A 55,995-nucleotide genomic window follows, 5' to 3' on the forward strand; every position below is an offset into this window, starting at 1 on the left:
TATCGCGGTTTTTTACGGACACGTAGGAGACCCTCATGCCCGTCGTACGCGGCAAAATCATCGAGCCGCTTTATACCGCCGAACAGATCGCTGAGCGTAACCATGCGATCGCGGCACAGATCGCCACAGGGCCGACCAAGGACCTGCTCGTCATCGCCATCCTCAAGGGCTCGTTCATCTTCGCTGCCGACCTGTTGCGGGCACTGCATGACGTGGGTCTTGCACCGGAAGTCGAGTTCGTGACGCTGTCGAGCTATGGTGCCGGCACCGTTTCGCAAGGCGTGCGGATCGTCAAGGACATCGACAGCGACGTGAAGGACCGCGACGTGCTGCTGATCGACGACATTCTCGAATCCGGCCGGACGCTGAAATTCGCCAAGGAAATGCTCTATGAGCGCGGCGCCCGCAACGTCTCCATCGCTGTGCTGCTCGACAAGCGCGTCAAGCGCCAGGAAAATCTCGAGGCGGACTATGTCGGTTTCGAATGTCCGGATTATTTCGTCGTCGGTTACGGCATGGACGTGGCCTATGCTTTCCGCGAGCTGCCTTTCGTCGGTGTCGTGACCGGAGACGCCTGACGCATTTGCCTGCACCGGGCGAGACGAGGTGTTAACCATGTCGGCCCGCAACGGGCCGGCGTTTACTCCTCGACAAGAAAACTCTGTTGATTTGCTTCCCACATAAACAAAACACGGGAGCGATCACCGCAATGGCAAAAATCCTGATTACCGAAGACGAGGATTCGCTCCGCATGTTCGTTGCGCGGGCGCTTCGTCTCGATGGTCATGAGACCCATGAAGCGGGCGACGGCGCGGAAGGTCTCGAAAAGCTGAGCGAAGGGCCCTTCGACCTGCTGCTTTCCGACATCCGCATGCCGGTCATGGACGGCATAGAACTGGTGCACCAGGCGTCGGCTCGGTTCCCGGATCTCAAGATCTTGCTGATGACCGGTTATGCGGAGCAGCGGGAGCGAGCCGACGATCTCGCGGCCAAGGTGATCGACGTGGTGCAGAAGCCGTTCGCGCTGCCCGATATCCGCCGCGCCGTCGCCTCAGCGCTGGCGACTGGAAACTCCCGAGCCGCCTGATCGCTCAACGAATATCCAGAAGCCGTTCCAGATATTGCCGCTCGGCCTCGCCGGACAAGGCATTGCCGAGCTTTTCGCGGATCGCTTCGAGGATTTCGCGGGCGCGCTGGACGTCGATTTCGTCAGGCACCTTCACCTGATCGCCGAAATCCGGGCCTGACGTGGCACGCGGGCGTCCAAGCGGGTCGCGTCCGTTCTGGCCACCCTGCGAGGTCATGTTCTCGCCCGGGCCGCCGCGATCCTGGCCTTGGCCCTGACCCTGGCCTTGCTGCTGCATGGCCTGCATCATCTGCTGCATCATGTTCTGGGCGCCCTGGCGCAGCGCGCTCAGCGCATTGCCCTGTCCCTGCACGGCCTGCTCGCCCTGGCCTTCGCCGAGCGCCTTGCCGGCATTGCCCATCTCGCTCTGCGCCTTGCCGAAACCTTCGCCGGGCTGCATGCCGAGGCCCTTCAGCGCCTGCTGCAACTCTTCCAGCTTCTTGCCGAGGCCCTCCTGTTGGGCGCGGAGGTTCTTCAAGGCTTCGCGAAGCTGCTCGGCGGTCATCTGGTCGGTGTTCTGCTGCCCTTGCTGGCCCTGTTGGCCCTGCTGACCTTGCTGTTGCTGGCCCTGCTGCTGTTGCCCTTGCTGGCTTTGATCGCCGGGCCGCCCACTGGGATCGCCGCGCTGCATGCGGTCGCGCAGTGCCTGGTCCAGCTTGAAGGTCTGATCCATCAGACGCTGCTGCTCCTGCATGATCTCGCCGAGCTTGTCGATCTGCTGGCGCATCTGGCTGTTCTGCTGCTGCTGGCCCTGTTGCCCACGCTGCGGCCTGCCGGCCTGCAGGTTGTTCATCATCCGCTGCAGTTCGTTGAGCATCTGCTGGGCTGCATCGCGATTGCCGGACCGGGCGAGGTTCTCGATCTGGTCCATCATGTTCTGCAGGTCACGCTGGCGGATGACGTTCTGGGACTGCATGTTGTTGGGCGCCTGCGGGGCGTTCTGCATCCGCTGGGCAAGCTCGTTCATGAACTGCTGCATGGCTTCGCGCAGTTCCTGCATCAGCTTTGCGATCTCCTGGTCGGACGCCTTGTTCTGCAGCGCTTCGGCGAGATTGCGCTGGGCGTCGCGCAGGCGGCGCTCGGCCTGCGACAGGTCGCCGTCCTCGATGCCGAGCGCGATTTCCCAGAGATATTCGGCCGTATCCTTCAGCTGTTCCTCGTTGCGGGCGAGCTTCATGCGCTCGAGCGCCGAGCGGATCAGCAGAAAGTGGCTGAGGTTGGGGATGGTTTCGTCGGGCCGGATCGCCAGCGCCTCGTTGAGTTCGATGGCGCGGGGCATCTGGCGGGTGTCGAGCGCGAAGACCTGGCGCTCTTCGGCGACGGCGGCCGCCAGCGGCTCGGAGAAGCCGCGCGACGGCAGCACCATTTCATGGGGAGGGCTGCGGCCGGTCTGGCCGGCGCCGTCCTTGGCGATCAGGGTGATCCTGACCCGCTTGCCGGCGAGCGGATGCTCGATCAGGCTGCGGCTTGTCAGGCTCTTGACCTCGCGGCTGTTCTGCCGCGGCAGGTCGAGCCGGTAATCCGGCGGCGGATAGAGCGGGGTCGCGCCCGCAGCCGGCTGATCAACCGGTTCGATCAGCGCATGGGCTTCGCGGATGCCGTAATCGTCCTTGCCGGTAAAGCCGATTTCGAGCGCGCCGTTGACGGAACGCTTCGGCTGGCCGTCGAAGGCGATTTCCGGCGGCCGGTCGGGGATGACCTCAAAGGCCCAGCTCTGGCCGTTGACGGTCAGGCTGCCGCTCTCGGCGACGTTAAGCGCATAGGTGCGCGGCTGCCGCGGCTGATTGGGCTGCTGCGGCGCAGCCTGCTGAGCCGGTGGCTGTTGGGCGGCCTGCTGCCCCTGCTGGCCGGTGGCGCCCTGCTGCGGTTGCTGAGCAGCCGTCTCCGCCGCCTTCTTGGCTTCCTCGGTGATCAACGTCGACGGTTGCCCGCCGGCCTTCGGTGCGAAGACCACTGCCTCGCCGCCTTCACCACCGGTGACGCGCACGGTCAGCGCCGAATTCTGGGGAATCGAGACGGCGGCGACGGTGGTGGTGACCTCGCGGCCGGTGAGGAAGACCGGGGCGCGGCCGGTATAGGAGGGCGGGGTCAGCCAAGCGTCGATGCGCAGGTCCGGGTTGATGCTCGGCGCCGGCGGCGCGGGCCGGAGGGCATCGGCAGGAGAACCGCCGCCGTTCGAGAAAGAGTAACCGAGCGCGACGACGAAGACGAGAGCCGGAATGGCACGCAGGGCGAACCGGTCGTGCCGGGCGATATCCGGCTGCGGCAGGCCGGCATCGAGCGCTGCAATGCGCTCGGCCATGCGGATCTGGTGTTCCTTCCAGAGCGCGCGTGAGAAGGGCGTCTCGAAAGCCGGATGGTCGTCCTGGACCCCGACCGGCTGGTGCGGCAGGTTGTTGCGGACTTCGAGAAGCCGATCGGCATCAGCCACCGCCGGCCAGCGCATGCGGCTTAACGGCAGCAGCGCATAGACGAATGCAAAGGCAAAGCCGCCGACCAGGACCCAGCGCAGCCAATCCGGAGCGATCCGGAAAATCCCGAACCAGGCAGCCGACAGGAAGAGCGCCGCTATAGCGATGGGCGCGAGCAGCAGCGGCAAAATCCGTTCGAAAAACAACACGATCCGGGCGAAGGACCGTTTCAGTGCAACGCGACGCGCCAGCACGGGATGCGATTCGAAGGCACCTTTGCGGATGAAGCTCATGCGGTCCGTCTCCAGTCGTGGCGGCGCAAATCAAGCTTCCAAGATAACAGTGTTTGTGGCGAAGACGAGGGCAGGGGGCGATCCGCCCCCATATTTTCCGGGCTTTCCCGTAAAAGTGAACGCGCGTTAAATGGTCATTCAAGCCATGCCGGCACGGAATCGAGGCCGATCAGCTCTTCGTAGCTGCCGCGAGCGCGCACCACATGGAACTCCGATCCCTTCACCAGAACCTCCGGCACCAGCAGTCGGCTGTTATAGGTGCTTGCCTGCACGGCGCCGTAAGCGCCGGCGGACGAGATTGCGATCAGATCGCCCGGCTGGGGTTCGGCCATCTCGCGGTCGAGCGCCAGATAATCGCCGGTTTCGCAGACCGGCCCGACCACGTCGCCCTTGATACGCGGCGCATCGGCGGCCGGCACCACGACCGGACGGATCTCGTGATAGGCGTCGTAGAGCGTCGGACGGATCAGGTCGTTCATCGCGCCGTCGACGATCACGAAGGACTTTTCGCCGCCGTCCTTCACGTAGATGACCTCGGTCACCAGAATGCCGGCATTGCCGACGATCAACCGGCCGGGCTCGGTGACGATCTTGCAGTTCAGCGACCGCAGCTGGCGCTTCACCGTCTCCGCATAGGCATCGGGCAGTGGCGGGGGATTGTTGTCCTGGCGGTAGGGAATGCCGAGACCGCCGCCGATGTCGACGTGATCGATGCGGTGGCCGTCTGTGCGCAACGTATCCACCAGTTCGCGCAGCAGCCGGAAGGCATGCTCGAATGGCTGCAGTTCGGTGATCTGGCTACCGATATGCATGTCGATGCCCTTGACGTCGATGGCATCGAGCGTCGCGGCATGAGCGTAAACGGCGCGGGCGCGCTCATAGGCGATGCCGAACTTGTTTTCCTTCTTGCCGGTCGAGATCTTGGCATGCGTGCCCGCATCGACATCCGGGTTGATGCGGAAGGAGACATGCGCTTTTTTGCCGGCTTTTCGGGCGCGCAGGTTGAGGACTTCCAGCTCCGGCTCGGACTCGACGTTGAAACAGTAGATGCCGGCCGATAGTGCCAGATCCATTTCCTGCACCGTCTTGCCGACGCCCGAAAACATGATGCGGCTTGCCGGAATGCCGGCCGCCAGCGCCCGACGCAGCTCTCCGCCGGAGACGACATCGACGCCGGCTCCGAGCCGCCCGAGCGTCTTCAGCACCGCCTGGTTGGAATTCGCCTTCATCGCGTAGCAGACCATCGCGTCCACATCGGAGAACGCCTTGGCGAAAACCTTGTAGTGGCGTTCCAGGGTGGCTGTCGAATAGACGTAGAAAGGGGTCCCGACCGCCTTGGCGATTTCGGGGATCGGCACGTTCTCGGCGTGCAGCACGCCGTCGATGTAATGAAAATGATTCACGGTAAAACTCGAAAATTACAGGAGCGGGTCGAGCAGGAAAGGCCGGTTGGCGACCGGCTCGGTCTTCTGTTCGCCCGGTTTGCCGCTCTTGCGGATGTTCTGCTGCTCCACCGGCGTGCTCGGGCGGTCGAGGGCGCCCTTGCGGCCGCAGCCGACGACAACGATGCCGGCGAGGCTCAGCACAAATGTGATGCGGGCGATTTTTACCAGGGACTTCGACATTCTATTCCTTCTCCGGCACGGCTGCGGAACTTTCATAGCGAAGTTCCGCGCGCTTGTGCAGTCACTATCCGGCATCACTTCTCGGCGTTCGTTGCGGCCGACATCAATTCCTGGCGCGCCACCAGGCGATCTGCTTCCTCACTTCCGCCGGCGCGGTGCCGCCGAAGCTGGTGCGGCTGGCGACGGAGGCATCGACGGACAGGACGTTGAAGACCTTGTCGGTGATGGCCGGATTGATCGACTGCAGTTCTTCCAGTGACAGTTCGGAAAGGTCGCAGCCCTTGCTTTCGGCAAGCGCCACCGCGCGGCCGGTCACATGATGGGCGTCGCGGAAGGGTAGGCCGACTTCGCGCACTAGCCAGTCGGCAAGGTCGGTCGCCGTCGAATAACCGGCACCGGCGGCTGCCCGCATCTTGTCGGCCCGGATCGTCATGTCGCGCATCATGCCGGTCATGGCGGCGATTGCCAGTTCCAGGTTCTCGGCGCAATCGAAGACCTGTTCCTTGTCTTCCTGCATGTCCTTGGAATAGGCGAGCGGAAGGCCCTTCATGACGGTCAGGAGCGCCACCAGAGAACCGTTGATGCGGCCCGTCTTGGCACGCACCAGCTCGGCGGCATCCGGGTTCTTCTTCTGCGGCATGATCGACGAGCCGGTCGAGAACGCGTCGGACAGGCGCACGAAGCCGAATTGCGGCGTCGACCAGATGACGATCTCTTCGGCGAGGCGCGACAGATGCACGGCGCAGATCGCCGCGACCGACAGGAATTCCAGCGCGAAATCGCGGTCGGAAACGGTGTCGATCGAGTTGCGGGTCGGTTCCCGGAAACCCAGGGCCTTGGCCGTCATGTGGCGGTCGATCGGGTAGGGCGTGCCGGCAAGGGCTGCGGCGCCGATCGGGCTTTCGTCGAGATGGTCGATCGCGTGGCGGACACGGGCGCGGTCACGGCCGAACATTTCCACATAGGCCATGCAGTGATGGCCGAAGGTGACCGGCTGGGCGGTCTGGAGGTGGGTGAAGCCGGGCATGACCGTATCGGCATGTTCTTCAGCGCGGTCGAGGAAAGCGGCGATCAGGTCGGTCAGCATCGCTTCCGTCTTGACCAGTTCTTCCTTCACCCAGAGGCGGAAATCGAGCGCCACTTGGTCGTTGCGCGAGCGAGCGGTGTGCAGGCGTCCGGCGGCGGGGCCGATCAGGACCGCCAGCCGCGCCTCGATGTTCATGTGGATGTCTTCGAGCTTGCGTGAAAATTCGAACTTGCCGGTTTCGATCTCTGACATGATCGTGTTCAGGCCGGATACGATCTTGTCTTTATCTTCGCCCGAAATGATGCCCTTTTCCGCGAGCATCGTCGCATGCGCTATTGAGCCGCGGATATCCTGGGCGAACAGCTTCTTGTCGAAACCGATCGAGGCATTTATCTCCTCCATGATCGCATCTGGCCCTGAAGCGAAGCGCCCGCCCCACATCTGGTTGGAGGATACTGCGTCCTTCGTGCCGTCAGCCATGATGCCTAGTCCTGGAGTAATTGATGACGACCAAAAGACCTTTCGGCCTTCCGTCCGCCAGATTGATCGTGATTGCCGCCGTTGCGGGAATACTTGCCGGTGCCGTGGCGGTATACGTGAGTAGCATGGGGTCTGGCAATGGCGAGAGCGGGCTTCTCGCCCAATCCTCCGGCGCCTGCGAAGGTGCTGTCGAGACGGTGAAGTCGGTCTCGCAATTCTCCAGGGGCCAGGTCGCCGCCATGGTCGCCGCCCAGCCGCCGCGGCCGCTCGATCTCGCCTTCAAGGGACCGGACGGCCGGGACCTCAAGACCGCCGATTTCGCCGGCAAAACGGTGCTCCTCAATCTCTGGGCCACATGGTGTGGCCCGTGCCGGGAAGAGATGCCGGCGTTGAACGCGCTGCAGAAGGGCATGGGCGGTCCGGACTTCGAGGTCGTCGCGGTCAATATCGATACCGGCAGCGACGAAAAGCCCAAGGCCTTCCTCGCCGAATACGGCGTCGATGCGCTCGGTTACTACCGCGACAGCTCGATGGGCGTCTTCAATTCGCTGAAGAAGGAAGGCCTCGCCTTCGGCCTGCCGGTGACCTTGGTTATGGACAGACAAGGCTGCCTGATTTCCGCGATGAACGGCCCGGCAGCCTGGGACAGCCCGGATGCCAGGGCGCTGATCACGGCCGCGAAGGCGCCTTAGGCCGCAATTTTCCAATTGAAGTGATGTAAATCTCTACTCTATGCTGCTTTTGGTTGTATGGCCAAAGCAGACGCGCGCTGCCAAGCGTATCGGAGAGGATTGGCCCCTCCGACCAGGGCGAAGGCCTCGCCATCCAAACGGAGGGTGAGCTATGTGGTTCAAACCATTTAGCATCACGTTTATGATACGGAAAACCCGCACGAGCTGGCCGGCAAGCGTGCGGGTAACCTTCTATTCGTAAATGGAGGGGCGGGCGGAAGCTCGCCTCTCACTCCATCAATATAGCTCGAAATGCCTTTTCTGACAAGGCAAGGTCAAAGCGGCGTCCGCTTACCGCGTCGGAACCGGCACTTCGCCACGATAATCGTAGAACCCGCGGCCGGCTTTGCGGCCGAGCCAACCGGCTTCGACATATTTCACCAGAAGCGGACAGGGGCGGTATTTGCTGTCGGCCAGGCCGTCGTGCAGGACCTGCATGATCGACAGGCAGGTGTCGAGGCCGATGAAATCGGCGAGCTGCAGCGGGCCCATCGGATGGTTGGCGCCAAGCTTCATGGCAGTGTCGATCGCCTCGACCGAGCCGACACCTTCATAAAGCGTATAGATCGCCTCGTTGATCATCGGCAGCAGGATGCGGTTGACGATGAAGGCGGGGAAGTCCTCGGCGACCGTCGCGGTCTTTTCGAGCGCGGTGACATAGTCCTTGGCGGCCCGGAAGGTCGGTTCGTCGGTGGCGATGCCGCGGACCAGTTCCACCAGTTTCATGACCGGAACCGGGTTCATGAAATGTATACCCATGAAGCGCTCCGGACGGTCGGTGGCCGACGCGAGACGGGTAATCGAGAGCGACGAGGTATTGGTGGCGAGCAAGGCATCGGGCTTCAGGACGGGACAGACCTGCGCGTAAATCTTGCGCTTGACGCTCTCGTCTTCCGTCGCAGCCTCGATCACCAAATCCATCGGCGCGAGGTCGTTGAGGTCCGAAGAACCGGCAATCAGCGAAAGGGCTGCCTTGCGCTCGTCGTCGCCGAGCTTGCCGTTGGAGACCTGACGGGCGAGATTGCCGTTGATGGTGGCGAGCGCTGCTTCGATCCGGTCCTTGGACACGTCGTACATCTGCACCTTGTAGCCGGCGAGAGCCGAAACATGTGCAATGCCGCAGCCCATCTGGCCTGCTCCGATGACGCCGATGTTCTTTATGACCAAACCCATGGTTTCGCTCCCTGGGCGTTTACGCTATCTCTAGCGTACGCCGATTTTATGAAAATGCCGGACTGCATGTATGCAGCCCGGCAGATTGTTATTCCGCTACTTGTCGTTTTGCCAGCATTTTTCGCGGCTGCGAAATGAACGGGGCTCAAAGCGCCTTTTCAAGCTTCGGCAGGATTTCGAAGAGATCGCCGACGATGCCGTAATCGGCTACCTGGAAGATCGGGGCTTCCTCGTCCTTGTTGATGGCGACGATGACCTTCGAGTCCTTCATGCCGGCGAGATGCTGGATGGCGCCCGAAATGCCGACGGCGATATAGAGCGCCGGCGCGACCACCTTGCCGGTCTGGCCGACCTGCCAGTCGTTCGGGGCGTAACCGGCGTCGACCGCGGCACGGCTTGCACCGACGGCAGCGCCGAGCTTGTCGGCAACCGGCAGGATCACTTCCTGGAATTTCTCCGCCGAACCCAGCGCCCGGCCGCCGGAGATGATGATCTTGGCCGAGGTCAGTTCCGGACGTTCGGACGACGAGAGCGCATCCGAAACGAAGCTCGACAGGCCCGGGTTTGCTGCAGCCGAGACGGTTTCCACCGAAGCGGAGCCACCTTCACCGGCAGCCTGGAAGGAGGCCGTGCGCACGGTGAGCACCTTCTTGGCGTCGGTCGACTGGACCGTCTGGATGGCGTTGCCGGCGTAGATCGGACGCTTGAACGTGTCGGCCGAGACGACCTCGATGATTTCCGAGACCTGCATGACGTCGAGCAGCGCTGCGACGCGCGGCATGACGTTCTTGGCCGATGCCGTCGCGGCGGCGATGATCGTGTCGTAGGAACCGGCCAGCGAAACGATCAGGGCCGCCAGCGGCTCGGCGAGGTTATTGGCGAGCCCCGCGTCGTCGGCAAGAAGCACCTTCGAGACGCCGGCAAGCTTGGCGGCGTCATCGGCCGCAGCCTTGGCGCCGGAGCCCGCGACCAGCACATGCACGTCGCCGCCGATCTTCGACGCGGCAGAAAGCGCCTTGGCGGTCTGGTCGTTGAGGCTCGAATTGTCGTGTTCTGCCAGAAGAAGAATGGCCATGATGATGTTCTCCCTTTCCTTACAGAACGCCTGCGGTCTTCAAGGCGCCGACCAGTTCCTCGACCGTCTTCACCTTGATGCCGGCCTTGCGCCCGCCCGGTTCTTCCGTCTTCAGGACCTTCAGACGCGGCGCGGTGTCGACGCCGAAATCGCCAGGCGTCTTCTTGTCGAGCGGCTTCTTCTTGGCCTTCATGATGTTCGGCAGCGAGGCGTAGCGCGGCTCGTTCAGGCGAAGGTCGGTGGTGACGACGGCCGGAAGCTTGACTTCGATCGTCTGCAAACCGCCGTCCACTTCGCGGGTGACTTTTGCGGAACCATCGGAAAGCTCGATCTTCGAGGCGAAGGTCGCCTGGGGCTGGCCGAGCAGGGCTGCCAGCATCTGGCCGGTCTGGTTCGAGTCGTCATCGATCGCCTGCTTGCCGACGATGATCAGCCCCGGTTGTTCGGCATCGACGATGCCCTTCAGGATCTTAGCCACGGCAAGCGGCTCGACCACGTCGTCGGTCTCGACCAGGATCGCCCGGTCGGCGCCCATGGCGAGCGCGGTCCGCAGTGTTTCTTCGGCCTTTGCCGGGCCGATCGACACGACCACCACTTCTTCCGCCTTGCCGGCTTCCTTCAGCCGCAAAGCCTCCTCGACGGAGATTTCGTCGAAGGGATTCATCGACATTTTCACATTGGCAAGTTCGACACCCGTGCCGTCCGGCTTCACCCGGATCTTCACATTGTAATCGACCACTCGCTTGACTGGCACCAGGATCTTCATGGGGTCCTTCCTTGACTATCTCCAGCCGCAAATTGCGACATTTGCTGCTTCCTCATTTGTCAGTTGGCGACATGGATACGCATTTTTCGCGCGATTACAACGCGGATTTGCCTCCAGGCATTGCCGTTTTCTCATAGTTCTATTCGGTTGCCGCAGCGGCTTGGCGAACGTTCGGCTTAAGCTCGACAGCCTTCGGGGTCACGATGTTGCGGTCGAACAGCGGTACGCCCTTGCGTCGCATGAACAGCACGAGGATGGCACCCGCGATGATGCCGCCCACATGGGCGCCCCAGGAGACCATGCCGTCGAGATCGAGCGCCAGCATGGCGAACTGCTGGACGATCCAGAGCGCCAGCGGAATGAAGGCGGGCAGCGGCAGCGGGATACGGAAGAGCACCAGCACCCAGACGCGCACGCGCGGGTGCAGCAGGAAATAGGCGGCAACGACACCGGAGATCGCTCCGGATGCGCCGATCAGCGGGCCTTCCGAACTCGACGCAACGAAACCGTGGAGAGCGGCGCCCGCGGCTGCGCAGAGGAGATAGAAGGCGAGGAACTTCATATGCCCCAGCGCGTCCTCGACATTGTCGCCGAACACCCAGAGGAACAGCATATTCGAAGCGAGATGCCAGAAGTCGATATGCAGGAAGGCATAGGTGACGAAGGTCAGGTCGTCGGGCACGATCACCAGCGACGGATCGAGCGTCGCGTAGTTGAAGATCACCGCTGGGATGAAGCCGAGCCCGAGCGAAGCATGTTCGGCCACTTCTGGTGCGGAAAAATTGGTGAACAGCCATATCAGCACGTTGATCGCAATGATGCTGATCGTGACATATTGCACGCGGATGTATTTGAGTTCGACGGCGTCGTGCAGCGGGATGAACATGCTGTGGCTCCTCCGCCGTTGCGGTTACCGGTTCTTGCCCGGGATCCAGAGTATATCGGCTTTGCCGCCGTCATTGGCAAAACGCGCCGCCACGAACAGAAAGTCGGAAAGCCGGTTGATGTATTTCAGCGCGGCGGTGCCGATTGCCTCACTCCGCGACAGTTCGACCATCAGCCGTTCGGCGCGGCGGGATACGGTGCGGGCGAGATGCAGGTATGCGGCGGCGGCAGAGCCGCCCGGAAGCACGAAGGAGGTCAGCGGATCGAGATGGGCGTTGAGCGCGTCGATTTCGGCCTCCAGCCTCGTCGCCTGGGCTTCGACGATGCGGAGCGGCTCGTAGTCAAGCTTCTCGCCGGTATCGGGCGTCGCAAGGTCGGCGCCGAGGTCGAAGAGGTCGTTCTGGATGCGGAAGAGCATGGCATCGAGCTCGGCCATGCCGGCAGTGTGCAGGCGCGCCAGCCCGATCGTCGAATTGGTCTCGTCGACCGTGCCGTAGGCTTCGACGCGAAGGTCGTGCTTGTCGCGGCGCGGACCCGAGACCAGCGCCGTGGTGCCATTATCGCCGGTGCGGGTGTAGATCTTGTTGAGCTTTACCATTCGCCGTCATCAAAATCAGGTCGGGCGACCGCCGCCCGTAATCCAGAGAGTGAGCATGATGAGGACGATTGCAACCGCCTGCAAGAGAATACGCAATTGCATCAGCTTGTTGGATTTGTTGGCATCGGTGCCCTTCAGCATGTTGAACAGCCCGCGGATGAGGACAAGAGCGACGAGGCCCATGACGATCAGGGCAAGCACGGTTGTGAAAGTAGACATTGTCGGATTGCTGCCTTTCAATCCAGCCGGCGCATCAGGTTATAAAAGAGCGCGGCCGGGAGTATTCTTTTCAGGAAAGCGCCCTGCTTGGCGGGCTTCGTTACCAGATAATGTGGCTTCGGACGAGGTGCGGTCAAGGCATGCGTCAAGACGTCATAGACCGCTTCGGGCCCAAGTTTATGGCGGTTGGCCTGACCCCCTCCTTCGAGGCGCCTCAGCTGGCGCCGATACTGCTCCGCATGGACCGAACCTTCGAGGTCGACATGCTCGCGGATCTTGGCAAGAGCATTGGCCGTGAAGCGCGAGGCGATCGGGCCGGGCTCGATGAGGCTCACCCCGATGCCGCTGCCTTCGAGTTCCATGCGCATGGTGATCGTCAGGCCTTCGAGCGCATATTTCGAGGCCGTGTACGCGCCTCGGTAACGATAGGGCAACAGCCCCAATATCGACGAGCAGTTGACGATGCGGCCCTGGCCCTTTGCGCGCATGACCGGGATCACCCGCCGCGTCAGGTCATGCCAACCGAAGAAATTGGTCTCGAACTGCTCGCGCAGCACGTCGGTGCCCAAGTCCTCCACGGCACCCGCCTGGCCGTAGGCGCCGTTGTTGAACAGTGCATCGAGGCGTCCGCCGGTGCGCTCGAGTACCGTTTCGACCAGGGCTGCGATCGTGTCAGGCCTGGTATAGTCCATCAAAAGGGCTTCGATACCGTCTGCCTCGAGGGCTGCGAGATCGGCCTGCCTGCGTACCGTCGCGAACACCCACCAGCCGTCCGCCTTCAGAGCCCGTGCGCAATGGGCGCCGATGCCGGAGGAACAGCCGGTAACGATGATCGTTCTATTTTCGGCCATTGAGTAAGGCTCCCTGTACAATCGAAAGAGTTCCTCCCATATTTCCCGCCACGTCACAACGGAGTTGCCCTTGCCCGAAGAAAACCGCCCCGTCCGGTGGTATCGCCTCGCCTTCAAAGTGCTTTGGGACGCCTATTGGCACTTCTCGGATGACGATGGCTGGGCAATGGCGAGCCATGTCGCGCTTTCCGGCCTGTTGGCGCTTTTTCCGTTCCTGATCTTCGGCACGGCGCTCGCCGGCTTTCTGGGCGCCGGCGGTTTTGCGGAAACGGCGGTGCATCTGCTCTTCGACACATGGCCGGCCAATATCGCCGCACCGATCGCATCGGAAATCCGCCAGGTGCTGGAAATCCCGCGCGGCGGGCTGCTGACGATCTCGGTCCTGGCGGCTGCCTATTTCGCCTCCAACGGGGTCGAGGCGCTCAGGATTTCCCTCAACCGCGCCTATCGCGTCACGGAAACCCGGCCCTGGTACGTGACCCGTCTCGCCAGCCTCGGTTACGTGATCGTCGCCGTCGTCATCTTCGCGGTGATCAGCATCCTGCTCGTCGCAGTGCCTGTCGCGCTCCGTTTTGCCGAAACGCGCTTTCCCTGGCTGATCGGCGACCTGACGCGAGCCGCCAACTGGGGTCTCTATGGCACGGCCCTGCTTTTGATGCTGGGGCTGCTGCTCTCGCACAAATGGCTGCCGGCCGGACGGAGGCGGATCATCGACGTGCTGCCGGGCGTGTCGCTGACGATCGTCATCTGGACCGCGTTCGGTCTCGGTTTCGCCTCCTACCTGTCGAGCTTCGCCAATTATGCGGCCACCTATGCGGGGCTGGCATCGATCATGATCGTGCTGGTTTTCCTCTACATGATCAGCGTGATCTTCATTCTCGGCGCCGAGTTCAACGCCGCCCTGATGAAATACCGGATCTACTCGGTCTTCAACCGGTTCCGGCGGGAGCGGCGCCAACGCGGGGAAGCGTTGTCAAAGGCCAAGGATGCAACGGATATCGCCGACGCCGAGACCCTGGTCGCGAAGCGCCGCGAGCCCGGTTGAACCCTCGCTTTTCGACAGTTTCCTGCCATCCGCACCAACCACCAGCCGGTGGTGGTGATAGACCGGCTGTGGCAGTCCCAGCAGTTCCTGCAGCAGCCGATGCACGGCCGTTGCCTCGAAAAGGTCGAGCCCGCGCACCACATGGGTGATCCCCTGGGCCGCATCGTCCACAGTCACCGACAGATGGTAGCTCGACGGCGCATCGGAGCGGGAGAGGACCACATCGCCCCAGACCGACGGATCGGCGGGGATCTCGCCGCGGCTCCTGTCGCCGGTCTCGGTCCAGTTCAACGGTGCCGCGACCAGGGCAAGCGCCTTTTTCATGTCGAGACGGAAGGCATGCCGGACACCGTCGGCGATCAGTCTCCGCCGCTCGGCCCCGCTGCGATGCCGGTCGTCATCGGGATAAAGCGGCGAACCGTCCGGGTCGCGCGGCCAGTTCTTCCCGTCTGCCTCGTAAGCCGTGACTTTGGCCTTCACCTCGCCGCGGGTCAGAAAGGCCGGATAGACGAGGTCCATGTCGGTCAATCGGTCGAGCGCCGCATGGTAGGCGTTGAAATGTTCGGACTGGCGCCGCACCGGCGCTTCCCAGCGGAGTCCCAGCCAGCCGAGATCGCGATAGATCGCCGCCTCGAATTCCGGGTTGCAGCGCGCAAGGTCGATATCCTCGATGCGCAACAGGAAACGGCCGCCGTTTGCAGCTGCCATATCGTGGTTGAGGAATGCCGACAGGGCGTGGCCGAGATGCAGAAACCCGTTCGGGCTTGGCGCGAAACGATAGACCGGTTTATCAGAAGGCGGAGCGGGCATGATGTCTTCTGCCATGCTTTTTGAAAAACGGCCATGGGGAGGCGAGGGTGTCCATCATCCGCGATCATTCGGACATCCAGGCGGGGCTCGAGGCGCTGATTGCGCTCGACCCGCGGCTTGGGCCGATCGTCGAGGCCTCCGGCCCGGTGCCGCTCAGGCTGAACGAGCCGGGCTTTTCAGGCCTTGCCTCGATCGTCGTCTCGCAGATGGTATCGAGGGCGAGCGCCGAGGCGATCTGGCGGAGGATAACGGCCGCCGGCCCGGTCACCGCCGATGGATACCGGGCGCTCGACCCCGCCGTCATCGCCACGTTCGGCCTCTCACGGGCCAAGGCGGCGACGCTTCTCCATTTGTCCACAGCAATTTCGGACGGGCATTTCGATCTCGCATCCGTCTCCGCGCTTGAAACGGCGGAGGCCATCCGGCAGATGACCGCTCTGCCCGGCATCGGCCCCTGGACGGCGGAAGTCTATCTGATGTTCTGCGGCGGACATGCCGATATCTTCCCGGCCGGCGACGTGGCCCTGCAGGCGGCGGTCGCCCATGCATTCGGGCTTGAAGCACGTCCTTCGTCCAGAAGTCTGGCGGCTGCAGCGGGCATCTGGAGCCCGTGGCGTTCCGTCGCGGCAAGGCTTTTCTGGGCTTATTACGCGGCAAAAATGCGTCGCGATGTCACACCTTTGACCTGAAGCCGGTCCAGAGTATCCCACTGCATTTATTGGGCTTCACAATCCTGTAACAACGGACCTAATATAGAAAGTACAGATGCCGAATCGGGTAGGAGCGTCACTTGACGATTGCAGTCTCCCCGCAGGCCCTGCCGGCGCTCGTCCTGAACGCTGACTACCGGCCGCTGAGTTATTATCCCTTGTCGCTTTGGTCCTGGCAGGACGCGATCAAGGCGGTTTTCCTCGACCGTGTGAACATCATCGCGGAATACGATCACTCGGTCTGCTCGCCGAGCTTCTCGATGAAGCTGCCGAGCGTCGTCAGCCTCAAGACCTATGTCCAGCCGACCCGCAACCCGGCCTTCACCCGGTTCAACGTCTTCCTGCGCGACCGGTTCGAATGCCAGTATTGCGGCGAACACGATGATCTCACCTTCGACCACGTCATCCCGCGCGCCCATGGCGGCGAGACGACGTGGGAAAATGTCGTGGCCGCCTGCTCGCCCTGCAACTTGCGGAAAGGCAGCAAGCTGCCGAAGCAGGCCGGCATGTTCCCGCACCAGAAGCCCTACCAGCCGACGGTGCAGGACCTGCACAATAACGGCCGGCTGTTTCCGCCGAACTATCTGCACGAAAGCTGGATGGACTATCTCTACTGGGATACGGAACTGCAGCCGTAAGACGGAGCGGGTTGCACCGGTATTCGATAGGACAAAGGCCGCCTCAGGCGGCCTTTTTTGCGCCCACGAACGCGATGGCGGCAAGGATCACGCTTGCAATCACGTTCCAGCCGGCAAACGAGAGGCCAGCCACGCGAAGGGCAGCTTCCGTGCAGGACGGGCCATGCACCGTGTTCAGGTCCGACAGCAGGCTGCCGGCATTGGTGGTGACGCCCGCGCCGCCGCCGCAGCTTGCCGGACCTTCCCAGAAGGCCCATTCGACGCCCGAGTGATAGACGCCCATGCCGGCGCCGACCAGCATCATCACTCCGATGACGACAAGCAGTGCACGGGTGACCCAGGCGGGCAGGCCGATCGCCGCGACGACGATCGCCAGGATGCCGACCGGGATGCCGTAATAATAAGGATTGCGCTGCAGGAGGCAGAGCGCGCAGGGGATGTAACCGCCGATATACTGGAAGGCGAGCGCCCCCCCGACGGTCGCCGCCATGCCGAGGGTAACGACGACGGCATAGCCGATGCCGGCGCGGGAACGGGGTGTGGAAGCTGTCAGCGCCATGCGCCTCTCCTGATATGCATTTTTGACCGGCCGGGACGCCATGGCCTCACTTAGAGCAGATGGCCCCGCGCCGTAAGACAAATTATTTTGAATGGTCGCCCCGACAGCCGCGGGCCGGAAGCCATAAGACTCCCTTGCCTCGAGGAAAACAGAGTATCGCCATCGGATCATTTGTGCCCATCGCAAATTGGCGATTGATGCGGGCTACATCCTGAGTTAAGAACCACCATCGGACGGAGGCGAGTCATCGCCTTTCAGGTTAGCACCCGTAGCTCAGCTGGATAGAGTGTTGGATTCCGATTCCAAAGGTCACAGGTTCGAATCCTGTCGGGTGCGCCATTTTTCTCAATGATTGATGCCAGCTTGTTCGCCATCCGAGTCGGGTTTCCCGGAAATTGTGGCTTTGAACGGCTTAATTTAAACGAGCCCGCGCACGCACTCGTTGCGCCGAAAAGACCGCAACCATATCAAAGCTTCCAGGAAATGTGGTGCCCCGTGCCGGAATCGAACCAGCACTCCTCTCGGAACCTGATTTTGAGTCAGGCGCGTCTACCAATTCCGCCAACGGGGCACTCGGGTAGCGGTATGCGCTCTATCACGGCGTCGCACCGGCATGCAAGGGTGAAGTGACGCTGCAATCCCGCCTGTTCCGTGCCTGCGCGGTTGTTCCGGATCAAGGCAGCGGGAGGTGGATTTTTCCCTTTCCTTAACGGCGTATCGCCGTAGTTTAGCATCTCCTGAAACATGTGTGTCGTCTGGATATTCGGTTCTCGGAGGTCCGGCAATGGTGCCGGGTTTCGGAAGGAGAAGATTATCATGCGGAAATCATTGCGTGTGCTGTTGCTGTCCGGATGCATCGCCCTGCCTTTTGCCGGGCAGACCTTTGCGCAGGGCCTGTCGGTCGGCGGCGAGAATGGCGTCAGTGCCGATGTGAATACGAGCGACGGGATCGGTGCCGATGTCTCTGTCGGCGGAACCGGCGGCGTCAGCGCCGATGTCGGTATCGGCGGCAGCAGGGGCGTGGCGGATGCGGATGTGACGGCGGGCGGGCGTGATGGTTTGAATGCCGATGCGAATGTCGGCGGAGGGGGTGGGCTCGATGGGGATGCGGCCGTTTCTCTCGGGGGCAGAAATGGCGTCAATGCCGGCCTCGCGCTCGGCACCGGCGATGGCGTGGATGCCCGGACGACCGCATCGATCGGTGGCGGCGGCAGTGCTCCTGGTGCGGCTTCCGGCCCCGGTCTGCTTGGCCTCGGGGGCACGGGGATCGGCGCTGCCGGATTGGGCGGTACCGGCGCCGCGGGCGCTCCGGGGGCGGCCGGGCTCACCGGCCCGCAACTCCAGGCCTTCCAGGCGATGTCCGAAACCGAGCAGCGCCGCCTGCTCACCCGCTGCGCAGACATCACCTCTGGCGGCGGCGATGCGGCATTGGAATCGCTCTGCCGCATGCTGCGGATGAGCGCCTCGCGTTGATCTGCCTGGTATTCGAAACCCATCCCCATTCGCAGGGGATGGGTTTCTCCATATCAGGTCCCCTCCGATGTCCCCCTTGTATTTTCGGCATCCCGGATGTTAGCTGGTGCAGCAAAAATAGAAGCGCTGCCCATGAAACTGCCTGCCCGTACCTCCTATGAAGACCTTTTCGGCGATTTCGCCTGGGAGATCCCAGAGCGATTCAACATGGGAGAGGTGGTCAGCGATGCCTGGGCGAAAGAATTTCCGGAGCGCATCTGTCTCCAGCATTTCAGCCCGGATGGCGACCATCGGGCGCTGACCTATGGCGCGCTGTCTACGCGGTCCGCCTCGCTGGCCAATGCCTTCGCCGCCCTCGGGCTGAAGCCCGGCGATCGGGTGGCTTTGCTGCTGCCGCAGAGTTTCGAGACGGTGATCGCGCATGTGGCGATCTACAAGATGGGCGGCATCGCCCTGCCGCTGGCGCTTCTCTTCGGGGCCGAGGCGCTCGAATACCGGCTGAAGGCATCCGGTGCGACGGCGATCGTCACCAATCCCTTCGGTCTGTCGCGGCTTGCGGATCTGCGCGAAAAGCTGCCGGAGTTGCGGCATGTCATCGTCACGGGCGAGGCGCCGGCCGGCGAGGGCCTTTTGGGGCTCGATGCGCTGATTGCAGCCCATCCGCCGCTGTTCGAGGTCGTCGATAGCCGTCCGGACGATCCGGCGCTGATGATCTTTACCTCCGGGACGACCGGCCCGCCGAAGGCGGCGTTGCACGGCCATCGGGTGCTGGCGGGGCATATTCCGGGTTTTCAGCTGGCGCATGAATTCGCGCCGCAGGAAGGCGACCGGATCTGGACGCCGTCCGACTGGGCGTGGGCGGGCGGCCTGCTCAACGTGCTGCTGCCGGCGCTGATGCTGGGCATTCCGGTCGTCTCCTCGCCGGCCCAGAAATTCGATGCGGACATAGCCTTCCGCATCATGAGCGAGATGGACGTGCGCAATGCCTTCATTCCGCCGACGGCGCTCCGGCTGCTGAAATCGGTCGAAAAGCCGCTCGAAAAATACGATCTCAGGCTGCGGACGATCGCCTCGGCCGGCGAGGCGCTCGGCCGCGAGACCTATGACTGGGCAAAGGCGGCGCTGGGGTTGACGGTCAACGAATTCTACGGCCAGACCGAATGCAATTTCGTGCTGTCCTCGGCCGCCAATCTCGGCGTGTCGCGCGGCGGGGCGATCGGGCGGGCGGTGCCTGGTCATCATGTGGCGGTGGTCGACGGCAAGGGTATCGAGCTTCCGGCCGGCAAGATGGGGCAGATCGCCATCCGCCGTCCGGATCCGGTGATGTTCCTCGGTTACTGGAACGATGTGGCCGCGACGGAAGCCAAATTCGTCGGTGACTGGCTGATCACGGGCGATCTCGGCCGCAAGGACCGCGACGGTTATGTGGAGTTCATCGGACGGGATGACGACGTTATCACCTCGTCCGGCTACCGTATCGGGCCGAGCGAGATCGAGGACTGCCTGACCGGCCATCCGGCGGTGCGGCTGGCGGCCGTGGTCGGCAAGCCGGACCCGATCCGCACCGAGATCGTCAAGGCCTATATCGCGCTGGCACCGGGCTATCTTCCCAGCGATGCGTTGGCTGCGGAAGTCAGCGACTGGGTGAAGACGCGGCTGTCGATGCACGAATATCCGCGCGAGGTGGCCTTCGTCGACGACATCCCGCTGACGACCAGCGGCAAGGTCATCCGCCGGCTGCTGCGGGACAAGGCGGCCGCCGAGTGATCATTCAGGAGTGATTATTCCGAACGGCCGGCGAGCGACATGATCTTTTCCCGGAGCATGCGGGCCATGTTGCGGGTGTTGCGGTAAAGGTGAAGCTGGGCTGCCACCTGGCGCACGTCGCGGTCGCCGTTCTGGCGCAGGCCGATCACCAGCGTGCCCATTTCCTCGCGCTCCTCCCAGAAACGGCTCATGATCGGGTGATCGGGAACCGCGCAGCTGTCGGTGCGCATGATGTTGGCGTCTTCGAGATGCCACTCGGTCAGTTTCACCATCAAGAGCTTGCCGGGCGAGAACTGGGAAAAACTCTCGTCGTAGGCGGTCTTCCACGTATAGGCCTCGCCGGCCATGATGAAGACGATGAGCGAGGCGATCGCACGGCCGTCGAAATCGATGGTGTGAATGCGGACCGCGTCGACTTCCGCCAGGTTGGTGATCGCCTCGCGGGCGAAGGCGGCGCGGTAGCGGTCGTTGATCAGGGCCGAGCGTTTGCGGCCCTTCCAGCCCTGGGCTTCGAGTGCGAGGAATTCCTCCATCCGCAGGCGGATTTCTTCCGGCTGGCGGGCAACCGAATAGCTAAGCGCGCCCTTGTTGCCGAGCTTGCGCCAGATGCGGCGCATTTCGCGGTAGTGGTGCGACGAGATCGCGTGCTTGAGATAGGTCTCGCCGTCGAGCAGGCTTTCGAGCATCGGCCGCAGATAGGGATCGGTGACGGTGACCGGCAGGTTGCGTCCGATCGCCACCGCCTTGGCGAGCTGCGCGAACGGGCCGGAGAGCCTGACGTCCGGCATGACCAGCACTGAGGGGAGGCGGGCTTCGCGCATGCTGAGCGCATCGAAAAGGTTGTCGATCGTCTCGGCCGAATCTTCCGCGTCGACGAGCGGCGTGCCGATCGGCCCAAATGGATTGGCCCAGGCGCGGATGATCGAGGCGCCGACGGAAAAGCCCGGCTTTTCGACCGTGAACGGCATCAGCAGCCGCATGCGGCTGCGCGTGCCGGTTTCGTCGCGGATCAGCGCCAGGCGGACCTGCTTGTCCTCGACCCGCGGCATGGCGGGGGCGAGCAGCCGGGCCGAAAAGAAGATGTTCGGCTCCAGCGCACGGTTGGAGAGGAATTCGAGTTCTTCCTGCAGGTCGTAACCGAAGGCTGCGGGATAAAGGCAGAGCTCGCGGCCCGGCCGGCCGACCTGGAGATGGGTGTCGGCGTCCGGCCGCTCGGCGCGGAGCGTCTGGAGCATGCTCATCCGGCCGCCGCCATTGCCCTCGAATTCGCTGCTGAATGGAGGTAACGCCATGGTCAGGAAGCCTTTGAAGGAGCAGAGGGCGTCGGATCGGCAAAGGCGAAGAGCACGATGCCGAGCGTGCGGCGGACTGCGATATGCAGCAGGATCGCCTCGATCATCATCGCCGCCGCCGTCGCCATCGCGGCCCCGGTCAGGCCGAAGCGGGGGATCAGCGCGATGTTAAGAGCGATGCTCGCCAACAGCGTGACAGCGTAGAGCAGGACGCAGAGCTTCTGGCGACCGGCCATGCTGAGCAGCACCTCGCCGGGGCCGACCATGGATTTGGCGAGGATGCCGCAGAACAGGATCGCCATCAGCCAGTAACCGGCCGTAAACGCGCTGCCGAACAGCGACAAGAGCAGTTCGCCGGCTGCAAGCGCCATGAGCCCGACGGCAAGCGACGGCCAAAAACTCCAGCGCGCGGTCTGTCCGGCAAAGGCGGCCAGCGCCGGCATGTCGTCCTCCGCCATGATGGCGGAGAAGCGGGGGCCGGCGGCTGCCTTGATCGAGAAGTAGACGAACTGCACCAGCACGATCGTCTTTGCGGCGGCATAATAGATGCCAACCTGGTCCGGCGGCAGGTAGAGGCCGACGACGACGACGTCGGCGTTGGTCAGCAGGAAGCCGATGCCGTCGACGAGGAAGAGCGGCAGGGAATAACGGAACCAGGCGCCGATCTCGAACTGCATCGGGCCCGGACCGTAGAGCCGGCGCAGGCGCAGCGTCAGGCGCAGCAGCTGCAGGAGCGTCGTGACATAGGTCGCGGCAAGGGCTGCCTGCATGGCGGTAACAGCCGTGTGAGCAGCGCCGAACCAGAGTGCCATCAGCATGAACGCGAGGATCAGGGTCGGGCGGATCAGGTAGGTCGGGCTGAGCGCCGTCACCGTCCAGCCGTTCGAACGCGCGGTGCCGTCGAGCACGTCACCGAGCGCGATCATCGGTATGGTGAAGAAGGCCAGTGACACTGGCACGAGGTAATAGGCCTCGACCGTGTGGCCGTAGACATGCAGGAACAGGAAGCCGAGCCCGGCCACCGTGCTTGCCGAGATGAGCGCCACCAGGCGGACGGCGAGATTGAGCCCGCGCACCGTCGCCATCTCGTCGCGCGCCTTGTGCTGGTGCAGGAAGCGGATGACGGAAGTGTGGAAACCGAGGCAGGAGAGATTGCCGGCCAGCACGACCAGAACCCAGACGAATGCGAATATGCCGTATTCGAATTCGCCCATCAGGCGGGCGAGCACGATCTGCGACACGAAGGCGATGGCCGCACTTGCAACACGGATCACGAAGGCGGTCAGCGCGCGACGCTGGGCGCGGGCTGTCTCGTCGTCGTCGGTAAGGATCGATTGGAGCTTGCGGGTCAGCGGTGCCAGCCGGGTCCTAAGACCAGGCGGAAGCAATCTTTCCGCTGTTTCGATAACCGCCATGATGGGCACGCAATACTCTAACGGAGACGGGAACAATGGGCAAAAGTGTTGCCACAGCAGGGTTAAGAAAGGGTTCGCCCGGGCGTCGATGGCATGACGAAACGTGACCTTCAAGGCTCCCTGGACGAACCGGCCAAACGCTTGCGGACTGCCGGAACAACCTGGTGAAGGGCGGCAATCGCGAGTGCGACGGCAATCATCCCCCCGGCAATCGCAAAGGTGAACGACATGCCGGCGGCCACGGCTTCGGGAGGTGCCGTCGCGACATCGCTCGTTCCCGAGGCCCCTGCGAACACCGCGCCCATCAGCGAGGCGCCGGTGATGAGGCCGAGATTGCGCGACAGATTGAGCAGGCCGGAAACGACGCCGCGCTGCTGCGCACCGGCGTCCGCCATGATCGCGGTGTTGTTGGCCGCCTGGAACAGTTGATAGCCGGGCGTCAGCACCGCGATGGCGGCGACGTAACCGCCAATGCCGAACGTTCCGGGCAGCAGGGCGAGGGCAAGCGAGCCGGCCACCATTCCGACGAGACCGATGACGACCGCCGTCGCCGGGCCCAGGCGGTCGACGAGCCGGCCGGCCGGCACGCCGCTGAATGTGGAAACAATCGGACCGATCGACATGACGAGCCCGACGAAAGCCGCGTCGAGACCGAGCGAACGCGAAAGGTAGAACGGCCCGACCACCAGCGTCGACATCATCACCGCCGAGACAAGCGCGCTGGTTATCAATCCCGTGCTCAAGGCCGGATTGCGCAACATCGACAGTCGGATCAGGGGCGACGTCGCTCTCGCTTCGACAAGAACGAACAGGCCGGCTCCGACGGCAGCCAGCAGCAGCAGCAGGGCGCCGTTGACCGGACCAGGGCTGCCGCGGCCGATCGTCATGGCGAGCGCGTAGGCTGCAAGCACCAGGGCAAGCAGCAGCGTGCCCGAGACGTCGAAGCCCGGTCTTTGGTCCGGTCCTTCGCGGCGAAGATCGGCAGGCAGGCAGCGAAAGGCAAGGAGGAGCGCCAGCAGGCCCAGCGGCACGTTGATCAGGAAGATCGTCCGCCAGCCGGCGCCGGCGATCAGGAGGCCGCCCAGGGAAGGGCCGAGCGCGGTGCCGATTGCCGACATGGTTCCGAGCAATCCCATGGCCGCGCCGGTGCGTGTCTTTGGAAATATGTCAGCGACAAAAGCCATGGTGAGCGCCATCATGGCGGCGGCTCCGAGACCTTGTGCAGCCCTGGCGGCGATCAGGATACCCAGCGTCGGAGCAATCCCACAGGCGATCGAGGCCACCGTGAAAAGGGCAATCCCGGCGATCAGGAGCCGCCGACGTCCCGCAATGTCGCCAAGCCGCCCGACGCTGACGATCAGGGTGGTGATTGCGAGAAGATAGGCAAGGACCACCCATTGGACCTGCTGGAAGGAGGCGTCGAATGCCTGTGCCAATGTCGGCAGGCCGACATTGGCGACGCTGGTGCCGAGCGAAGAGAGCAACATCGAGAGCGAAAGAGCGGCGAGCGCCCCACGAAAGGCACTCGATCGTTCTGCTGGTTGCGGAAGCGGATCATGGGCGGGAGAGGTCATCGTTTTAGCCCTCCGCCGGTTTCGCGAGGCGGCCTACGATCCGGCGCGCCAGCGGCGAGACAACCAGTACGACCGGAAAAGCGATGATCCAGGAGGGGAGCCATGCTCCCATCCAGATCCCGAAGAAGCCGTCGATCAGCCCCGCGCCGCGGAGCGTGGAAACGCCGGAGATAAGCAGGGACATCAGGCAGGAAAGAACAAGGCCGAAAATGACGGGTATCAGTCGTATGGGTATCATAGGGAAACCTCCAGAAACTGTTGCCCGATGGCTATCTCAGGGGCAGTCATGGCGGAAGGCGCATCGTTTGCATCAATTCAATGCATGAGGCGCCATGTCATATCGAAGCGCCTGTGTTATGCTGCGCTTATGTCCAGACCCGATCTCAACCTGCTTTTCACCCTCGACGTCCTTTTGGCCGAAGGCAGCGTGGCGCGGGCGGCCAAACGCCTGCGGCTCAGCCAGTCGGCCATGAGCCGGGCCTTGGCGCGACTGCGCGAGACGACGGGGGATCCGCTGCTGGTGAGGGCCGGCCGTGGGCTCGTGCCAACGCCACGGGCGATCGAACTGCGCGAACGGGTCGGCGGCCTCGTGCAGGACGCGGAAGCGGTCCTGCGGCCTGTCGAGGTGCTCGATCTCGGTAAGCTCGTCCGCACATTCACACTGCGTACCAGCGAGGGGTTTGTCGAGAATTTCGGGCCTGGCCTCATCGCTCGTGTCAGCGCTCAGGCGCCCGGCGTCCGGCTGCGTTTCATCCGCAAGCCGGACAAGGACAGCGCCTCGCTTCGCGACGGAAGCGTCGATCTGGAAACCGGGGTCGTCGGCCCGACGATCGGTCCGGAAGTGCGGGCCCAGGCACTGTTCCGGGACCGTTTCATCGGCGTCGTGCGCAGCGGGCATCCGCTGGCGGGGGGCGAGATATCGGCTCGGCGATACGCGGCGGGCGACCATATCCTGGTTTCACGACGGGGGCTTGAAAAGGGGGCGATCGACGAGGCCCTGGCGGCGTCGGGGCTGGAACGGCGGATTGTGACGATCGTCGACGGTTTCGCCGCGGCGCTGGTTCTCTCCAGGTCTTCGGATCTGATCGCCAGCATACCCGAGCGGCACAGCGGCAACCTGCGTGCCGGAATGTTCAGTTTCGCCCTGCCGGTCCAGGTGCCCGAGATTACCGTATCATTGCTCTGGCATCCGCGGCTGGATGCCGATCCGGCTCACCGGTGGCTGCGGACATGTGTTCGGGAAATCTGCGCCGGGTCTCCAGCCGAAGGCTGATGCGATCCTTCCGGAAGGCGGACACGAAAACGCCGCCCGGGGGCGGCGTTCGCATCATCAGGTTTCGCGGAAGCCTCAGGCCTGTTCGAAGGCGCCGTGGCAGTGCTTGTATTTCTTGCCGGATCCGCAGGGGCAGGCCTCGTTGCGGCCGATCTTGCCCCAGGTGGAGGGATCTTCCGGGCGACGGTCTTCCGGCGCGGCGATGAAGTTCTCGCTGTCGAAACCGGTGACCTGATTGATGCCGGTCGTCGGATCGACATGCTGTTCGTCGTAGATCGCCGGCGGCTGCGGCGGTTCCGGATTCTGCACCAGCTCGACGCGCATGAGCTGGGCGGTAACCGCCTCGCGCAGGTTGGCGAGCAGGGCCTGGAACAGCTCGAAGGCTTCCGCCTTGTATTCCTGCAGCGGATCGCGCTGGGCATAACCGCGGAAACCGATGACCGAGCGCAGGTGGTCGAGGTTGACGATATGCTCGCGCCACAGGTGGTCGAGCGTCTGGAGCAGCACGGAGCGCTCCACATAGGTCATGATCTCGGCGCCGAAGCGCTCCTTGCGGTCGGCGGCAGCCTTGTCGGCAACCTCGGTGATACGTTCGCGGATATCGGTCTCGCCGATACCTTCTTCCTTGACCCACTCCTCGATCGGCAGGTCGAGATTGAGAAGGCGTTCGACGTCTTCACGCAGGCCCGCCGCATTCCACTGTTCGGCATAGGCGCGTTCGGGAATGTGCTTGGTGACGAGAATCTCGATCACCTCGGCGCGCATTTCCTCGACGACTTCGGAAACGTCCGGCGAATCCATCATCTCGATGCGCTGTTCGAAGATCACCTTGCGCTGGTCGTTGGTGACGTCGTCATATTTCAGAAGGTTCTTGCGGATGTCGAAGTTGCGGGCCTCGACCTTCTTCTGGGCGCGTTCCAGCGCCTTGTTGATCCAGGGATGGACGATCGCTTCGCCTTCCTTGAGGCCGAGCTTCTGCAGCATGCTGTCCATGCGGTCGGAGCCGAAGATGCGCATCAGGTCGTCCTGGAGCGACAGGTAGAACTTCGAACGGCCGGGGTCGCCCTGACGGCCGGAACGGCCGCGAAGCTGGTTGTCGATGCGGCGGCTTTCGTGGCGTTCGGTGGCGATGACGTAGAGGCCGCCGGCGGCAAGCGCCTTTTCCTTGAGTTGCTTGACCTCTTCGCGGCTTGCCGCTTCCAGTGCATCGCGCTCCGGACCCGGCTCCATGCCTTCGAGCTCGCGTTCAAGGCGCATGTCGATATTGCCGCCGAGCTGAATGTCGGTACCGCGGCCGGCCATGTTGGTGGCGATGGTGACGGCGCCCGGCACGCCGGCTTGCGACACGATATAGGCTTCCTGCTCGTGGTAGCGGGCGTTCAGGACCTGGAAGTTGGTGAACCCGGATTGGCGAAGCATGGTCGCCAAAAGTTCCGACTTCTCGATCGACGTGGTGCCGACCAGGACCGGCTGGCCGCGTTCATGGGCTTGTTTGATCTCTTCGATGATCGCCTTGAACTTTTCGTCGAAGGTCCGGTAGACCTCGTCGTCCTCGTCGATACGCTGGATCGGCAGGTTGGTCGGCACTTCGACCACTTCGAGCTTGTAGATGTTGCCGAACTCTTCCGCTTCGGTCTGGGCCGTACCGGTCATGCCGGCGAGCTTTCCGTACATGCGGAAATAGTTCTGGAAGGTGATCGAGGAGAGCGTCTGGTTCTCCGGCTGGATCTGCACCTTTTCCTTGGCTTCGAGCGCCTGATGCTGGCCTTCCGAATACCGGCGGCCGGGCATCATGCGGCCGGTGAATTCGTCGATGATGACGATCTCGTCGTTGCGGACGATATAGTCCTTGTCGCGGGTGAAGAGCTTGTGGGCCTTCAGCGCGTTGTTGATGTGGTGGACGATCGCCACGTTCTCGACGTCGTAGAGGGATTCGCCTTTCAGGAGACCCGCCTGGCGCAGCAGGTTTTCGAGCTTCTCGGTGCCGGCTTCGGAGAAGTTGGCGGAGCGCTGCTTTTCGTCGATCTCGTAATCTTCCGGCGTCAGCACCGGGATGAAGGCGTCGATCGTGTTGTAAAGCTCGGAGCGGTCGTCGAGCGGGCCGGAGATGATCAGCGGCGTGCGCGCCTCGTCGACCAGGATCGAGTCCACTTCGTCGACGATCGCGTAATTGTGGCCGCGCTGGACCATCTGGCTGCGCTCGTACTTCATGTTATCGCGCAGATAATCGAAGCCGAGTTCGTTGTTGGTGGCATAGGTGATGTCGCAGGCGTAGTTGGCGCGGCGCTGGTCGTCGTCGAGGCCATGGACGATGACGCCGGTGGTCAGGCCCAGGAAGCCGTAGAGCTTGCCCATCGTGTGGGCGTCGCGCTGGGCGAGGTAGTCGTTGACGGTGACCACATGCACGCCCTTGCCGGCGAGAGCGTTCAAATAGACCGGCAGCGTCGCCACCAGCGTCTTGCCTTCGCCGGTCTTCATCTCGGCGATCGCGCCATCGTGAAGGATCATGCCGCCGGTCAGCTGCACGTCGAACGGGCGCATGCCGAGTACGCGGCGGGACGCCTCGCGCACGACCGCAAAGGCCGGGATCAGGATGTCGTCGAGCGTCTTGCCCTCGGCGAGCAGTTTCCTGAACTCCACCGTCTGGGCTGCAAGCTGTTCGTCGGAGAGAGCCTTGGTCTTCTCCTCGATTGCATTAATGGCGTCGATAGTCGGCTGGTAGCTGCGCACGCGGCGATCGTTTGCCGAACCGAACAATTTGCGGGCGATGCCGCCAAGGCTGACCATACGAATGGTCCTTTCTGAAATCTGTCCCATGGGGGCGTGGGACCGGTCGAACCATCGGTTTCTGATGCCGATAAAATGACCCGTCACGCCCGGAAACTCTGCTGGACGCCAAGTTGCGTGACAGATAAGAGGGGGGTCGAATGATGTCAACGGTGGCGGCCGATACAGAATGGCCACAATCCGGTGTTTGTGAAGGTTTTCTGGCCGGAATCAGGGCTTCTGAAACCGGTACCCTATCGAAAGGTCTTTATCGATGTTGCGCCACAAACTTCTCATGACGGCCGCGCTGGCCGCTGCGATCCTCTGCCAGGCTCCCGCCTTTGCGGCGGAGGATCCGGTCGTTGCCAAGGTTGGCGACTTGGAAATTCACCAGTCGGAACTGGATATTGCGGTTCAGAACCTCGACCCGCAGCTCGCCCAGCTTCCGGACGACCAGAAGAAGGTCGCAGCCCTTTCCGGCGCCATCGACGTCAAGCTGCTCGCCAAGGGCGCTCTCGCCGAAGGCATCAAGGATACGCCGGACTTCAAGAAGCGGATGGACTATATCGCCGACCGCGAGCTGCATAACGCCTATTTCCGCAAGCATGTGATCGACGCCACCACCCCGGCAGAGGTCAAGGCCCGTTACGACAAGGAAATCGCCGCCCTGCCGAAGCAGGAAGAGGTGCATGCCCGCCATATCCTCGTGAAGACCGAGGAAGAGGCCAAGGCGATCATCGCCGATCTCGACAAGGGCAAGGATTTCGCCGCGATCGCCAAGGAAAAGTCCCAGGATTCCAACAAGGATGAAGGCGGCGATCTTGGCTGGTTCGGCCGCGGCCGCATGGTTCCGGAATTCGAAGAAGTCGCTTTCACGCTGAAGAAGGGCGAATATTCCAAGACGCCGGTCAAGTCGCAGTTCGGCTACCACGTCATCAAGCTGGAAGACACGCGCGATGCTCCGGCGCCGGCTTTCGACCAGGTCGAGGACCAGGTCAAGCAGCTGGTGATGCGCGACAAGTACGTCGCTCTCATCACCAAGGCCAAGAGCGAGCAAAAGATCGACATCAAGGATGCGGCCCTCAAGAAGGGTTATGAAGACGTCAGCAAGATGCAGGACGCGGGCGACGCGCCGGTCCAGCAGTAATTCTCGACAACGGGCCCGGAAAATCCGGGCCCTCTCCATATTTGAGCCAGGTAATTTCCGATGTCCGATTCCGTTTCGCCGCTCGCTCCGAAATCCTATCCCGACATGCCGGCGATCCGCGGCGTGCGCATGGCGACTGCCGCCGCGGGGATAAAGTATAAGAACCGCACCGACGTGCTGCTGATGGTGTTCGACGAGCCGGCGACCGTCGCCGGCGTCTTCACCCGCTCCAAGTGCCCTTCGGCACCGGTCGATTTCTGCCGCGCCAATCTGTCGCACGGGGTCGCCCGTGCCGTGGTCGTCAATTCCGGCAATGCCAATGCCTTTACCGGCGTCAAGGGCAAGGCTGCGACGGCGCTCACCGCAAAATCGGCCTCCGAGGCGGTCGGCTGCGGCGAAAACGAGGTCTATCTGGCTTCGACCGGCGTGATCGGCGAACCGCTGGACGCGACCAAATTTGCGGGCGTGCTCGGCGACATGAACACCGGCGCCGTCGGCGATTTCTGGCTCGAAGCCGCCAAGGCTATCATGACCACCGACACCTACCCGAAGGTCGCGACCCGCACCGCCGAGATCGGCGGCGTCAAGGTGACGATCAACGGCATCTCCAAGGGCGCCGGCATGATCGCGCCCGACATGGCGACGATGCTGTCCTTCGTGGCAACCGATGCCGACATCGCCTCGCCGGCGCTGCAGAGCCTGCTTTCGGCCGGCGTCGGCCCGAGCTTCAATTCGGTGACCGTCGACAGCGACACGTCTACCTCCGACACGCTGATGCTGTTTGCGACCGGCGCTGCCGCCGCGGACGGCCAGGCCCGCGTCGAAACCGCCGACGACCCGCGTCTGACGAGCTTCCGCGCGGCGCTCAACGATCTGCTCAAGGATCTGGCGCTGCAGGTCGTGCGCGACGGCGAAGGCGCCCGCAAGATGGTCGAGATCACCGTCACCGGCGCCGAAAGCGATGCAGCAGCGAAGACGATCGCTCTTTCGATCGCCAACTCGCCGCTGGTCAAGACCGCGATCGCCGGCGAAGACGCCAATTGGGGCCGCATCGTCATGGCCGTCGGCAAGTCGGGCGAAATGGCCGACCGCGACCGGCTGGCGATCTGGTTCGGCGACGTGCGCGTTGCCGTCGACGGGGAGCGTGATCCGGCCTATTCGGAGGCTGCGACCACCGCCGTCATGAAGGAACAGGACATTCCGGTGAAGGTCGATATCGGTCTTGGCAACGGCCGGACGACCGTCTGGACCTGCGACCTCACCAAGGAATATGTTGCCATCAACGGCGACTACCGGAGCTGACAGGAATTGAACGAAGCATCTTCTCCTCAGAACGATCTGCCATTGGTCAGGCGGCTCGAAGCCGTGGGCTTTCGGGCCTGGCCGGCGGCGTCCGTCGTTTATGACGGAAGCTGGCAGGTACGGCTGACCGGTGGCCATCCTTCCAAGCGCCTGAACTGCATCGTGCCGCTCGACCCGTCCGACCATCGCGACATGGCGATGCGGCTCGAGAAGGCGCGCAAGCGGTTCGAGAATTACGGCCGTCAGCTGGTGGTCCGGGAGACGCCGCTCGCTCCTCCCAAGCTCATCGACCATCTCGATGCCGCCGGCTGGCGGGTGTTCGAAACCGTCGACGTCCTGAGCGTCAACCTCACCGAACTGGAACTGCCGGACACGCTCGATCACCTGCCGAGCCACGATATCGGCCGGTTCTGCGATGCGAGCCTTGCGGTTGATAGCGAGGATCCGGCGCTGAAGCCGGCGCTTGCCGAGATTCTGAGTTCGATCAAGCCGACCTCCGGCTTCTTCATCAAGGAGAATCCGCAGGAAGGGGCCGCCGCCGTGGCGCTCTGCGTCCAGGATAACGATCTTGCCGGCATCATCTCCTTTGCCGTGGCCAAGGCGCATCGGCGCGAGGGCATCGGCACCGAAATCCTGTCTTCGGCGCTGCGCTGGGCTCGTATCAGCGGTGCGCGTTCGGCGTGGCTGCAGGTGGTCTCGACCAATGAACCGGCGATGGCGCTTTATCGAAAATTCGGCTTCCGCAAGGCCTACGAATACCGTTACTGGCGGCAGGAAAGCCGGGCATGAGCGACGCCCCCCGCAAGATCCTGCTCGTCGCCGCCTGCGCGCTGATCGATACCGACGGCCGCATCCTTCTGGCGCAGCGTCCGGAAGGCAAGTCGCTGGCCGGTCTCTGGGAGTTTCCCGGCGGCAAGGTCGAGCCCGGTGAGACGCCCGAGGAGACGCTGGTGCGCGAGCTCGAGGAAGAACTCGGCATCGTGACCAGGATCCCCTGCCTCGCGCCGCTTACATTTGCCAGTCACACCTACGAGACCTTCCACCTGCTGATGCCGCTCTATGTCTGCCGCCGCTTCGAAGGCATTCCGACGGGACGGGAAGGGCAGGCGATCAAATGGGTGCGGCCGAACGCGCTCAGGGACTACCCGATGCCGCCGGCCGACGAGCCGCTGATCCCGATCCTGCAGGATCTGCTCTGATCGATAAAATTAGAGCGGCCGAATTCATACGGCGTTAAGGGATCGTTTAGCCGATTGTGGCACCTTCAAGGCTTATCCGGTAACGCGTTGATGAGGCTTTATAAGGCATGGACGAGGAATTCTGGAAAACTGTGCGGGTCCGTCAACGGGCGACGCATGGATCCGGCAAAACCGGCGCGCTCAATATCGCTCTTCTGTTCGGGACGGCGGCGATCGCTCTTTCGCTGATCGTGACGCCGATGCTCGCTGGCCGCAATGACGAGCGCCGACTGGCGCATGTCCAGGAGGATTTCGACCTGATCAGCACGGGCTCCATCAAGCCCGGCGAAAAGGGCGCAAGGCATTATACTATCCGGCGCAGCGTGCTGCAGGAAACACCCGGCTCGGTCTGCATCGTGCAGGGCTATGGCGTCGGCAGCGACTGCTGATGCCATGGGCTTTCGGGCCTGGTCATATTGATTGAAGGATATTCCATGCGCCTTTTCAGGTTTCTTCTGAAGAACAACAGCGGCGCAACGGCCGTGGAATATGGCCTCATCGCTTCAATTCTGGCGGTAACGCTGTTTATCGCGCTCGGCAGTTATTACGACCTCATGAACAACATGTTCGGCGGTATCGCGAATACCTACGAGGACGCTACCCGCTAACACTCCTATTCCGTTTCCCTGCGCAACGCGTCGGCCAACCGCATCTTGGCCGAGCCCGGCTTCAGCGGCTTCTGCTGGCTCTCGTGCGGTGCCCAGCCGGATGCGTAGATGATCGAGAAGGTCGCGCGGATGCGGCCGTCCGGATCGGAATAGCGCTCGGCATAAAGCTCCGCTGCCCTCACGAAGAAACGCCTCGTCACAGGCACCCGGCTGCGGCCCGCGAGGGGATTGGTCATGCCCATGGCGCGTAAATCGCGCATCAGCGGGAAGAGCGAGTCGTAACGCACCGTGTAGGTCTCGGCATCGACGACCGGCAGCGAGAAACCGGCCCGCTGCAGCAGGGCGCCGACATCGCGCACATCGGCAAACGGTATGACGCGCGGGCTTGCGCCGCCCGTCAGTTCCGCCTCGGCAGAGAGAAGGACGTCACGCATTTCCTGCAACGTGCCGGAGCCGGGGATCGCCGCCAGGAAAAGCCCGTCCGGCTTCAGCGCCCGGCGGATGCGGATCAGCGTGCCGGGCATGTCGTTGACGAGGTGCAGCGAGAGCGGCGACAGGATCAGATTGACGGATTCGGGTTCCAGTGGGACGTCTTCCAATGGAGCCGTGGCGAACGCGTCTCCGGCCCTTGCGAAAGTGGCATCCGTCTCGATACGGCTCAAAGTGCCGATCTTGCCGGTGGCCAGCGCCTCGCGAGCGGTGATGCCGGTTCCGCCATGAAGTTCGACCGCGGTCTCGAATTGCCGTTCAACGACCGCCAACCGGTCTGCAAGCTCGCGGCCGGCAATGTCCAGAAGGAAGGCGGCGTTGCTGTCCTTGGCGGCTATCGCGCGTCTGCGCCGTGCACTCACCAACTGTTCGTCGAAAAGAATTTCCATGGCCGTCCACTCGTATTCTGGCGTCGCAAAAGCGCGCTCCGTCCGCTATTGTCAAGTCATGTCCGCCGAGCCCAACATCAACCCCTTGCGACTTTTAACATCGTTCGCCGCGGGGTGGACGAGATGGGTCGGCGATTTCGTCTATCCGCCGACCTGTCCCGGCTGTGGGGTCAGAACCGGAGCACATCGGGGCTTCTGCCCCTCCTGCTGGCGGGAGATCCGTTTCATCGAGCGGCCCTATTGCGAGACGCTCGGGCTGCCGTTCTCCTACGATCCGGGCCCGGGCATGGTGTCCGCACAGGCGATCGCCGAGCCGCCCGTCTTCGAGCGCCTGCGCTCGGCGGCGATCTTCGAGGGTGCGGCGCGTGACCTCGTCCATTCGCTGAAATATCGCGACCGCACCGACCTTGCGGGGATGATGGCCGGCTGGATGCTGCGCGCCTCCGACGGGCACGTGGCAAACTGCGAGGGGATCGTTCCCGTGCCGCTGCACCGCTCGCGCTTCACCTTGCGAAAATTCAACCAGGCGGCGGAGCTTGCCCGGCATCTGTCGCAGCAATCCGGCCGGCCGTTCCTGCCAGCGACCCTCATCCGCGTCAAGCGCACGAACCGGCAGGTGGGGCTTTCGGCGCGGGCCCGGGAGGACAATGTGCGGGCGGCCTTCGCCATCGCGCCGGGCCAGGAGGACCGCGTGTTCGGCAAGCGGCTGGTGCTGGTAGACGACGTCTATACGACCGGCGCGACCGTTTCTTCCGCCACGCGGGCGCTGAGGAAAGCCGGGGCTGCGGAGGTCACGGTTTTGACCTTTGCAATGGCTGTTGCCGGGCCTATATGAACAGAAGAAGACACTATTGTGCGCGGCCTTTTCCCACCCGGTCGCGCCCGGAGACGATCATGGCAGAGGTTACTATCTATACCCGCGAATATTGCGGTTACTGCGCACGCGCGAAAGCTTTGCTAGACACCAAGGGTGTGGCCTATACCGAGCATGACGCCACCTATTCGCAGGAACTGCGCCAGGAGATGATCGGAAAGGCCAACGGCCGCGCGACCTTCCCGCAGATCTTCATCGACGGGACGCATGTCGGCGGCTGCGACGATCTCCACGCACTCGACCGGGCCGGCAAGCTGGATCCGATGCTGGCGAACTGAGAGGTTTTTCCCATGGCTTTCAAGGTTGCAGCGATCCAGATGTGCTCCGGCGTCGATCCGGAAAAGAACGCCGCCGACATGGCACGGCTGGTGCGGGAGGCTGCGGCTCACGGTGCGATCTATATCCAGACCCCGGAGATGACCGGCTTCCTGCAGCGTGACCGCAAGGCCATGCGCGCCGTGCTGCGCGACGAGGCGGGCGACATCATCGTCTCGACCGCCCGCGGTCTTGCCAGCGAACTCGGCATCCACCTGCATGTCGGCTCGACGGCGATTGCGGTCGATGGCGGCAAGATCGCCAACCGCGCCTTCCTGTTCGCGCCCGGCGGCCGGCAGGTCTGCACCTATGACAAGATCCATATGTTCGATGTCGATCTGGACAATGGCGAGAGCTGGCGCGAAAGCTCGGCCTACGAGCCCGGCAGCGAAGCGCGCGTCGCCGACCTGCCGTTCGGCAGGCTCGGGTTTGCGATCTGCTACGACGTCCGTTTTCCGCAGCTTTTCCGGACCGAAGCCTTGGCCGGCGCCGAAATCCTGACCGTGCCGGCCGCCTTCACCCGCCAGACCGGCGAGGCGCATTGGGAAATCCTGCTGCGTGCCCGTGCGATCGAGAATGGCGCCTTCGTGATCGCCGCAGCTCAGGCCGGCGTGCATGAGGACGGCCGCGAGACTTTCGGCCATTCGATGATCGTCGATCCCTGGGGCAAGGTCTTGGCATCCGCCGGCGGCACCGGCGAGGGCGTCGTGCTGGCCGATATCGACATCGCCGCAGTCGCTGCGGCACGGGGAAAGATCCCGAACCTTAAGAACGCCCGCGAGTTCTCGCTCGATGCGGTTCCCGACGCGGCGGGAGAGGTGGCCGCTTGATCAAGTATTCGCTCATCTGCGACAATGCCCACACGTTCGAAGGCTGGTTTTCGGAAAGCGCCGATTTCGACCGGCAGGTAGCGAACGGGTTCCTCACCTGTCCGGTCTGCAATTCCGCGTCCATCTCCAAGACGCTGATGGCCCCCTCCGTTTCGACTGCCCGAAAGAAGGAAGAGAAGCAGGCGATGGTGATGGACCTAGCGCGCCAGGAGATGCTTGCCAAGCTCAAGGAAGCGGTCGCGGCGATCAAGGCCAATGCCGAGGATGTCGGCGAGAAGTTTCCCGAGGAGGCCCGCAAGATCCACTATGGCGAGGCGGATGCGCGCGGCATCATCGGCCAGGCGAGCCTCGGCGAGGTGCGCGACCTCCTCGACGAGGGGATCGAGATCGCGCCCTTGCCGATCATTCCCGAAGACGCGAACTGAACGAGCGGCAATGGCCGACGTTGGTGCTCTGATGGAGCGACCGCACGCTCACCCTCCTATAGCGGCTACAATACCACCACGGATCAGCTTTCTGAAAATCACGCCGGCCGCTTGGCCAGCATCATGTAGTTGACGTCCATATCCGGCGACAGGTTCCAACGATCCTGGAGGGGATTGAAGAAGACGCCGGTGCGATGGATGATCTCCATGCCGGCGGCGGAGATCGGTCTTTCGAGCTCTTCCGGGCGGACCAGCTTTTCGTATTGATGGGTGCCGCGGGGCAGCCAGCGCAGGATGTTTTCGGCGGCAAAAATCGCCAAGGCTCCGGCCTTGAAGGTGCGGTTGATGGTGGCGACGAACATCAGGCCGCCGGGGCGGACCATGTTCGCGCAGGTCGTCATGAAGAAATTGACGTCCGCGACGTGCTCAACCACTTCCATGTTCAGCACGACGTCGAACGTCTCGCCGGCTTCGGCGAGCTGTTCGGCGGTGACGGCGCGGTAGTCCACCGAGGTTCCGGTTTCCGCCGCATGGGTAGAGGCGATGCCGATGTTCTTTTCCGATGGGTCGGCGCCGACGACGGTCGCGCCCATGCGGGCGATCGGCTCGGAGAGCAGCCCGCCGCCGCAGCCGATATCGAGGATGCGCAGGCCGGAAAGCGGCAGGTGGCTCTTCGGGTCTCGGCCGAAATTTTCACAGATACGGTCGCGGAGATAGGCGAGCCGCACGGGGTTGAACTTGTGCAGCGGCTTGAACTTGCCGGTCGGGTCCCACCACTCCGCGGCCATTGCGGAAAACCGGTCGACTTCGCTCTGGTCGATCGTGCTGCGGGCGGCTTCGGTCATGGTCCTGCTCCTTGTTCTATCATTGAAGTCGGATGCAGCGGACGAGAAGTCAAGAGATGTTTCTCGCGGGGCGCCGCCTTGCCGCAGCCCAGATGCAGACGCGCAGCAGATCGACATTCGGTTCTTCCGCCGCGGCCTGTTGAAGCTCCTGCATGGTCTGTCTGAAAAGTTCATAATATTCCGGTTCGCGATTGGCGATGCAAAGCGGAAGATCGGCGCAGGCCTTGCCGCTCAGGCCGATTTCCTGCTGGGCGCGGACTTTCCCGATCTGATGTGCCGAGGGAAGCATCGGGCCGCTGCAGACACGCCGGCGGCGGCAGGCCCGCAAACGGCAGAAGCCGTTGCCCAGAAAGCCGATCGACGCCGTGGCGCGGCATAACTCCTCATGCTGTTCGGCGCGAAGCTTTTCGTAGTCGCTCAAGCCCGATTTATCCATGTTCTTCCGTGAACCTCTCGCAAGACGGAGTCCGTCCTTGGTGATGCCAGCCTTTTCAGTTTCGGGTCAAACCCGAGGATCGGCCGGGACACGTCGTGTGCCTCGAATTTAGATTTTAATAGTGACACGCGACGTGTCCCGTTCGGTGTGTTTTTCCGCGCAACTCCGGTCCCTCTGCGGCGATATGGAATTTAACTCCGTGGAAATGAGCACGGATGCCATACCGGGTTGTGTGCGACACACGCACGCCCCGCCTTGAGGCGAGAGGGGGACCATTTTCTGCGCAGCCCCTGACGACCCGCTTGCATAACGGCGGTTCGCCAGATCACCGGTCCCATCTCGCCGGTTATGCGGACCGGTGTAGCCGAAACGGGACGGGTCGATTGTAGGCATGGATCGTAAGGCGGGGATGCGAGGGGAGGAGTTTTCGTCTATGTCTTTGAAAGGCGCAGGGCACAAGAGGCAATCGTCCTCGCTTGGAGGGCAAGGATGATCGGCCGGGAGGAGGGACGATGGCGATCACCGTTGAGCGATTGAAGAAGTTGCTTGCGTTCGAGGAGGTCTTACTGACGCTTACGGACAGTTCCACGGAAATCCGGGACGGCTATATTCTCGAGAGGCTGCGGTTTCGCTTGGGCGACGGGACGGAGGTCCGGGGCTTCCTCACCCGGCCGAGCGAAGGTTTCCTCACTCCTGGACCGGCGATCGTCTATGCGCATGCGCATGGCGCCCGCTGGGATATCGGCGCATCCGAACTGATCGACGGCCGGCCAGCTCTGCTCGATGCCCCCGGGCCGGTTCTGGCGCGCGAAGGATATGTGGCGCTTTGCATCGACATGCCGACGTTTGGCGAACGGGCCGGGGTGACGGAGGATGCGGCGACCAAGGCGGCGCTCTGGCACGGCAAAACCCTGTTCGGGCAGATGCTTTCCGAACAGGCTGCAGCGCTGACCTGGCTTGCAGGGCGACCGGAGGTCGATCCGCAGCGGATCGGGGTCGCGGGCCTGTCGATGGGCGCGACGCTTGCCTATTTCCTGGCGGCGCTCGATCCGCGGGTGAAGGCGAATGCGCATTTATGCTGTTACGCGGATTTCGCGACCCTGGTCGAAACCGGTGCCCACGACCTGCACGGCCATTACCTGACCGTGCCGGGGCTGCTCAGGGAAACCTCGATCGGCGAGATCGCCGGATTGGTGGCGCCGCGGCCGCAGTTGATCTGCATCGGCTGTGACGACCCGCTGACGCCGCCCGACGCGGTGGACTGCGCATTTGCCGAGACGGAGGCCGCCTATCTCAAGGCGCAAGCGCTCGGTGCGCTGGTGTTCCTGCCGGAGGCAGGCGTTGGGCACCGCGAGACAGAAGCGATGCGACGGGCGATGCTGGCCTTTTTCAAAAGCTATCTCTGAAGATATCTCTCGGATGAACAGCGCCTTTCGGACGGCAACCATCTCTCCAGCGATTCGCGGCGCTACCGCGTGCCGTTCAGATGCACGCACCTCTTGCCAATCTGTTCCTTGCGCTGCGACTTGGTATATCGCGCGATCATGCCGGCGGGGCAGCTCTTGTCATCGAACAGGACGGACTCGCCGGCCGCCATCGTCGCCGGCGTCGGCTTGGTCTTGACCATCCTGGTCTGGGCATTGGCCGGCGATACAGTGGCCGGTCCGGCGAAGACCACGGCCAAAAACAGGACCACAAGAATACGGAACATTGACCTCTCCTCCCGCTGCGGTTGGTGAGGATTGTACCGTTCGCGCCATCGGCGGGCCATTCCATCGTCCGGTTGAGGCGGGCTCGATGGAATGGGGGGGTAGGGCTAGCTCCCCTTCACCCTTAACCCGTTCCGGTCGAACAGGTGCAGCGGAGCACCGGCGACGGAGAGGTGAGCTTCGTCGCCCGGAGAAATGAGCTTCTGGCCGGGAACGACGGCGAGGAGTTTTTCGCCGTTCAGATCCGCGTGGATGACCGTTTCCGATCCGAGCGCTTCGACGAGGCGCACCTTGACCTTGAGGCTTCCCGGATCATTGGCGAGCGTGATGTGCTGCGGGCGGATGCCGATCGTCAGCTTGTCGCCGACGGACAGGGAATGGCCCGAGAACGGCACGAGCAGGCGGTGGCCGCCCGCAGTCGCAAGCGTCGCCGTGCCGGTTTCCAACTCGGCGACTTCGCCGGCCAGGAAGTTCATGTGCGGCGCGCCGATGAAGCCGGCGACGAAGCGGTTGGCGGGCGTATTGTAGAGATCGAGCGGAGTGCCGACCTGTTCGATCTTGCCGGCGCGCATGACGACGATGCGGTGGGCCAATGTCATCGCCTCCACCTGGTCGTGGGTGACGTAGATCATCGTCGAGCCGAGGCGGGCGTGGAGAGCGGCGAGTTCCGCACGGGTCGAGACGCGCAGTTCGGCGTCGAGGTTCGACAGCGGCTCGTCGAGCAGGAAGGCGGTCGGGCGGCGCACGATGGCGCGGCCGATCGCGACGCGCTGGCGCTGGCCGCCGGAAAGCTGGCCGGGCCGGCGTTCGAGATACGCCTCGATCTCCAGCATGCGGGCGGCTTCGAGGATACGGTCGGCGACTTCCGCCTTCGGCATGTTCGAATTTTCCAGCCCAAAGGCGAGATTCTGGCGCACGCTCATATGGGGATAGAGCGCATAGGACTGGAAGACCATGGCAAGGCCGCGATCGGCGGCTGACACTTCGTTGACGCGCTTGCCGTCGATCTCGATCTCGCCACCGGTGACCTTTTCAAGACCGGCGATGGTGCGCAGCAAGGTCGATTTTCCGCAGCCGGACGGGCCGACGAAAACGATGAACTCGCCGTCCTTGATATCGAGGTCGATGTCCTTCAGGACGTCGACCGCGCCGAAGGACTTCTTGATTTTGGTGAGGGTGATCTCGCCCATCGGTGATCCTTACTTCAGGCCAGTGCCGGCAATGCCGGTGGTGATGAAACGCTGCAGGAAGATGAAGACAAGCACGACCGGGATCATGGTCACGACCGTCATCGCCAGGATGAAGTGCCACTGGACGTTCAGTTCGCCGGAATAGATGCTCAGCCCCACTTGAAGGGTATAGAGTTCGCGCCGCGACAGGACGATCAGCGGCCACAGGAAGTCGTTCCAGCGCCAGACGACCGAGAAGATCGCCAGAACCGCGAGCGCCGGTGCCGTCAGCGGCAGGACGATACGCCAGTAGATCTGCCATTCGGACGCCTTGTCCATGCGCGCGGCGTCGATCAGCTCGTCCGGGATGGTCAGCATGTACTGACGCAGGATGAACACGCCGGTCGGGGTTGCGACCGTCGGCAGGATGACGCCCCAGAGATTGTTGAACAGCCCGAGCGACGAGATGATCGAATAGAGCGGCACCATGATCACCGAGAGCGGCACCATCAGCGTCGCGAGGATGATCAGCATGGCGAGCGAGCGGCCGCGGAACTCGTATTTCGACAGAGCGAAGGCGGCCATGGAATTGACGATCAGGGTGATCAGCGTCGCCGTCACCGTCACGAAGACCGAGTTCCACAGGTAGCGCAGGAAATCGAACTGCGTGAAGGGTGTCGTGTAGTTTTCGGTGGCGAACGAAACCGAGCGCACCGGGGTGCGGTCGCCGATATTGACGCGGACGATTTCGCCCGGCGCCTTCGGATCGACCATCTGGGCGACGAGGCCGATGCGGCGCACCTCGGCCAGCACCTTGGTCGAACCGTCCGGCATCTTGGCTTCGAAGAGCTGCAGCGGCTTGTCGTAACCCTGGACGGTCGCCTGGCTGGTGACGTAGGGCAGGATCGACGGCGGGAATTCGGCAAGGGCTGCCGGCGTCTTGAAGGACGAGAAGGCGAGCCAGACGGCCGGACCGAACATGATGATCAGGCCGCCGAGGAGCCAGACCCAGGTGACGACATCCGTCCAGTGCCAGCTTTTGCCGCCGCGACGGCGCAGAATGAAGCGAGAAGCCACACCCATCAGCGTTTCCCCTTCTTTTCGCCACGCTGGCCGATGCCGAGCTGGATCAGTGTCAGCACCACGAGCACGAGGCCCATCAGGATCGAGGCGGCAGCGGCAAGGCCCGGATTGCGGAGCGCCGAGGCAAAGCCGGTCTCGTAGATGTACTGGGTCAGATAGAGCGTGCTGGTGCCGGGGCCGCCGCCGGTCAGGACATAGACCTCGTCGAAGATCTGCACGGCCTTGATCAGGGCAAGGACCACGACGACCAGAAGGTTCGGCGCGAGAAGCGGCAGCGTGATGCGCCGGAAGACGCGCGCCGGCTTGGTGCCGTCCATTTCGGCAGCTTCATAGAGATCCTTCGGGATCGCCTGCAGGCCGGCGAGCAGGATCAGCGTGTAGAGGCCCATATGCGCCCAGATCGATACGCCGATCGTGGCGATGAAGGTCCAGTTGCGGTCGGTGAGCCAGGTATAGGGCTCGATGCCGAACTGGTAGAGGCCGAAATTCAGGAGGCCCTGGCGCTGCAGGATCCACTTCCAGATCAGGCCGACGACGACGGGCGACAGGAGGACCGGAAAGAAGAACACGGCGCGCCAGAAGGAGCGGGCGGCGAGATCGCGGTTGAGGATCAGTGCCGTGATCAACGACACGCCGATCATCAGCGTGACCTGCAGGACCACGAACCAGAAGGTGTTGCCGACGGCGGTCCAGAAGGCATCCTCCTGGCAGGACATCGGGTCGAGGTAATTCGTGCAGGTGAAGAGGCGCTGATACTGTTCGGCGCCGACGAAATTGCGCTCGGAAAGGAAGAAGGCAGTGCCGCCGGTCATCGAGTATACGAAGTTGATGACGAGGGGCAGGAGCACGAAAATGCCGAAGATCAGCATGTTCGGGGCAAGAAACACGGCCGCCATGCCGCCGATGCCGGTCGCTTTCTGGACGGCGCGCAGCGGTATGTCGATGATGCGCATCAGGAGATGCACGGGCGCCATGAGAAGGCTGCCGAGACGGTCGGTGAGAGACGTCGTGCTCATGTTTGTATTTCATCCCTCCTTGTCTTGTCCGGATGGCGGGGCTCGCCCCTCATCCGCCTGCCGGCACCTTCTCCCCGCAGGCGGGGAGAAGGGATATGCCGCGCCCTCGACGTCCACCCTCGCCCGGCTTGCGGGAAAGGGTGCGCCGAGCGGAGCAGAGGCGGGGTGAGAGGCTTCTCACCCCCGCTGTTATCAGAGGCCGCTGTCCTTGACCTTCTGGGCGATGTCGGCGTCGATACGCGTAAAGGCGTCATCGAGCTTCAGTTCGCCGGCAAGGGTCTGACCGACACGGGTGACGATCGCGGCATAGACCGTGTCGGACCAGCGCCAGCCGGGCAGCTTCAGGGCGGTGTCGGAGGTGGTCTTCGATGCCTCGACATATTTGGTCAGGGCAGCCTTGGCGAAGGCGTTGTCGGTCTTGAAGTCGAGGCCGCCCTTGTCGACGACACCCTTGTGGCCGGGCAGGAAGAGGGTGCGCTCGGAGAATTCCTTGACGACCTTCTCCTGAGCGAACCAGTCCATGACGGTCGCGACGTCCTTCGGGTTCTTGGCATATTTCACGGCGACGAGTGCCGCACCGCCGGGCATGCCGGTGCAGGCTGCCGGGCCGCAGGGGCTGCCGGTCGCCACCCAGTCAAAGCTGTTGCCGATCTTGGTGGTGAGGTTCGCCACCTGCCACGAACCGGAATAATAGAAGGCGAGCTGTCCGTTGATGAAGTCTTCAGCCGCGGCGCGGTAGGTCGAACCCGCTGCCGAGACCCAGACGTCCTTGGCGAAGGAACCTTCACCGACCCAACCGACGAACTTGGTCAGGAAGTCCTTGGCGCCCTTGTCGAGCGGTGCCGGCTTGCCGTCCTTGCCGACATAGTTGGCGCCGTAGGACAGGAGCGGAGCAGTCAGGCGGTGGCCGGAGCGGTCGATCGCCATGGCGAACGGAAGCTTCTGGCTATCCTTGACCTTTTTGGAAGCCGCCGCCCATTCTTCCCAGGTGGCCTTCGGGCCCGGAAGCGGAACGCCGGCCTGGTCGAACAGGGTCTTGTTGGCATAACCGCCGGTCAGGGTGATCTGCGTCATGAAGCCGGAGATCTGCTTGGAGCCATCCGGACGCATCCAGTCGGCCTGGGCGCCGAAATTGTCGTCCCAGTACTTGGCGTCCTTGACCAGCGGGCGCAGGTCGAGCCAGTGCCTGGAGAGGTCCTTGATCGCCGTGACGCGGGCGATGTCCGGGCCGTTGCCGGCTTCGAGCTGCACGGGCAGCTGGTCCTTGATGACGCTGTAGGCAACGTTGTCCAGGATGACGTTGATGCCCGGGTTTTCCTTCATGAAACGGCCAACGAGGTCCTTCATGACGTCGCCTTCGACGCCGTCCGAATACCACATGATCCGCACGTCGCCGGCATGTGCTGCCGTCGACACGAGAAGGGCGAGCGCAGCGCCCGCCAGAAGCGATTTGGTTTTCATGCTCATTTCCTCCTCTGAATGGACGGGCCTCCACCCGTCCGGTTTTTAGATTACGAAGCGCTCAGCATCGTTGCTTCGCCTTTTACTGTGTAATCCGCCCGCGCTATCACGCGGCCTTCGGCCTCCACGGAGCCGTCCTTCCTGAAGCGGACGGTACCATATTCCGGGTCCTCGACAACGACGGTGCCGTCGGATTCCTGTCTCGGGGCGAGCCCGCTGAAGCGGTACTCGACAGCCGTGAGATTGTCCGCTTCGCAGACGCGGACAATCCAGCGGGTCTTCTGGCCGTACTGGCGCAGTTCAGCCCCTGCCGACGGGCCTTCGGTGACGGCCTCCAGCTTCGAGGCGGTGCGCAGCATGACGGCGCCCTTGCCGGAGCGGGCAAGCGCCACGCCACCGGAAACGAGTGTTTCGTCGAACTCGGCCTTGGGGAACCAGGCGTGGGTGAAATCCGGCTGTTCCTCATAGGTGGTGAATTCGAGGATCGCCAGACCGCGGTATTGCTGCGCTCGGGGAATGGTGCCGCAGCCGCCCCAGTAGGACGGGCGGCCGTAGCCGAACTGGATGGTCTCGCCCGGATGGTTGATCCAGATCGCGGCTTCCGGCTTGTCGCCGAGACGCAGGTGCAGGATGGTTTCCTGGTAACCCCATTCGTCCCAGCGGTAATGGACAGTCGAGCCCATGGCGAAGTGCTCGCCCTTGTAATGATAGAGCGCGGCGAAGGAGTTTTCGCCCTGGGCGAAACGCCATTCCTGGTGCTGGCTGCCGCGGTGATCGGCAATCGCGGCGAACTCTGCAGGGATTTCGAGGCCGTGGTCGCGCAGGCAGACGGCCATCTGCGGCAGGCAGTGGACGCGGCGGCCATACCAGCCCTTGCCCCAGAGCAGACGGGCAACGCCGGACAGTTCCAGCGAGCGGCCGGCGCAGAGCGTGTGTTCGTAGGAGCGGCCCTGCGCTGCGGTAACCATGCCATGATGGGCGGAGCGGGCGATGATTTCGCAGAGGCGGACGATGCCGGCCTTGGCGCGGTCGGCGATATCCTTGTCCGGGGAGAGGGCGGCAAGCGCCGTCAGGCCCTTGAGGTCGATCGGGAAATAGGGCGCCGAGTTGAACTCGGCCATTTCCCAGTGCTCGAAATGGTCGAGCCAGGCGCGCACGCGGGCGGCACCGACCTTCGCCTGCTCCGAACCTTTGCGGCCGGAACGGACGAAGGTGGCGTCTGGGAGGAGGCTGCCCGCAAGATAGGCGGAAGTATGGAACAGCAGGGCGTGGTTTTCGGAGAAATACCACTGCACGTCGTTGCCCGGCTCATCCATCCAGTAACGATAGTTGAGAATGGCGCCGTCGATGCGGGCACGGGTCTTCTCGTTGATGTCCTTGCCCCAGACGATGCGTGACCAGATGAGTGGCACCAGCGAGAAGTCGGCGCAGTCGTGGCAGTCTTCGATCGAGGGCAGGATTTCCTCGATCATCGCATCCGTATCGGGGCCGGAACGGCCGCTAGCGAGACGGGCGAAGGCACGGACGGTATCGCGTTCGGAATTTTCCGAGATTTGCGCCAGGGTCTCGGTGATACGATCGCTCAGCGATGCAGGAGCCTGGCCCTGGCTTTCGGCATGGCAGATCTCGACGCCGAGCGAACGGGACACGACGAAGCCGCCGGCATTGAGGGTGATGCGGAAGTGGCGGAAGTCGGCGGGCGCCTTTTCCGACGGGCCGATATTTAGGCTGGTGGCGCCGGCGGGCAGGGTGAAGTCGAAATCGAAGCGCTCGCGCGACATGAAGTCGCCTTCGACCGCGACATTGACCTTCACCTCGACCGGCAGCGGCGCGGAGAGAAGCAGAGTGATATCGCCGCCGAAATAGTGCTGGCGGTCGAAATACATGGTGTCGAGCGCCTTTTCGAGGCTTGCGGCGACGGGGCTCGTGACCGGAACCGGCAGGGCAACACTGGCAGCCGGGCCGGAGACGTAGTCGAACTGATAGAAATAGCGGGCGTCACGCTCGGCGAGGTCGTCGAAGAACAGCGTGATCTCGTTGAGGCCGGCGACCAGCGGCAGTTCGAATTCCTGCTTGGCTTCGAGGTTGCGGCTATAGGGCGCCATCCAGCCGGCTTCCTCGCCGTTGACCCAGATGACCGCGCCGCCGCAGGTGCCGAGCCGGATCTTTGCCGAGCCGGCAGTTTCCGCCTCTATATAGGTGCGGGTCCAGGTGGCGAGCCGGGTCGGGCGGAACCAGAAGCCGGAAAGATCGAGCCGCGGCGAACCGAAGGGCAGCCACCAGCGGGTGGCATCGAAGGAGCCACGGACATCCGGGCGCTTGCCGCGATAGGTGTCCGCAAAGATGGTGCGGCACGGATATTCGTGCGGAATGAAGTTCTTGACCTTGGTCAGGAAGAAGAACGGGTCCATCTCGCCCTTCATCGGGGCATCGGGCACGTCGAAACGCTCTTCGGCGATGCGGCCCAGCTGCCAGTACCGGACGGCTTCGCCGGGCTTCAACGTCTTTCGCATCCAGTTTGCTTCGGGATTCATGGCAGTCTTATCTCAGCTCGCTCAGGGCCACGGGGGCCACGTCGTTATATTCCTGGTTCTCGCCGGTCATGCCCCAGACGAAGGCGTATTGCGCGGTGCCGGCACCCATATGGATCGACCAGGCGGGCGAGAGAACCGCGTCGAGGTTCTTGACCACGAGATGGCGCGTCTCTTCCGGGCGGCCCATCAGTTGGATGACCCGTTCCTCTTCGGGCAGGTCGAAATAGCAATAGGCTTCCATGCGACGCTCATGCAGATGCGGCGGCATGGTGTTCCAGATGCTGCCGTCGGCAAGGTCGGTGATGCCGAGCAGAAGCAGGCAGGACGGCGTGACTTCCGGATGGATGTACATCCTGAGGTTCCGCAGGTTGGCGCGCTTGGCATCGCCGAATGTCAGCATCTTCGATTCCGACCGCTTGATGAGGCGGTGCGGAATGTCGGCGCCGGCGGGAACGGAGTTCATGTAGAACCGGGCCGGCTTTTCGGCCGAGGCGCTGGCGACGGAGATGTCCTGGGCGCCGCGGCCGACATAGAGCACGTCGCGGTTTTCCAGGGTGAAACTTTTGCCGTCGACCGAGACGACGCCGGTGCCACCCAGATTGGCGATGCCCATTTCGCGGGCCGACAACAGGAAGGGCGTACCGATGTCTTCGCCCGAACCGAAGCTCAGCGTCGACGATACCGGGACTGCGCCGCCGACGATCAAGCGGTCGACATGGGTATAGGTGAAGCTGACCTTGTCGGCCTGAAACAGGTCTTCCATCAGGAATTCGGCCCGCAGGCGGGCGGTGTCATAGGTCTTGATGTCGTTGGGGCCAGCCCCGTAGAGAACCTTCATCGACATGCTGTCTCGCCTCCCGGTTCCACATGCCGGATGGCTTCGGAGAGGCACAGGATCGAAAGAGCCTGCCCGTAGCCGGTCGGCTGGATGGGAATATCCCGATAGAATTGCAGATCATGGCCCATGCGCGTTCCATAGGAGACGTTGAGCACGGTGCCGGTTTCGTCGATATTGGCAAGCACCGCTTCAACGGCCTTGAGGCCGGCCACCCGCCATTCATGGGTGCCGAGGCCGAGGCGGTACCCCTTGAGCAGGCCGTAACCAAAGCCCGCCGTCGCCGAGATCTCCTCGTAGGAGGACGGGTCGTCGAGCAGGGTGCGCCAGGCGCCGGAAGCGGCCTGCAGCGGCAGCAGTGCGTTGACCTGCGCCGTCAGCACGCCGAGCAGGAAATCCTTTACCGGCTTCGAAACCTCGGCGAGATCGAATAGATCGAGCATGCCGGCGGTGATCCAGGCATTGCCGCGCGCCCAGCGGGCCTCCGCAAAATTATGGCGGCCCTGGAACGTCCAGCCATGAAACCAGAGGCCGGTCTTCTTGTCGGCGAGGTAACGGGAATGGACGAGGAACTGTTTTGACGCCTCATCGACAAGCTCGCGGCGACCGCTTGCCTCGCCGTAGGAGGCGAGGAAGAGGGCGACCATATAAAGCGTATCGTCCCAGAGTTCGTCGTCATTGACCTTGTCGGAGACATGGTGCTCGAAAGCGCCTTCCTCGGTGCGGCCCATCTCGCTCATGACGCGGTCTGCCCAGGCGTCGAGAACCGGATTCCAGCGCGGGTCGCGGGTTTCGCGCCAGAGGACGGAAAGGCCGAGCATCGGTGCCGTGGTGTTGACGTTGAGCATCGGGAGCCCGGCTTCGATGCGGGCCGAATACCAGTTCTCGATCAGCGCCTTCAGGTCGTCGCGGCCGGTGAACAGCCAGAGACGGATCAGGCCGTAGAGGCCGACGCCCTGTGGCCACTCCCAGCTTTCGAAAGAGATATAGTCGCCGGCGGTCCCGTCGAGATTGGGTTCGTGGAAACGGCCATCGTCGCGAAGCCCGGTCATGCCGGTCACGAGGCGGTCAAGCTTTTCACGGATGTCCCGGGCTGAAAGGCCCATGTCTCAATTCCTCCCTTTGCTGCAGCATTTGCTGCGCAGCATTGCCGATCCGCTTCTCCCAAGCGTGGCCTTATGAAAACATCTGAAAATTGATTGCGCAATCTGAAAATTTTTTGCAGTGTGCGCATCGACGATGGGAGGATGTCATGGCGGCGACGATCGTGCCGGGCAAGCGCGGCAAGAAAAGCCGGCGGGTGCGGCTGGAGGATATTGCGGGAAAGGTGGGCGTGTCGCTGAGCACCGTGTCTCGGGCGCTGGCCGGCGAGAAGGGCGTGCGCGCAGACATCCGCCAGCGGATCATGGAGGCTGCGAAAGACGCCAATTACGCAATGCCGACACCGGTCGCCGGCAAGAAAGTGATCCTGGCAGCCTCGAGCGCGGCGATGATCGACTACGTGCGCAACCAGTTCACGCTCTATGTGCTGGAAGGGTTGCGGGACCGCGCCCAGGCTCTGGGGCTCGATATCGTCACCCGCGCGGTCGCCGACCAGTCGGAGGAAAAGGTGGTGCTTGAAGAGGCACTGGTCGACCCGGACGTCGCGGGACTGCTGTTTCTGACCGTCGACGACGAAGGAATGCTCGAGGCCACACGCGGCTTCGGCAAGCCGGTCGTGCTGATCAACGGTGACGATCCGATGATGCGGCTTTCGAGCGTGACCCCCTGCAATCGGTCGGCCGCGCATCTGGCCACCGACTATCTCATCCGGCTGGGCCACAAACGCATCCTCTTCCTGATGCGTCCGGGCCGGCGGACGATCGACCGGCGCCGCGAAGGCTGGCAGGATGCCTTCCAGCATCACGGTTTGCCTTGCCCCTCGGATCTCGTCGTGCCGGTCGAGGACTGGCTGCCGGAGCTCGCGGCCCAGGCGGTAAGCGAGCGGTTGCGCAGGAACGGGCTCGATTTCACCGCCGTGCTGACGGCGGGCGACAGTCTCGCGGTCGGCGCGATGATGGGGGTGCAGCAGATGGGTTATACCGTGCCGGGCGACGTTTCGGTGATGGGCATGGACGACCTGCCGCAGGCCGCCTTCCTCAACCCGCCGCTGACCACCGTGCATATTCCGATGCGTGAACTCGGAGCCGTGGCGCTCGATCTTTTGCGGGACGGGATGACCGGATTTGCGAATCCGGCGCGGCGGGTGGAGCTTGCTTGTCACATTGCCGAGCGGCAGTCGACCGGGCCGGCCAGGGGCTAACCCCGGCCAGAACGTTTATTCATGCGCCATTCAGAGCGGTGCTGGAACAATGGGAATGTATCGAACATTGATATCCGGCGAAATCCGGTCGGCAGATGGTCAGTCCGGTTCGCGCGTTATTTGGTTTCTCAGGAGGAAGCCCGTGAAGAAAATTGTGATGTCCGTTGCGGCACTTTGCGCCCTGTTCGTGGCGCCGTCGATTGCGGATGCGGCCGTACGCGGGGTTGCCACGGCCAATGTCAACATGCGGTCCGGGCCGAGCACCGGCTATCCGGCCGTCGACGTCATACCGGTCGGTGCGGCGGTAACGATCTACGGCTGCATGAGCAGCGTCAACTGGTGCGACGTCGCCTTCGTCGGCGGACGCGGCTGGGTGTCGGGCAATTACGTGCAGGCGACCTATCGTTCCAACCGCGTCTATGTCGCCCCCGATTATTACGAGGGCCTCGGCATTCCGATGGTCACGTTCGACGTCGGCAACTATTGGGGCCGCTACTATCGCAACCGCGACTTCTACCGCGACCGCGATCGCTGGGACCGCTACGATTGGAGACGCGAATCGCGCCTTCCGCCACCCCCGCCGGCGCCGCCGCGCTGGGATCGTGACGGCGCCCCACGCTGGGACCGGGATCGCAGCTGGAGCCCGGGCGACTCCCAGCCGCCCCGTCCGCCGGTCTGGCGCGGCGACCGTGACCGTTTCTACCGGGACCCGGGTTGATCGTAGCCCGCCGCAGTGGTTCGGGTGCTGGCCCCATTCAGGAATTCAAAAAGGCCGCCTTCGGGTGGCCTTTTTTGCATCCGCATTGCGACACGCTGCTGCCGAGCGTACCGTTCGGCCATGTTCTGACCATTGCGCCTTTTCAGCCTTTTCGATAAGAGACGCCGCAACTCGATGATCCTGTCACAAACGACGGGATCTCGGAACGGTTTGAAAGCAGGCGCCCAAGGCTCCCGAGCCTCTTGGCGAAACAGTGGTTTTTGTCGGTATGGCTCGCATCGTCATGAAGTTCGGCGGCACTTCGGTCGCCAATCTCGAACGCATTCACAACGTCGCGCGCCATGTGAAACGTGAGGTCGAGGCCGGACACGAGGTCGCGGTCGTCGTCTCCGCCATGTCCGGCAAGACCAACGAGCTGGTAGGCTGGGTTCAGGACATGCCGAAGGTTTCCGGCGCCAACTCGCCTTTTTACGATGCGCGCGAATATGACGCCGTCGTCGCATCCGGCGAGCAGGTGACGTCCGGCATTCTCGCCATCGCGTTGCAGTCCATGGGCATCAATGCCCGGTCCTGGCAGGGCTGGCAGATCCCGATCCGCACCGACAGCGCCCATGGCGCGGCGCGGATCATGGAGATCGACGGCACCGAGATCGTCAAGCGGATGGGCGAGGGCCAGGTGGCCGTCGTCGCCGGATTCCAGGGGCTCGGTCCGGACAACCGGATCGCCACGCTCGGCCGCGGCGGTTCCGATACCTCGGCGGTGGCGATCGCGGCCGCGGTCAAGGCCGACCGCTGCGACATCTATACGGATGTCGACGGCGTCTACACGACCGATCCGCGCATCGTGCCGCAGGCGCGGCGCATGAAGAAGGTCTCCTTCGAGGAAATGCTCGAAATGGCCTCGCTCGGCTCGAAGGTTCTGCAGGTGCGCTCGGTCGAGCTCGCCATGGTCCACAAGGTCCGCACCTTCGTGCGTTCCAGTTTCGAGGATCCCGATGCGCCGGGCATGGGTGACCTTTTGAACCCGCCCGGTACTTTGATTTGCGACGAGGAAGAAATCGTGGAACAGGAAGTCGTCACCGGCATCGCCTATGCCAAGGATGAAGCGCAGATTTCGCTCCGGCGCCTTGCCGACCGGCCGGGCGTGTCGGCGGCGATCTTCGGCCCGCTCGCCGAAGCGCATATCAATGTCGACATGATCGTGCAGAACACGTCGGAAGACGGTTCGCGCACCGACATGACCTTCACCGTGCCGTCCGGAGACGTGCAGAAGGCCATGAAGGTGCTCGACGACAACAAGGAAAAAATCGGCTTCGACGTTGTCCAGACCGAATCAGGCCTGGCGAAAGTCTCGGTCATCGGCATCGGCATGCGCAGCCATGCGGGCGTTGCCGCGCATGCTTTCAAGGCACTTGCCGAAAAATCCATCAACATCAAGGCGATCACCACCTCGGAAATCAAGATTTCGATCCTGATCGATGGTGCTTATTCCGAACTCGCTGTTCGGACTTTGCATTCCGCTTACGGTCTCGATAAGAGTTGAGAACGAACCGTTTGGACGCGCTGGCCGTTGGGCGCGCGGTCTTGTGGTTGGGGTGACCTCGTTTCGGGAGAGCATAGGCGATGAGAGACCTGTCGGCAGGTCCGCGCGTTCTGTTGAAGCGGCTACGCGAGTTGATGGCGGAGCCGCTCGAGCCACAGGAGCGCCTTGACCGGATCGTCCGCCAGATCGCCAGCAACATGGTGGCCGAGGTCTGCTCGGTCTATGTGCTCCGCTCCGACGGCGTTCTCGAACTCTACGCCACCGAAGGCCTCAACAAGGAAGCCGTCCACACTTCGCAGCTGAAGATGGGCCAGGGCCTCGTCGGCACGATCGCCGCCTCCGCGCAGCCACTCAACCTTTCCGATGCTCAGGCGCATCCGGCGTTCCGCTACCTCCCGGAAACCGGCGAAGAAATCTACCATTCCTTCCTGGGCGTGCCGATTCTCCGGGCCGGCCGCACGCTCGGGGTTCTGGTCGTCCAGAACAAGGCGAGCCGCAACTATCGCGAGGACGAGGTCGAGGCGCTCGAAACCACGGCGATGGTGATCGCCGAGATGATCGCCACCGGCGAGCTCAAGAAGATCACCCGGCCGGGCCTCGAACTAGACCTCACGCGGGCCATCACCATCGATGCCGACGCCTATAACGAAGGCATCGGCCTTGGTCATGTGGTGCTGCACGAGCCGCGCATCGTCGTCACCAATCTTCTCAACGAAGATGCGGAGAAGGAAGTGACCCGGCTGGCGGAATCGCTCGGGTCCTTGCGCATCTCCATCGACGACATGCTGTCGCGCCGCGAAGTATCCCAGGAGGGCGAGCATCGCGAGGTGCTCGAAACCTATCGGATGTTCGCCCACGACCAGGGCTGGGTTCGCCGCATGGAAGAGGCGATCCACAACGGCCTGACGGCGGAAGCCGCGGTCGAGAAGGTCCAGAGCGATACCAAGGCGCGGATGATGCGCCTGACCGATCCCTATCTGCGCGAGCGGATGCATGATTTCGACGACCTGGCCAATCGGCTTCTGCGCCAGCTGACCGGCTTTTCCGGCCGCGCCTTCGACGAAGGTTTCCCGACGGACGCCATCATTCTCGCCCGCGCCATGGGGGCCGCCGAACTGCTCGACTATCCGCGCGCCAGCCTGCGCGGCCTCGTGCTGGAAGACGGAGCGGTGACGAGCCACGTGGTGATCGTCGCGCGCGCCATGGGAATTCCGGTCGTCGGCCAGGCGGCAGGTGTCGTGGCGCTCGCCGAAAACGGCGATCCGATCATCATCGACGGCGACGATGGCCAGATCCATCTGCGGCCGGTTCTCGACCTGCAGAAGGCCTACGAGGAAAAGGTACGCCTGCGGGCCCGTCGGCAGGAACAGTTCAAGGCGCTTAAAGACGTCGAGCCGGTTACCAAGGACGGCAAGCGCATCAGCCTGCAGATGAATGCCGGACTGCTTGTGGACCTGCCGCAGCTTGCCGAGTCCGGCGCCGACGGCATCGGGCTCTTCCGCACCGAGTTGCAGTTCATGATCGCCTCGACCATGCCGAAGCTCGAGGAGCAGGAGAGTTTCTACCGCAACGTCATCAAGCAGGCGGCCGGGCGGCCGGTGACGTTCCGGACCCTCGATATCGGGGGCGACAAGGTCGTCTCCTATTTCCGTGCCCAGGAAGAAGAAAACCCGGCGCTCGGCTGGCGGGCGATCCGCCTGTCGCTGGACCGTCCCGGACTTCTGCGCACCCAGCTTCGGGCGCTGCTCAGGGCCTCCGCCGGAGCCGAGCTCAAGATGATGCTGCCGATGGTGACCGAGGTCTCGGAAATTCACGCGGTTCGCGAGTTGATGCAGAAGGAAGTGCAGCATCTTTCGAAATTCGGCCACAGCCTGCCGCGCAAGCTGCAGTTCGGGGCAATGCTCGAAGTGCCGGCGCTGATGTGGCAGCTCGACGAGCTGATGGCGGAAGTGGACTTCGTTTCGGTCGGCTCCAACGACCTGTTCCAGTTCACCATGGCAGCCGACCGCGGCAATGCCCGGGTTTCCGATCGGTTCGACAATCTCGGCAAGCCGTTCCTGCGCATTCTGCGCGATATCGCGCGGGCCGGCGAACGGAACAAGACGGTGGTGACGCTGTGCGGCGAGATGGCGGGCAAGCCGCTCTCGGCCATGGCACTGCTCGGGGTCGGTTTCCGCTCGGTTTCCATGTCCCCGACCTCGATCGGGCCGGTCAAGGCGATGCTGCTCGGGCTTGACATCGACCAGCTGTCCGCTGAATTGAACACGGCGCTCGATGATATAAGGTCGCCGGAGCCGATCCGCGCGCTGCTTCTGCGGTTCGCCGAGGCTAACAATATCCCCGTCTAGCGGATAAAAAGAATAAACGGAGTTAGTGGGTGGCGAAGCTTCCTGTCGAAAAGATGCGCGAGCTGGAACGCCGGTTCGGCGAGATCGAGGCGCGCATGTCGGAAGGCCCGGCTGCCGACGTCTACGTCAAGCTGGCGTCCGAATATTCCGAACTGCAGCCGGTGGTGCGCAAGATCCGCGAATACGAGAAGTCGGTCGCCGAAGTCGCCGACCTGCGCGCGATGCTGACCGACAAGGCCACCGATCGCGAGATGCACGAGCTTGCGGAAATGGAACTGCCGGAGGCCGAAGAACGGCTCGAAGGGCTCGAAAAGGACATGCAGGTCCTGCTTCTGCCGAAGGATGCGGCCGACGAGAGGAGCGCTATCCTCGAAATCCGCGCCGGCACCGGCGGCAACGAGGCAGCGCTTTTTGCCGGCGACCTGTTCCGGATGTACGAGCGTTACGCAGCCACCAAGGGCTGGAAGGTCGAGGTGTTGTCGGCGAGCGAAGGCGAAGCGGGCGGCTACAAGGAAATCATCGCGACGGTGACCGGCCGCGGAGTGTTCTCCAAGCTGAAGTTCGAATCCGGCGTGCACCGGGTGCAGCGCGTGCCCGACACGGAAGCGAGCGGCCGCATCCACACCTCGGCTGCCACCGTGGCGGTGATGCCGGAAGCCGAAGAGATCGACATCGAAATCCGGCCGGAAGACATTCGCATCGATACGATGCGTTCGTCGGGTGCCGGCGGCCAGCACGTCAACACCACGGACTCCGCGGTGCGCATCACCCACATGCCGAGCGGCATCGTGGTCACCAGCTCGGAAAAATCGCAGCACCAGAACCGAGCCAAGGCGATGCAGGTTCTGCGCACCCGTCTCTACGACATGGAGCGCCAGAAGGCGGACAGCGAACGTTCCGCCGACCGCAAGAGCCAGGTCGGTTCGGGCGACCGCTCCGAGCGTATCCGTACCTACAATTTCCCCCAGGGGCGGGTGACCGACCACCGTATCAACCTGACCCTCTACAAGCTCGACCGGATGATGGAAGGCGATATCGATGAAGTGGTCGATGCGCTGATTGCCGACTACCAGGCCGGCCAGCTCGCGCAGCTCGGCGAGCAACGGGGATGACAATACTTTCCGCAGCCGTCGCGGATGCCAGGTCGCGGTTCTCCGCGGCGGGCCTGCCGGATGCGGCGATCGAGGCGCGGCTGCTGATCGGCGGGTTGCTCGGGCTTTCCAGCACCGAAGTCTTCACCGGCGGCGAGCGGCTGCTGACAGAGGAGGAAACTTCCCGGATCTCGAACGCGGTCAAGCGCCGCTTGAAACGGGAGCCCGTACACCGCATATTGGGGTCACGTGAATTCCACGGCATGGAGCTCCTGATTTCGAAGGAAACGCTGGAGCCGCGACCGGACACCGAAATCCTGGTGGATTCGATGCTCGCCTATGTGAGGCAGATTGTCGCAGGCAAGGGTTCGGCACGTATCCTCGATCTTGGAACAGGAACCGGCGCGATCGTTTTGGCACTGCTGAAAGAGAGCCCGCAAGCTCAGGGTATCGGCAGCGATATTTCGGAGGACGCCCTGCAAACGGCGGCGCGGAACGCGGCGCGGCTGGGAATGTCCGAAAGATTTCAAGCGATCCGCAGCCACTGGTTCGACGCAATTTCCGGCCGGTTCGACATAATCGTGTCAAATCCGCCCTATATACGTAGCGACGTTATCCCCGCATTGGACCCGGAAGTCCGGGATTTCGATCCGCTGACAGCGCTAGATGGAGGTCCGGATGGGCTCGAAGCCTATCGCGCGATTGC

55 protein-coding genes and 2 tRNA genes (1 of these 57 cut by a window edge) are annotated in these 55,995 nt (G+C 63.2%); 27 read left to right on the plus strand and 30 right to left on the minus strand.

Going from position 1 to position 55,995, the window contains the following annotated elements; all coding sequences use genetic code 11:
• Positions 1-35 precede the first annotated feature (35 nt).
• Together hpt and GQ59_RS12770 are read left to right on the plus strand one after the other, a co-directional pair.
• Positions 36-578 (plus strand): hypoxanthine phosphoribosyltransferase, encoded by a 543-nt coding sequence (gene hpt / locus GQ59_RS12765; protein WP_037081706.1) that lies wholly within the window; start codon positions 36-38, stop codon positions 576-578.
• 131 nt (positions 579-709) lie between these two features.
• Positions 710-1,087 (plus strand): response regulator, encoded by a 378-nt coding sequence (locus GQ59_RS12770; protein WP_037081707.1) that lies wholly within the window; start codon positions 710-712, stop codon positions 1,085-1,087.
• 4 nt (positions 1,088-1,091) lie between these two features.
• Here the strand turns inward: GQ59_RS12770 and GQ59_RS12775 are convergent, their stop codons facing one another.
• The 4 genes from GQ59_RS12775 to argH all read right to left on the minus strand — a co-directional run bounded on the left by GQ59_RS12775 (position 1,092) and on the right by argH (position 6,962).
• Positions 1,092-3,830 (minus strand): TIGR02302 family protein, encoded by a 2,739-nt coding sequence (locus GQ59_RS12775; RefSeq protein ID WP_037081708.1) that lies wholly within the window; start codon positions 3,828-3,830, stop codon positions 1,092-1,094.
• A gap of 134 nt (positions 3,831-3,964) precedes the next feature.
• A complete protein-coding gene (lysA, locus tag GQ59_RS12780; RefSeq protein ID WP_037081710.1) occupies positions 3,965-5,233 on the minus strand; it encodes a diaminopimelate decarboxylase in 1,269 nt (422 codons plus the stop codon).
• A gap of 15 nt (positions 5,234-5,248) precedes the next feature.
• Positions 5,249-5,455 (minus strand): LPS translocon maturation chaperone LptM, encoded by a 207-nt coding sequence (lptM, locus tag GQ59_RS12785; protein ID WP_037081711.1) that lies wholly within the window; start codon positions 5,453-5,455, stop codon positions 5,249-5,251.
• Between the two features lie 103 nt (positions 5,456-5,558).
• A complete protein-coding gene (gene argH, locus GQ59_RS12790) occupies positions 5,559-6,962 on the minus strand; it encodes an argininosuccinate lyase (protein WP_037081714.1) in 1,404 nt (467 codons plus the stop codon).
• A 23-nt stretch (positions 6,963-6,985) separates the two neighbouring features.
• Here argH and tlpA point away from each other — a divergent pair, with 23 nt between their 5' ends.
• Positions 6,986-7,654: a thiol:disulfide interchange protein TlpA gene (gene tlpA, locus GQ59_RS12795; RefSeq protein WP_037081715.1), complete on the plus strand. Its 669-nt coding sequence runs from the start codon at positions 6,986-6,988 to the stop codon at positions 7,652-7,654.
• 330 nt (positions 7,655-7,984) lie between these two features.
• Here tlpA and GQ59_RS12800 read toward each other — a convergent pair whose 3' ends face one another.
• The 7 genes from GQ59_RS12800 to GQ59_RS12830 all read right to left on the minus strand — a co-directional run bounded on the left by GQ59_RS12800 (position 7,985) and on the right by GQ59_RS12830 (position 13,260).
• Complete coding sequence (locus GQ59_RS12800) at positions 7,985-8,866, minus strand: 3-hydroxybutyryl-CoA dehydrogenase (RefSeq protein ID WP_037081717.1); 882 nt, start codon at positions 8,864-8,866, stop codon at positions 7,985-7,987.
• Between the two features lie 145 nt (positions 8,867-9,011).
• A complete protein-coding gene (locus GQ59_RS12805; protein ID WP_037081719.1) occupies positions 9,012-9,941 on the minus strand; it encodes an electron transfer flavoprotein subunit alpha/FixB family protein in 930 nt (309 codons plus the stop codon).
• A gap of 19 nt (positions 9,942-9,960) precedes the next feature.
• Positions 9,961-10,707 (minus strand): electron transfer flavoprotein subunit beta/FixA family protein, encoded by a 747-nt coding sequence (locus GQ59_RS12810; RefSeq protein ID WP_037081720.1) that lies wholly within the window; start codon positions 10,705-10,707, stop codon positions 9,961-9,963.
• Positions 10,708-10,846: 139 nt separating this feature from the next.
• Positions 10,847-11,593 (minus strand): rhomboid family intramembrane serine protease, encoded by a 747-nt coding sequence (locus GQ59_RS12815; protein WP_037081722.1) that lies wholly within the window; start codon positions 11,591-11,593, stop codon positions 10,847-10,849.
• Positions 11,594-11,617: 24 nt separating this feature from the next.
• The gene (locus GQ59_RS12820; protein ID WP_037081724.1) at positions 11,618-12,190 is read right to left on the minus strand and encodes a cob(I)yrinic acid a,c-diamide adenosyltransferase; all 573 of its coding nucleotides are present in this window, start codon (positions 12,188-12,190) and stop codon (positions 11,618-11,620) included.
• A 15-nt stretch (positions 12,191-12,205) separates the two neighbouring features.
• Positions 12,206-12,409: a twin transmembrane helix small protein gene (locus GQ59_RS12825; protein WP_037081726.1), complete on the minus strand. Its 204-nt coding sequence runs from the start codon at positions 12,407-12,409 to the stop codon at positions 12,206-12,208.
• Between the two features lie 17 nt (positions 12,410-12,426).
• On the minus strand, positions 12,427-13,260 hold the full coding sequence (locus GQ59_RS12830; RefSeq protein WP_037081728.1) for an SDR family oxidoreductase: 834 nt from the start codon (positions 13,258-13,260) through the stop codon (positions 12,427-12,429).
• Positions 13,261-13,330: 70 nt separating this feature from the next.
• Here GQ59_RS12830 and GQ59_RS12835 point away from each other — a divergent pair, with 70 nt between their 5' ends.
• Complete coding sequence (locus GQ59_RS12835; RefSeq protein WP_037081729.1) at positions 13,331-14,305, plus strand: YihY/virulence factor BrkB family protein; 975 nt, start codon at positions 13,331-13,333, stop codon at positions 14,303-14,305.
• On the opposite strand, the gene gluQRS is transcribed toward GQ59_RS12835, so the two are convergent.
• Positions 14,234-15,130: a tRNA glutamyl-Q(34) synthetase GluQRS gene (gene gluQRS, locus GQ59_RS12840; RefSeq protein ID WP_037081731.1), complete on the minus strand. Its 897-nt coding sequence runs from the start codon at positions 15,128-15,130 to the stop codon at positions 14,234-14,236. The genes GQ59_RS12835 and gluQRS overlap by 72 nt on opposite strands.
• Before the next feature lie 32 nt (positions 15,131-15,162).
• Between gluQRS and GQ59_RS12845 the strand changes: the two genes are divergently transcribed.
• Together GQ59_RS12845 and GQ59_RS12850 are read left to right on the plus strand one after the other, a co-directional pair.
• Positions 15,163-15,804, plus strand: a complete 642-nt coding sequence (locus GQ59_RS12845) for a DNA-3-methyladenine glycosylase family protein (protein WP_037081732.1) — start codon at positions 15,163-15,165, stop codon at positions 15,802-15,804.
• Positions 15,805-15,905: 101 nt separating this feature from the next.
• On the plus strand, positions 15,906-16,463 hold the full coding sequence (locus tag GQ59_RS12850; RefSeq protein WP_037081734.1) for an HNH endonuclease: 558 nt from the start codon (positions 15,906-15,908) through the stop codon (positions 16,461-16,463).
• Between the two features lie 43 nt (positions 16,464-16,506).
• Here GQ59_RS12850 and GQ59_RS12855 read toward each other — a convergent pair whose 3' ends face one another.
• Positions 16,507-17,022, minus strand: coding sequence for a disulfide bond formation protein B (locus GQ59_RS12855; protein WP_037081736.1), 516 nt, complete (start codon positions 17,020-17,022; stop codon positions 16,507-16,509).
• Between the two features lie 262 nt (positions 17,023-17,284).
• Between GQ59_RS12855 and GQ59_RS12860 the strand changes: the two genes are divergently transcribed.
• A tRNA-Arg gene (locus GQ59_RS12860) sits at positions 17,285-17,361 on the plus strand.
• 147 nt (positions 17,362-17,508) lie between these two features.
• Here the strand turns inward: GQ59_RS12860 and GQ59_RS12865 are convergent.
• A tRNA-Leu gene (locus GQ59_RS12865) sits at positions 17,509-17,593 on the minus strand.
• A gap of 245 nt (positions 17,594-17,838) precedes the next feature.
• Between GQ59_RS12865 and GQ59_RS12870 the strand changes: the two genes are divergently transcribed.
• Both GQ59_RS12870 and GQ59_RS12875 read left to right on the plus strand, forming a co-directional pair.
• Positions 17,839-18,495: a hypothetical protein gene (locus GQ59_RS12870; RefSeq protein ID WP_037081738.1), complete on the plus strand. Its 657-nt coding sequence runs from the start codon at positions 17,839-17,841 to the stop codon at positions 18,493-18,495.
• A 132-nt stretch (positions 18,496-18,627) separates the two neighbouring features.
• The gene (locus GQ59_RS12875) at positions 18,628-20,262 is read left to right on the plus strand and encodes an AMP-binding protein (protein ID WP_037081739.1); all 1,635 of its coding nucleotides are present in this window, start codon (positions 18,628-18,630) and stop codon (positions 20,260-20,262) included.
• A gap of 14 nt (positions 20,263-20,276) precedes the next feature.
• Here GQ59_RS12875 and GQ59_RS12880 read toward each other — a convergent pair whose 3' ends face one another.
• From GQ59_RS12880 to GQ59_RS12895, 4 genes are all read right to left on the minus strand, one after another.
• Complete coding sequence (locus GQ59_RS12880) at positions 20,277-21,503, minus strand: GNAT family N-acetyltransferase (RefSeq protein ID WP_244447958.1); 1,227 nt, start codon at positions 21,501-21,503, stop codon at positions 20,277-20,279.
• A gap of 53 nt (positions 21,504-21,556) precedes the next feature.
• Positions 21,557-22,978, minus strand: a complete 1,422-nt coding sequence (locus tag GQ59_RS12885; protein WP_280114041.1) for a lipopolysaccharide biosynthesis protein — start codon at positions 22,976-22,978, stop codon at positions 21,557-21,559.
• 101 nt (positions 22,979-23,079) lie between these two features.
• Positions 23,080-24,543, minus strand: coding sequence for an MFS transporter (locus GQ59_RS12890; RefSeq protein ID WP_051903925.1), 1,464 nt, complete (start codon positions 24,541-24,543; stop codon positions 23,080-23,082).
• 4 nt (positions 24,544-24,547) lie between these two features.
• Positions 24,548-24,781, minus strand: a complete 234-nt coding sequence (locus GQ59_RS12895) for a DUF2798 domain-containing protein (protein ID WP_037081742.1) — start codon at positions 24,779-24,781, stop codon at positions 24,548-24,550.
• Between the two features lie 129 nt (positions 24,782-24,910).
• Here GQ59_RS12895 and GQ59_RS12900 point away from each other — a divergent pair, with 129 nt between their 5' ends.
• On the plus strand, positions 24,911-25,816 hold the full coding sequence (locus GQ59_RS12900; protein ID WP_037081857.1) for a LysR family transcriptional regulator: 906 nt from the start codon (positions 24,911-24,913) through the stop codon (positions 25,814-25,816).
• A gap of 75 nt (positions 25,817-25,891) precedes the next feature.
• Here the strand turns inward: GQ59_RS12900 and secA are convergent, their stop codons facing one another.
• Complete coding sequence (secA, locus tag GQ59_RS12905) at positions 25,892-28,603, minus strand: preprotein translocase subunit SecA (RefSeq protein ID WP_037081743.1); 2,712 nt, start codon at positions 28,601-28,603, stop codon at positions 25,892-25,894.
• Positions 28,604-28,856: 253 nt separating this feature from the next.
• On the opposite strand from secA, the gene GQ59_RS12910 reads away from it, so the two are divergent.
• The 6 genes from GQ59_RS12910 to GQ59_RS31070 all read left to right on the plus strand — a co-directional run bounded on the left by GQ59_RS12910 (position 28,857) and on the right by GQ59_RS31070 (position 32,877).
• Positions 28,857-29,729, plus strand: coding sequence for a peptidylprolyl isomerase (locus tag GQ59_RS12910; protein ID WP_037081744.1), 873 nt, complete (start codon positions 28,857-28,859; stop codon positions 29,727-29,729).
• 60 nt (positions 29,730-29,789) lie between these two features.
• Positions 29,790-31,031 carry a bifunctional glutamate N-acetyltransferase/amino-acid acetyltransferase ArgJ gene (gene argJ / locus GQ59_RS12915; protein WP_037081745.1) on the plus strand — a complete coding sequence of 414 codons (1,242 nt, stop codon included), beginning with the start codon at positions 29,790-29,792 and terminating at the stop codon, positions 31,029-31,031.
• A 6-nt stretch (positions 31,032-31,037) separates the two neighbouring features.
• Positions 31,038-31,820: a GNAT family N-acetyltransferase gene (locus GQ59_RS12920; RefSeq protein ID WP_037081746.1), complete on the plus strand. Its 783-nt coding sequence runs from the start codon at positions 31,038-31,040 to the stop codon at positions 31,818-31,820.
• Positions 31,817-32,230: an 8-oxo-dGTP diphosphatase MutT gene (gene mutT / locus GQ59_RS12925; RefSeq protein ID WP_037081747.1), complete on the plus strand. Its 414-nt coding sequence runs from the start codon at positions 31,817-31,819 to the stop codon at positions 32,228-32,230. The genes GQ59_RS12920 and mutT overlap by 4 nt, the downstream gene beginning before the upstream one ends.
• Positions 32,231-32,337: 107 nt before the next feature.
• Positions 32,338-32,658 (plus strand): hypothetical protein, encoded by a 321-nt coding sequence (locus tag GQ59_RS12930; protein WP_037081748.1) that lies wholly within the window; start codon positions 32,338-32,340, stop codon positions 32,656-32,658.
• 45 nt (positions 32,659-32,703) lie between these two features.
• On the plus strand, positions 32,704-32,877 hold the full coding sequence (locus GQ59_RS31070) for a Flp family type IVb pilin (RefSeq protein ID WP_084683137.1): 174 nt from the start codon (positions 32,704-32,706) through the stop codon (positions 32,875-32,877).
• Positions 32,878-32,882: 5 nt separating this feature from the next.
• Here GQ59_RS31070 and GQ59_RS12935 read toward each other — a convergent pair whose 3' ends face one another.
• The gene (locus tag GQ59_RS12935; protein ID WP_037081750.1) at positions 32,883-33,755 is read right to left on the minus strand and encodes a class I SAM-dependent methyltransferase; all 873 of its coding nucleotides are present in this window, start codon (positions 33,753-33,755) and stop codon (positions 32,883-32,885) included.
• Between the two features lie 58 nt (positions 33,756-33,813).
• Between GQ59_RS12935 and GQ59_RS12940 the strand changes: the two genes are divergently transcribed.
• Genes GQ59_RS12940 through GQ59_RS12955 form a run of 4 tightly spaced genes read left to right on the plus strand, consistent with a single transcriptional unit; the run spans position 33,814 to position 36,199 of the window.
• Positions 33,814-34,590 (plus strand): ComF family protein, encoded by a 777-nt coding sequence (locus tag GQ59_RS12940; protein WP_037081859.1) that lies wholly within the window; start codon positions 33,814-33,816, stop codon positions 34,588-34,590.
• A 59-nt stretch (positions 34,591-34,649) separates the two neighbouring features.
• The gene (gene grxC / locus GQ59_RS12945; RefSeq protein ID WP_007774047.1) at positions 34,650-34,907 is read left to right on the plus strand and encodes a glutaredoxin 3; all 258 of its coding nucleotides are present in this window, start codon (positions 34,650-34,652) and stop codon (positions 34,905-34,907) included.
• Between the two features lie 12 nt (positions 34,908-34,919).
• Entirely contained in the window at positions 34,920-35,774 is an 855-nt protein-coding gene (locus tag GQ59_RS12950) for a carbon-nitrogen hydrolase family protein (protein WP_037081752.1), read from the plus strand.
• On the plus strand, positions 35,771-36,199 hold the full coding sequence (locus GQ59_RS12955) for a DUF1178 family protein (RefSeq protein ID WP_037081754.1): 429 nt from the start codon (positions 35,771-35,773) through the stop codon (positions 36,197-36,199). Before GQ59_RS12950 ends, GQ59_RS12955 begins: the two co-directional genes overlap by 4 nt.
• 98 nt (positions 36,200-36,297) lie before the next feature.
• Here GQ59_RS12955 and ubiG read toward each other — a convergent pair whose 3' ends face one another.
• On the minus strand, positions 36,298-37,044 hold the full coding sequence (gene ubiG / locus GQ59_RS12960) for a bifunctional 2-polyprenyl-6-hydroxyphenol methylase/3-demethylubiquinol 3-O-methyltransferase UbiG (RefSeq protein WP_037081755.1): 747 nt from the start codon (positions 37,042-37,044) through the stop codon (positions 36,298-36,300).
• 49 nt (positions 37,045-37,093) lie between these two features.
• The gene (locus tag GQ59_RS12965; protein ID WP_152564316.1) at positions 37,094-37,465 is read right to left on the minus strand and encodes a hypothetical protein; all 372 of its coding nucleotides are present in this window, start codon (positions 37,463-37,465) and stop codon (positions 37,094-37,096) included.
• Between the two features lie 527 nt (positions 37,466-37,992).
• On the opposite strand from GQ59_RS12965, the gene GQ59_RS12970 reads away from it, so the two are divergent.
• Positions 37,993-38,886, plus strand: a complete 894-nt coding sequence (locus tag GQ59_RS12970) for an alpha/beta hydrolase family protein (protein WP_037081759.1) — start codon at positions 37,993-37,995, stop codon at positions 38,884-38,886.
• 62 nt (positions 38,887-38,948) lie between these two features.
• On the opposite strand, the gene GQ59_RS12975 is transcribed toward GQ59_RS12970, so the two are convergent.
• From GQ59_RS12975 to bglB, 8 genes are all read right to left on the minus strand, one after another.
• Complete coding sequence (locus GQ59_RS12975; RefSeq protein WP_037081761.1) at positions 38,949-39,191, minus strand: DUF6719 family protein; 243 nt, start codon at positions 39,189-39,191, stop codon at positions 38,949-38,951.
• A gap of 105 nt (positions 39,192-39,296) precedes the next feature.
• A complete protein-coding gene (locus tag GQ59_RS12980) occupies positions 39,297-40,379 on the minus strand; it encodes an ABC transporter ATP-binding protein (RefSeq protein WP_037081763.1) in 1,083 nt (360 codons plus the stop codon).
• Positions 40,380-40,388: 9 nt separating this feature from the next.
• On the minus strand, positions 40,389-41,441 hold the full coding sequence (locus tag GQ59_RS12985; RefSeq protein WP_037081765.1) for a carbohydrate ABC transporter permease: 1,053 nt from the start codon (positions 41,439-41,441) through the stop codon (positions 40,389-40,391).
• Positions 41,441-42,457 carry a carbohydrate ABC transporter permease gene (locus GQ59_RS12990; protein WP_037081766.1) on the minus strand — a complete coding sequence of 339 codons (1,017 nt, stop codon included), beginning with the start codon at positions 42,455-42,457 and terminating at the stop codon, positions 41,441-41,443. Before GQ59_RS12990 ends, GQ59_RS12985 begins: the two co-directional genes overlap by 1 nt.
• 192 nt (positions 42,458-42,649) lie before the next feature.
• Positions 42,650-43,918 (minus strand): ABC transporter substrate-binding protein, encoded by a 1,269-nt coding sequence (locus GQ59_RS12995; protein ID WP_037081768.1) that lies wholly within the window; start codon positions 43,916-43,918, stop codon positions 42,650-42,652.
• 50 nt (positions 43,919-43,968) lie between these two features.
• On the minus strand, positions 43,969-46,452 hold the full coding sequence (locus tag GQ59_RS13000) for a hypothetical protein (protein ID WP_037081770.1): 2,484 nt from the start codon (positions 46,450-46,452) through the stop codon (positions 43,969-43,971).
• Between the two features lie 7 nt (positions 46,453-46,459).
• Entirely contained in the window at positions 46,460-47,296 is an 837-nt protein-coding gene (kduI, locus tag GQ59_RS13005) for a 5-dehydro-4-deoxy-D-glucuronate isomerase (protein ID WP_084683138.1), read from the minus strand.
• A complete protein-coding gene (bglB, locus tag GQ59_RS13010; protein WP_037081778.1) occupies positions 47,287-48,393 on the minus strand; it encodes a beta-galactosidase BglB in 1,107 nt (368 codons plus the stop codon). Before bglB ends, kduI begins: the two co-directional genes overlap by 10 nt.
• Positions 48,394-48,539: 146 nt before the next feature.
• On the opposite strand from bglB, the gene GQ59_RS13015 reads away from it, so the two are divergent.
• The 6 genes from GQ59_RS13015 to prmC all read left to right on the plus strand — a co-directional run.
• Positions 48,540-49,589 (plus strand): LacI family DNA-binding transcriptional regulator, encoded by a 1,050-nt coding sequence (locus tag GQ59_RS13015; protein WP_037081779.1) that lies wholly within the window; start codon positions 48,540-48,542, stop codon positions 49,587-49,589.
• Positions 49,590-49,731: 142 nt separating this feature from the next.
• Complete coding sequence (locus tag GQ59_RS13020; RefSeq protein ID WP_051903926.1) at positions 49,732-50,307, plus strand: SH3 domain-containing protein; 576 nt, start codon at positions 49,732-49,734, stop codon at positions 50,305-50,307.
• Between the two features lie 268 nt (positions 50,308-50,575).
• A complete protein-coding gene (locus GQ59_RS13025) occupies positions 50,576-51,850 on the plus strand; it encodes an aspartate kinase (RefSeq protein ID WP_037081781.1) in 1,275 nt (424 codons plus the stop codon).
• Between the two features lie 80 nt (positions 51,851-51,930).
• Entirely contained in the window at positions 51,931-54,198 is a 2,268-nt protein-coding gene (gene ptsP, locus GQ59_RS13030) for a phosphoenolpyruvate--protein phosphotransferase (RefSeq protein WP_037081783.1), read from the plus strand.
• Positions 54,199-54,227: 29 nt separating this feature from the next.
• Entirely contained in the window at positions 54,228-55,310 is a 1,083-nt protein-coding gene (gene prfA, locus GQ59_RS13035; RefSeq protein ID WP_037081785.1) for a peptide chain release factor 1, read from the plus strand.
• Positions 55,307-55,995: the 5' portion of a peptide chain release factor N(5)-glutamine methyltransferase gene (gene prmC / locus GQ59_RS13040; protein ID WP_037081787.1), read on the plus strand. 175 nt of this gene lie beyond the right edge of the window; the window shows 689 of its 864 coding nt (coding positions 1-689); its start codon is at positions 55,307-55,309; the stop codon falls past the right edge of the window. Before prfA ends, prmC begins: the two co-directional genes overlap by 4 nt.

It is taken from the genome of Neorhizobium vignae (genome assembly GCF_000732195.1).
In the GTDB taxonomy this organism is placed as follows: domain Bacteria; phylum Pseudomonadota; class Alphaproteobacteria; order Rhizobiales; family Rhizobiaceae; genus Neorhizobium; species Neorhizobium vignae.

What these genes read in the sequence shown, in the direction of transcription:
- GQ59_RS13015 (WP_037081779.1), top strand. Translation starts at nt 48,540, where the DNA reads ATGGCGGCGACGATCGTGCCGGGCAAGCGCGGCAAGAAAAGCCGGCGG.
- GQ59_RS12930 (WP_037081748.1), top strand. Translation starts at nt 32,338, where the DNA reads ATGGACGAGGAATTCTGGAAAACTGTGCGGGTCCGTCAACGGGCGACG.
- GQ59_RS12980 (WP_037081763.1), bottom strand. Translation starts at nt 40,379, where the DNA reads ATGGGCGAGATCACCCTCACCAAAATCAAGAAGTCCTTCGGCGCGGTC.
- GQ59_RS12830 (WP_037081728.1), bottom strand. Translation starts at nt 13,260, where the DNA reads ATGGCCGAAAATAGAACGATCATCGTTACCGGCTGTTCCTCCGGCATC.
- GQ59_RS12950 (WP_037081752.1), top strand. Translation starts at nt 34,920, where the DNA reads ATGGCTTTCAAGGTTGCAGCGATCCAGATGTGCTCCGGCGTCGATCCG.
- GQ59_RS12875 (WP_037081739.1), top strand. Translation starts at nt 18,628, where the DNA reads ATGAAACTGCCTGCCCGTACCTCCTATGAAGACCTTTTCGGCGATTTC.
- GQ59_RS12815 (WP_037081722.1), bottom strand. Translation starts at nt 11,593, where the DNA reads ATGTTCATCCCGCTGCACGACGCCGTCGAACTCAAATACATCCGCGTG.
- GQ59_RS12890 (WP_051903925.1), bottom strand. Translation starts at nt 24,543, where the DNA reads ATGACCTCTCCCGCCCATGATCCGCTTCCGCAACCAGCAGAACGATCG.
- GQ59_RS12975 (WP_037081761.1), bottom strand. Translation starts at nt 39,191, where the DNA reads ATGTTCCGTATTCTTGTGGTCCTGTTTTTGGCCGTGGTCTTCGCCGGA.
- GQ59_RS12855 (WP_037081736.1), bottom strand. Translation starts at nt 17,022, where the DNA reads ATGGCGCTGACAGCTTCCACACCCCGTTCCCGCGCCGGCATCGGCTAT.
- ubiG (WP_037081755.1), bottom strand. Translation starts at nt 37,044, where the DNA reads ATGACCGAAGCCGCCCGCAGCACGATCGACCAGAGCGAAGTCGACCGG.
- tlpA (WP_037081715.1), top strand. Translation starts at nt 6,986, where the DNA reads ATGACGACCAAAAGACCTTTCGGCCTTCCGTCCGCCAGATTGATCGTG.
- GQ59_RS12990 (WP_037081766.1), bottom strand. Translation starts at nt 42,457, where the DNA reads ATGAGCACGACGTCTCTCACCGACCGTCTCGGCAGCCTTCTCATGGCG.
- kduI (WP_084683138.1), bottom strand. Translation starts at nt 47,296, where the DNA reads ATGTCGATGAAGGTTCTCTACGGGGCTGGCCCCAACGACATCAAGACC.
- GQ59_RS12825 (WP_037081726.1), bottom strand. Translation starts at nt 12,409, where the DNA reads ATGTCTACTTTCACAACCGTGCTTGCCCTGATCGTCATGGGCCTCGTC.
- GQ59_RS12935 (WP_037081750.1), bottom strand. Translation starts at nt 33,755, where the DNA reads ATGGAAATTCTTTTCGACGAACAGTTGGTGAGTGCACGGCGCAGACGC.
- GQ59_RS12805 (WP_037081719.1), bottom strand. Translation starts at nt 9,941, where the DNA reads ATGGCCATTCTTCTTCTGGCAGAACACGACAATTCGAGCCTCAACGAC.
- mutT (WP_037081747.1), top strand. Translation starts at nt 31,817, where the DNA reads ATGAGCGACGCCCCCCGCAAGATCCTGCTCGTCGCCGCCTGCGCGCTG.
- GQ59_RS31070 (WP_084683137.1), top strand. Translation starts at nt 32,704, where the DNA reads ATGCGCCTTTTCAGGTTTCTTCTGAAGAACAACAGCGGCGCAACGGCC.
- GQ59_RS12770 (WP_037081707.1), top strand. Translation starts at nt 710, where the DNA reads ATGGCAAAAATCCTGATTACCGAAGACGAGGATTCGCTCCGCATGTTC.
- ptsP (WP_037081783.1), top strand. Translation starts at nt 51,931, where the DNA reads ATGAGAGACCTGTCGGCAGGTCCGCGCGTTCTGTTGAAGCGGCTACGC.
- GQ59_RS12810 (WP_037081720.1), bottom strand. Translation starts at nt 10,707, where the DNA reads ATGAAGATCCTGGTGCCAGTCAAGCGAGTGGTCGATTACAATGTGAAG.
- bglB (WP_037081778.1), bottom strand. Translation starts at nt 48,393, where the DNA reads ATGGGCCTTTCAGCCCGGGACATCCGTGAAAAGCTTGACCGCCTCGTG.
- secA (WP_037081743.1), bottom strand. Translation starts at nt 28,603, where the DNA reads ATGGTCAGCCTTGGCGGCATCGCCCGCAAATTGTTCGGTTCGGCAAAC.
- GQ59_RS13025 (WP_037081781.1), top strand. Translation starts at nt 50,576, where the DNA reads ATGGCTCGCATCGTCATGAAGTTCGGCGGCACTTCGGTCGCCAATCTC.
- grxC (WP_007774047.1), top strand. Translation starts at nt 34,650, where the DNA reads ATGGCAGAGGTTACTATCTATACCCGCGAATATTGCGGTTACTGCGCA.
- GQ59_RS12970 (WP_037081759.1), top strand. Translation starts at nt 37,993, where the DNA reads ATGGCGATCACCGTTGAGCGATTGAAGAAGTTGCTTGCGTTCGAGGAG.
- GQ59_RS12820 (WP_037081724.1), bottom strand. Translation starts at nt 12,190, where the DNA reads ATGGTAAAGCTCAACAAGATCTACACCCGCACCGGCGATAATGGCACC.
- gluQRS (WP_037081731.1), bottom strand. Translation starts at nt 15,130, where the DNA reads ATGGCAGAAGACATCATGCCCGCTCCGCCTTCTGATAAACCGGTCTAT.
- GQ59_RS12900 (WP_037081857.1), top strand. Translation starts at nt 24,911, where the DNA reads ATGTCCAGACCCGATCTCAACCTGCTTTTCACCCTCGACGTCCTTTTG.
- GQ59_RS12870 (WP_037081738.1), top strand. Translation starts at nt 17,839, where the DNA reads ATGCGGAAATCATTGCGTGTGCTGTTGCTGTCCGGATGCATCGCCCTG.
- GQ59_RS12995 (WP_037081768.1), bottom strand. Translation starts at nt 43,918, where the DNA reads ATGAAAACCAAATCGCTTCTGGCGGGCGCTGCGCTCGCCCTTCTCGTG.
- argJ (WP_037081745.1), top strand. Translation starts at nt 29,790, where the DNA reads ATGTCCGATTCCGTTTCGCCGCTCGCTCCGAAATCCTATCCCGACATG.
- GQ59_RS12940 (WP_037081859.1), top strand. Translation starts at nt 33,814, where the DNA reads ATGTCCGCCGAGCCCAACATCAACCCCTTGCGACTTTTAACATCGTTC.
- GQ59_RS12910 (WP_037081744.1), top strand. Translation starts at nt 28,857, where the DNA reads ATGTTGCGCCACAAACTTCTCATGACGGCCGCGCTGGCCGCTGCGATC.
- argH (WP_037081714.1), bottom strand. Translation starts at nt 6,962, where the DNA reads ATGGCTGACGGCACGAAGGACGCAGTATCCTCCAACCAGATGTGGGGC.
- GQ59_RS12775 (WP_037081708.1), bottom strand. Translation starts at nt 3,830, where the DNA reads ATGAGCTTCATCCGCAAAGGTGCCTTCGAATCGCATCCCGTGCTGGCG.
- GQ59_RS13000 (WP_037081770.1), bottom strand. Translation starts at nt 46,452, where the DNA reads ATGAATCCCGAAGCAAACTGGATGCGAAAGACGTTGAAGCCCGGCGAA.
- GQ59_RS12895 (WP_037081742.1), bottom strand. Translation starts at nt 24,781, where the DNA reads ATGATACCCATACGACTGATACCCGTCATTTTCGGCCTTGTTCTTTCC.
- GQ59_RS12985 (WP_037081765.1), bottom strand. Translation starts at nt 41,441, where the DNA reads ATGGGTGTGGCTTCTCGCTTCATTCTGCGCCGTCGCGGCGGCAAAAGC.
- GQ59_RS12880 (WP_244447958.1), bottom strand. Translation starts at nt 21,503, where the DNA reads ATGAGCATGCTCCAGACGCTCCGCGCCGAGCGGCCGGACGCCGACACC.
- lptM (WP_037081711.1), bottom strand. Translation starts at nt 5,455, where the DNA reads ATGTCGAAGTCCCTGGTAAAAATCGCCCGCATCACATTTGTGCTGAGC.
- GQ59_RS12800 (WP_037081717.1), bottom strand. Translation starts at nt 8,866, where the DNA reads ATGGGTTTGGTCATAAAGAACATCGGCGTCATCGGAGCAGGCCAGATG.
- hpt (WP_037081706.1), top strand. Translation starts at nt 36, where the DNA reads ATGCCCGTCGTACGCGGCAAAATCATCGAGCCGCTTTATACCGCCGAA.